This is a genomic window from Paenibacillus sp. JT22N15 (assembly GCF_059383755.1).
The window spans coordinates 345,556-403,226 of record NZ_JBXENV010000007.1 but is presented as its reverse complement, the minus strand read 5'-3'; the positions used below and the strand labels follow the sequence as shown (position 1 = coordinate 403,226).

Sequence of the window (57,671 nt, the reverse complement as noted above, 5' to 3'; positions counted from 1 at the left end):
GCGCAAGAAACAGCATAATAATCGATACCATGACGACCGTCGAGATAAAATACGGCGCGAAAGTAACGAGCTGGACCAGCCGCTTGAATCTGCCACTGCCCACCTCATTTAACATAAGTGCCAGCAAAATCGGCACCGGGAAACCGGCGAGCAGCAAATAGCCGCTGACGAAAATGGTGTTTTTGACGAGCGGCCAGAACATCGGATTATCAAAAAACAGCTGAAAGTTTTTGAAGCCTACCCACGGACTGCCCCAGATCCCTTTAATGACGTTATAGTCCTTGAACGCCAGCACCGCATTAAGCATCGGATAATATTTGAATATAAGGAAAAACAACACCGGCGGTATAACAATCAAATAGAGCTGCCAATGTTTCCTTAAGCTTCTTGCCGCTTCCTCCGTCACTCTTCGCTTAACACCGCCGTTTAACATTTGATGCTCCAGTACAACCTCTTTCTCCAGAACAATCCCCCCTAAGTCACTGCCTGATGATGAATGATAGCGCTTTCTATACGCTTGATCATAGGGGATTCAGCCTCGCTTGCGACAGGTACACTTGCGTCGTTTAGCGTACAATAACGCCATTTTCAGGGGGACAATTGGCTGTGGGGCGTACATTTTGCGGCAGCTTCGGGGGAAGCAAGTGAGGATAGGCTTAATCTAAAGCAGTTGGTCTGAACTAACCTTTTGTCCTGACCTATTCAATAACAACGGACATACGAAAAAAACCGGCTCAACCATCAGCCGGTTTACAAATTTTATTTTTTATATAGATCATAAGCCCTTTGCATAATCTCCACGTACCGCTGAATTCTCATATCACGCAAGCCTGCTACATAGCCGTCCCAATCGTTGTCTAAATCCCAATCGCCTGTAATGAAGCGCAATGTGCTTTGTTCGATATAATTAGTTAAATTCGTATGCAATATGCCAGCCTCGTCCGCTTCGGCCGGGTCCAGCCATAACATCCAGAAGGGAAAAATATCTTTAGGCTCATGCCCTTCATACAGCCTCGTGGCTTCATAGAGCCGGCGCTCATAGCCATCAGGCGTATACATATCGCTGCCCGCTACCCAGCTATCGCGATACTCCCGAGGCATATATAGATGCGCCATCCCGCTCCAGCCGGAATTGGTCGACTCTGCTTCATTGATTAGAATGAGGCTTGTGAACAACGGCTTGACGTCTGCACCAAGCGCCTGTTCCCCGGCTTGCGGCTTTCGCCAGCCAATGCCTTCCAAACCGTTTTGCGACGTCGTTTGTCCTTCTGGGGTGTACATATAGTTAATGATTTCGATTAATTTGCGCTGCGCCTCCTTGCTCGCCCGGTTCGTGATGACAAACTTGGCTCCAGGCTGCATACCGCCCCCTTGATAGGTAGCATAGGAAGCATAAGGTCCCGCAAGCGGTGGAATCGGCACATAATCGTTCATGCTCTCGCCTGCGAAAATAGCGGGATGCATCCCAGCCGCCACTCCCAGCATAGGTGCACCATCATTGTCGCCGATTCTTTTTAAAGCTTCCGCATTTTGAATAAAAGCTCCCGGATCAATCAGCCCCTCCTTGTAAAGCGATCTGATATAGGCCAGCCCATCCTTCCAACGCGGCTTATCCGCAGCCGTCTCAACCTTGCCACCTTCCAGCATTAAATAATGGCGATCATCATCATAAATAAAACCGTTCATTAAATACGGAATCATTCGCACGCCAAAATCCTCGGTCGAGCCGCTGAGCGGAACCTCATCAGCCAAACCATTGCCGTTGGGATCCGAGCTTTTGAACGCCTCCAGCATTTCCTTAAATGCCTCGGTTGTCGTTGGTACATCCATCCCTAGCTTCGCGAGCCATTTGACATTTACCCACATTTTGTTCGGATAGGAGCAATGGAAGCATTCGCTGTAGGCTGGCAGCCCGTAAATGTTCCCATCAGGAGCTGTGCTGAGCGCTTTGAGCTCCGAATGCTCCGTCATAGCAGCTAACACATGGGGAGCATATTTCGCAATTAACTCATTTAAGGGCAGGATAATGCCTTGCTTGCCGTACTTCAGCAGATCCGATTGCGAGAATTGATCCATATAGGCAGTCAGAAAATAGGCATCCGGATAGTCGCCGCCTGCAAGCGATATTTGCCGCTTTTCCCTTGCCCCGTCTGGTGAAATAACTTCCCAATTGAAATGCACGTTAAATTTTTGCTCCAGATAACGAGTGAAATCATTTGTCTGAAGCTCAATTCCCGGCTCCTGCAAGGCAAATACATGCAGCTCTGTCGGCGCTTCCTCATGCGTGCCTTCATCTCCGCTCACAGGTTTACTCTCTTTAGCAGAGCATGAGACGAGGAGCAACAGCCCCACAAGCATAAGCACAAGGACAGCCATGCCGGTCCGGATCTTCATTTCTCCTTCACTCCCTCCACGCCTGATGGGCGCCTAGATATGAATGGACTGCCTATAGGAGCTTGGCGCAACGCCCATTACCCGCTTGAAAGCTCTGCGGAAGGAATGCGAGCTGTTATAGCCGACGCGCGAGGCAATTTCGTCAACTGTGCAGCCTTCTGTGCGCAGCAAAGAGGCAGCGCGCTCGATTCGGACCATCTCCAGGTAATCGGACACATTCATATCCGTCACCTCTTTGAATAGCTGTGAAATATACTTCTCAGGACGTTCAACCTTCTCGGCGATTCGGTATAAGGTCAGCTCTGAGTCGCTATAACTTTCGGCAATAAATCGTTTGATGTCACCCGCGGTCTGAATATGGGCACTATTTTTCTTGCTGTTAATAATGCCGCACAACGCTTCGATAATGCCGTTGATCTCTTGCTGAATATCCGGCAGCATATCTGCTGCCTGGATGCCAATCATTTGATTTTTCAACGTATGAAGCAGCTCCGATTGGACGAGCGCCTTCTGATCCAGCAGCTTGAGCAGCGTTCCCTTCAGCTCGCCGACAAGCTGCTGCTTCATTTCCGGAGACAGCTGGTGCTGATCCGAGTTTTTGTCCATCACCGTCGATACGATCCGCTTGGCTTCCTCCGGCTCTCCTGCACGAATCGTACTAATCAGCCGCTGCTCCATGTCTAGCGGATAATAATAGGTCGCTGTTTCCCGGCTTGAATCACTGAACCACAGTATGCTTTGCTTGCCGGATAGCTCTGTATACTCCAGCGTTTGCCCGGCCTGCTCATACGAATGGCTGACATCCATCAGCGTGTGGAAGCATTCTCCAAATGCAGCTGACAAGGAAACCTTGTATTCGGAGTAGGCTGTTCGTGCGAGCCCCGTCAGCGCTTCATCTAACCGTTTACGGAAATCGGCGCCGCTCGTCTGCTCCCCCTGCTCCAACCAGATCATAACTAAACGATCCGATCCAAGCTCGGTCATCAGCAAATTCCCCTCGGTTTCGGATAATGCCTGCTTCATAATCAACCTTGCCGCGGAAAGCTCCTTTAATATATCGATGCTATCCATGCCAGAATAGCCGTTTATTCGCAAAATGCCCACGTAACCTTCCCCACCTGCAAGGCTAACGTCCGCTTGCGCCGCCGCAGCCGCAATTTCCTCCAGCGTATGAAATTCGCCTGCCAGCAGGCGCTTGAGAAAGCCGTCTCGAACGAGCGGCAGTTGACGCTCAAGCTCAAGCTCCAATTGCCGATTGCTCGTAATCATTTTCGAAATATTGCCCTGCAAAAAATCATATTCATTCCGCTCCGCCAAACCGTCCTTGCCGAAATGCTCCTTCATCACGCTCAGCAGCCGGTTAATTGGCACACTGTTGCGATAGGCGAGCAAGAGTCCCGCCAGCAGTCCAAGCACCAATGCAATGCCGGTTACCATCCAGGTCATATGCTTAATCTGATTTGCATTCTCCATTAGCACCTGGCGCGGTATGCCTGCGCGATAAGTCCAACCGCTCGTGTCGGATTGAATCGTTATGACAAGATCGTCATGGTAAAATTGGCTGCGCTTCGTCTGATCAAGTTCAGTGGACGTGGACAGCTGTCTTGCCGCTGCTTCCGTAATTCCCCGCACCCCTATCGTATTTCCTTGCGCATCACTAATGTGAGCCCAGCCGCCGTAGCGGTCTTCCAGTCCAGCAAGCAGATTGGAAATATGCTCCTCATCGATCATAACAACGACTGTAGCTGGCGACGAGCCGTTGAAGCTGTCGAGCGGCAGCGACTGCATGTAGGTGACGACCGAGCTTTGCTTCTTATTGCTCAAAAACGAACGGAGCGGCATCATCTCGCTGCTATGCGTTTTTCCGAGCACCTCATCCTTCCACTCATCGAGCGAAAGATCCGTGTAGTGGAAATTTTGGTAATAATGCTCTGGCCGAAAGTAGGCTGAGCCTTGGGTGAATATAACGTCATAATTTTTTAGATATATAAAATAATTTTGCAGAAAATCATTCGTCTGGCTAAATGGCGTAACCTGCTTCACCATGCTCCAGATACCATAGACGTTGATTTCGTCTCCCTTTTTCTGCTCATTCATGAGCTTATTCAGGTCGGGATTCAAAGCAAGCTGGCGGGTGAAGCCTTCCACCTCTACCATTCTTCGCTCCAATATTTCTTGGCTGCGCTGCAGCTGGGTCACGCTATTCTCGATGGAAATGGATTGCGTAACCGAAATCGAAGTGCGATACGACACATAACCCGCTATGCTTGGAATGATCAGTATAATTAAATAAGACACCAGAAACTTGCGAAAAATAGTCGTATATTTGGGCACAGCCAACCCACCCCTCTATATAATAGCGCTTTCATAAAAAGCGAAAGCATTGCCATCCCATTCTAAAAACGGCCGCACCTACATCATAACCTAACGAAGCGAAAAGACAACTACTTTATACTAAAGCGTAGTTGTCTTTTCTTTTATAGAATGGACTACCCAGGCTACTGCTTTATTGCTCTACCGCCATACGCTCCGATATTTGCAGCTCGGCATCAAGCCTGTAAGCCTGACCGGCCTCAAGCTCAACCTTCACAGCAAGCTCACCGAACCGAACGACCACCTGTGCCGAGGCATGTGCGTATAGTGTAGCTTCTGTAAGCCGATTGTTGCCCCATGCGGCATCCACCTCAATGCTGCCTTTCGCACGCAGGCCCTTGAAGGAGCCTGACCGCCAAGCCGAAGGCAAGGCCGGGAGCAGATGAATGTTTCCTGCATGGCTATGCAGCAGCATATCTGCCACCGCCGCCGTACCGCCGTAATTGCCGTCAGCAATAAAAATATTCGTATCTGCCCCGGCAACTCCCGCCTTGGAATAGGTTAGCAGGTTATCAAAGCATAGCTCGCTAATTAGATGGGCAATATGCCACAATGCACGGTCGCCATCATACAGGCGGGAAAAGCCGGTTGCAAACAATACCGCCGTAAATTCAATATCCTCCAGCTCATCAGTCATACGACCTAGCAGCGTCTGCCTCGCGGCTGCGCTTAGCTCAGGCGTATCGCGCGGATTGATCTGGCTGCTTGGATAAAGGGCAAACAGATGGGCAAGATGGCGATGCTCGGGCTGTGCCTCTTCGTAATCCTCCAGCCATTCCTGCAGCTGTCCTCTGCTGCCAATCTTCAGTGGAGGCAGTAGGGAAATCGCATGCTCCAGCTTCGCTTGAAGCTCAATATCCGTTCCGAGTAATTTCGCCGCAGCCAGACAGAAGTCGAATAAATCCCGCACCAGCACCTGATCCATCGTCGAGCCCATCGACAGCTGCTGCGGTCCCTGCTCCCGATCCGCGGGATAAAAGCTGTTCTCAGGCGAGTTGGATGGCCCGGTCACAAGCCAGCCCTTGGCTGGATGGATGGCCATATAATCAAGGAAAAAGGCGGCTGCCTCCTTCATCACCGGATAAGCATGTTCCGTCAAGAAGGTGCGATCCAGCCCATATTCATAATGCTCCTTGAGGTGCATGGCAATCCATAATCCGCCTGTGACATTAAGCCCCCAGCCAGTCTCCCAGCCAGGTGCCGCGAAGCCCCACGCATTGGAGAATACATGTGCGACCCAGCCCTCGCAGTCGTAAAAATCCTTGGCAGCCAGTCTCCCCGCTTCCGCCAGCCGCTCAATGTAGTGCATGAGCGGAACATGGCATTCTGCCAAATTGACGATTTCCGTCGGATAATAATTCATCTGCGTATTAATGTCCAGATGGTAATCGCAGCTCCAGGCCATCCGGTTCGCCTCGCCGTCATTCCATATGCCTTGCAAATGCAGCGGCAGCGGCGAATTTGCGCGTGATCCGGCTATCGTCAAATAACGGCCATATTGGAAAAACAAAGAGATAAGCTCCGGATCGTCATGTCCCTCCTGCCGCAGCAGCCGCATGCGCTCATCCGTCGGAAGCGCAGCAGCCTCGGATGCTCCGAGGTCCAGAGCTACACGGGAATACAGCGAGCGGTAATCCGCTACATGGTCGGCTTTCAATTGATCATAGCCTTTGGCAATAGCGGCTGCGAGCTGTTCCCCGCTTCGCGCTTTCCAGTTCTCATCCGTTTGGCCGTAATCCGTATGCATGGCAAAATAAAGATAGGCTTCGTCTGCGCCTGTCACAACAAGCTTATCCGCCCTTGACTGGACGCTGCCGCCTTGTACGACCAGCTTCACCAGCCCGTCGCACCAAACACCGCATGTGCCGTCGCTATGCATATCCTCTATTGCTTGCCCACGAAAGGCGATAGAATCATCACCTACTGCGACTGCCGCAAACTGTCCTGAGCGGCCGGTAACCCTGAGCGTGAAGCTGACGCTTTCTGCCTGCTCGCCCGCAAACCGCGCTGCAACGATGCCGTCGACATTAGTTGCAAAAGCTTCGCGGGTGAACGTCTGGCCTTCGCTTGAATAAGACATCGCTGCCGTAGCTTGCTCCACGTCGAGCTCGCGAATGATATCTTCACTCTGATGTCCGAACCGCAGCACCATATCGCAAACGGAAAGGTTAGTGCCGAAATTTTGCTTCTTCGGCTGCAGCTGCTCCTTAGCGAGCCGATCTCCCTCATTATAATCGCCCCGGTAGAAGGCTTCCCGCATCCGGTTAAGCCCCGCTTTCCCTCCTCCGTTTCCGGCTATCCGCTCCTTCTTCCCAGACCAATACGTCAGCTCCGTCATACACCAAGTTTCCCGCTCGCTGCCGCCATAAATAACTGCGCCAATCCGGCCGTTGCCAATCGGCAATCCCTGCTTCCAGTCCTCCCCCGGACCGTCGTACCAAAGCTTCGCTTGACTCACTATGCATCACCCTTCAGCTATATCGTTATGTCCCATTAAAGATCTGCCCCTGCTAAGCCTCGCTTACAAATCGGTTGGTCAAGCTGCCTAAGCCTTCAATTTCAATCGTTACCGTATCGCCATGGCGCAAGTAAACCCGCTGCTCCTCTGGCAGGCCGAGCACAACACCCTCCGGCGTTCCGGTCAAAATAATATCGCCCGGCGACAGCGTCATATGCTGTGAAATATAGCTTACAATTTCGGCGCAGGAAAATATCATATCGCTCGTATGGGAATGCTGCCTGACCTCCCCATTGACGGTACACTTTATATCGAGCGCATTGGGGTCCAGGATTTCATCGGCTGTTACCAGATAAGGACCAAGGGGACTGAAGTCATCGCAGCTTTTGCCGAGCAGCCATTGTGCCGTCCGCATTTGAAGATCCCGTGCCGACAAATCATTGACACAGCAATAACCGAACACATGCCGGGGCGCCTCTTCCTCGCTAATGTATTTCGCCGTTTGGCCGATGACGATAACAAGCTCCGCTTCATAATCGACCTGTGTCGTTACCCGCTCCGGCAATGCAATATCCCTGCCATGACCAGTAAGCGTGTTGTTAAACTTGTTGAACAGAATGGGGTAGTCTGGAACCCGCGCATTGGTCTCCGCTGCATGCTTTCTATAATTCAAGCCAACGCAAATGATTTTGCCCGGACGGGTGACGCAAGGCCCCCATCTTACCTCGTCTTCAGCCAGAATAATTTCTCCACACGCCACACCCGGCTGCTCTGCCGCTTTCATGACGCGCTTTGCGTAAGACTCCAGCTGCGCAAGCGCCTGTGAACCGCCCGCAATAACCTGCATAACATCGGTTGGAACAGCGGCGCCCGGCAGCCATCGCAGTGCCGCTTGAATATCCAATATGCCCTCGTTCACCTTAAGACCGAGACGATACATTCCGTCCGTATCAATCGTTACCAGCTTCATTTTATCCAACCGCCTTTATAACAAAATGGTTTACGCATCGATTATGCATCCTTGCCGAAGACGACGCCTCCATCGATATACAGCGGAGAGCCCATCATGAAGGAAGACTCATCAGAGGCCAGAAATAATACCGCGCTCGCTACATCCTCCGGCTTACCCAATTGTCCGCCAAGCTGTCTCAGCTTGATGGCTGCAATTGCCGCATCCGGGTCCTCGTAGGAGCTTTTCAAATATTGCTCTACAAACGGCGTCATGATCGTTCCAGGCAGCACAGCATTCACCCGGATATTGTATTTGGCATAATCGACCTGCATCGATTTGGCGAGTGACAGCACCGCCCCTTTGGTAGCCGAATAGGAAGCTCTTCGCGCGAGGCCCATCTCCGCAATACAGGAGGACATATGAATGATATTGCCGCTTCTGCGTTCCATCATATAGGGCAGCACGTATTTGGAGGGCAGGAACACGCCGCGCAGATTGACCCGAACGACACGGTCCCAATCCTCAGGTTCTATTTCATGTATAGCCCCTACCCCGCTAATCCCTGCGTTATTGAATAAAATATCGATGACGCCATATACCGCTATCGCCTGCTCTACCATGGAACGCACGGAAGGTGCGTCCGTCACGTCAGCGTGCAGGAACAATGCCTCACCTCCAGCAGCTTGAATCGCTTTGACGGTATCTCGTCCCTTTGCTTCATCAATGTCATTAACGATAACCGCAGCCCCTTCACTCGCGAACCGCTCTGCCGTCACTTTTCCGATGCCGGAGCCCGCTCCTGTCAACAGCGCTATTTTGCCATGCAGTCTCATCGCTTTGCTCCTTTCGGTTATCTGATGCGATATTGGTCAAAATAACGAGGAATGATTTCAGTCGAAGCTCCCGGCAGCTCCGGCAGCACATAAAACCCATTTTTGACCGTAGCCGGCTCTACAAAAATCGTCCTGATCCACGGAATATACTCCAGCATGATCGCTCCAGATGTCGCAGCGACCAAATGCTGATGAATTTGCCCCATATCTCCCACATGCGGACAAATCGGGATATCATAGGATGCGGCAAGCCCCGCTACCTGCAGCCACTCCGTAATGCCCGCGACACGGGTCACATCGACCTGGCAATATTCAATCGCCCCCTGATGGATATAATCGCGGAACGCATATTTGGAATAGACATGCTCGCCAAGAGCGATCGGCACATTGAGCGCATCGGCCAGCTTCCGGTGGCCCATAATATCGTCCGGGTTAAGCGGCTCCTCCAGCCAGAACAGGTCGAATTGCTCCAGCTTTTTGCCCCACGTTATCGCCGTGTTGATATTCCATTGCTGGTTTACGTCTATCATAAAAATAGTTTTGTCGCCAATGGCCTGACGGACCGCCTTCACCCGCTCGTAATCCTCATGCGGATCGGCCTTGCCCACTTTAATTTTCACCCCAGTGAAGCCCTGCTCGACAATGTCCGTTACATCCTTCAGCAAACGCTCCAAAGACCAGTTCAGCCAGCCGCCATTCGTGTTATAAGCTTTAATTCCCGTTGACTTATGCCCGCCAAGATACTGCCACAGCGGTTTGTTCGAGGCTTTCGCCATAATATCCCAAAGCGCAATATCTACTGCCGCAAGTGCCATATGGGCAATACCCGCGCGGCCAATCCAATGCATTTTGCCGTAACGCAGCGTATCCCATATTTCCTTCACCATAAAAGGGTCCTTGCCGATTAGCTCAGGAGCGTAATAACGCTCGATTGTATCGACGATCATATCGTCACCATGCGCACAAGTGCCTGTGTAGCCATAACCAACATAACCTTCATCTGTAAAAATCCGAACGCCAGCCAGCCCCCAATGCTGCGCCACGTTAATCGCATCGGTTATTGGCGGATCAATCGGCACATGCAGCACGAATGTTTCTACTTTTGTAATTTTCATCTTCACATCTCCTGCCATGTCAGTTAGTAGCCTAGCGATGCGCCGCCTTCGACCGGAAGCGCCACACCCGTAATAAAGGAAGCTTGCTCTGATGCTAAATAGAGTACTGCCTGGGCAATCTCCGAAGAATGGGCCGGACGTCCGAGCGGGTGCATCTCGTCCAAAGTGCGCTGCGCTGCGGCAGGATCGGCCTGCTGCTGCACCCACTCTTCCAGCAGCGGCGTCATTACGCCTGCCGGACATACGCAGTTGATTCTGACGCCGCTTGGGGCAAAATCAAGAGCCAGCGATTTGGTCATAGCGATAACCGCCCCCTTGGATGCGGCGTATACGGCATTGTTCCGCTGACCGACTAGGCCATTGAGCGATGCCAGATTGACAATATTGCCTTTCGTGCTGCGCAAATGTGGGATGGCGTGCTTGATCATCAAATAGACGCCCTTCACATTAACCGCAAAAATCCGGTCGAAAGCCTGTTCGTCGATGTCCTCTATGGGCTTCGGACAGATGATAGCAGCGTTATTGATGAGCACATCCAGCTGTCCATACGTTTGCAGCGTGGCCTCCAAAAGCGAAGTGACGGACTCCTCCTGCGAGACATCGGCTTGGAGCACCACTATTTTTGGAAGCCCTTTCAAAAATCTATATTTTTGCAGCAGACCTTCCGCCACTCGCTGAGCCTCCGAAGCATTCAAATCTGCTATGACAACATGCGCCCCTTCAGCGGCGAACATCTCCACACATGCCTCACCGATACCGGAGCCGCCGCCCGTGACCAGTACGACCTTTTGGTTAAATCGCAATAGCTTCCCTCCTTGGACGGGTTCATATCTCGAAGCGTAGATCCTAATCGCTTCTGTTGTTTTCTGTTGTTAATTTATCCACTCATATATCAATAGCGCTATGCTTAACATTGAAGTTATTGTATCATTGATGTAGATATTCGTATTTGATCAGGCATCCATTAATTTGACGATTCATCCGCTAATTTTCAGATGCTATAATCTAAAACGAGGTGCTCGCATGAAGCTTTTGAACGAGATGACCCCCTATGTCGGCGACTGCATGAATTACTTATATGATGGCAGCTCCAACGAGAAGCTCCGCGTCTGCAGCGTGTATGCATTTCATTTATTTACCGACGGACCAGGGGAGATGGAGATTAACGGAGTGCGTTACCCATTCGACAGCAGAACGCTTATTTTTCTGAAGCCGGATGAGCCCCATGCCTTTCATATTACGCCCAGCCAGCCGCTGCAATCCTATAATCTCTATGCCGATCTATGGGATGACAAGGAGCCGGTTTCCGTCAATCGAACCTTTATTTATGCGCCCGAACCGTTTGAGCTGCACGAAACCTCACGCAACCTTCCTTGTGACGAGATGGACCGTTTGCCACGCGTCTATTCGCTGCAGCCCTATCCTGAGCTGTATGATTCGTTCGTTATGCTCGCCAAGCTTTATCATAACGCGGCGTTTTACCGGACGGAGATGATCAATAGTCTGTTCTATGCGTGGATGCTGAACTGGTACAATACGGTTCACACCCATCAGCCAACCGATTACCGGATTGTCCGTTTGCTCGCTCACTTGAACGACCATCCAGAGCAGCGCGAGCCGGTTGAAACCTGGTGGACATTTTGCGGCTTGCAGCGCACCTACTTCCACGCCCTGTTTCTGCGTGAGACTGGTCTAACGCCCAAAGCCTACCATCACAAGCTGCTGATGAGGCGCGCTTCCAATCTCTTGCTGGAAACCGAGCTGAGTGTAACAGCCATCGCTGAGCGGCTCGGCTACCCCTCCATCCACCCGTTCACGCGCCATTTCAGCGCCTCCTATGGCGTCAGTCCTAAACAGTATCGACTGCAGCCGCAAGCAAGAGTAATGGTGCTCTAACGTTGGGGCTACCTGTCTTACGCGAATAGGCCACCGTTTGCGCGGTGGCCTGCTGCGTTGGTTTATTATTTAGTATAGAGCTGTAACGGTACTATACCTCATACAGCTGTATATGTGAGGACAATCGGATTGATTAGCAGCCCTCCACGTTTCCAAATAATCAGGTGCGGCAAAATAAATTAAGTACATATCCCAGTAATCTACGTTCAGCTTTTTACAAGTTTGTTCAAAAGCCTTCTTGGTCGCTTCATATCCAAGATCCGTATTCCACACTTTAGACGTGATAAAAAATCCCTCGCGCGATAGCCCGCTTTTCTGAATCTCTCTTCCTAATTCTGCTCATTGCCATAAATTTTAGCAGTATCAAAATGCCGATATCCGATTCGAATAGCCTCACTGATCGCCGTTTCAAACTATCTTGCTTTCGTTATTTTGTATACCCCAAACCCCAATTGTGGACTTTCAACCCTATTGATTGCTTTTACTACTCTCGTATCCAGTTCCCAATGTCCAAAAGCTTCTCGCTTGGCTCTAGCGGACCATTCCAATTGATAGAGCACTTCTAGCTGACTTCGCTCTCTTGTGGTAAGATGTTTGTAGCTCATGGCCGATTCTCTTGTGTAGGGGTGGTGTGATAACTTCATTCTACACACGAATCTGTCTTGGGTCATTTTTATGTGTCGCACTTCATATTACAATCCGTCTATTCATTCTTGGGGATCGATCATTTTGGAATAACGATGTTGCCCCGTTGCTTGCCCAGCGCCCCCCCAGCCTCACAAGCCTAATCCTTTGTTCCGGCCATAAAGCCGCGCCCGTTAGTGCCAATATAGACTTTTCCGTATTCCTGACGGTCCGCCACCATAACCTGAGGCTCATTTCCGATTTGCATTTGCGGCGAATTAATCTGTATCCATGTGCTTCCCATGTCATCCGAACGGAATATGCCCTTCATCCCGCCGACCTCTCCATATATAAAAGCTGCTGGCTGTGTCTGTCCCGGGGCCGCTTTGCCGAATGCAAACAATCTCGCTTCCTTAATCTGATCCAGCTTGGTAAAAGAGGCTCCTGAATTGGCTGAGACATACAAGCCATTGGCTCCTAAGCTAATCCAGAGCACGCCTTCCATTCCGGGAGCAGCCTCAACCTTCACAGGGCTTCCCCCTGGCAGCGGAGTTTGGTTAGCTATGGACCAGCTTTGTCCTGCGTCCGAGCTCACATGCAGATAGCCCGATTTATAGGCATAAAATTTGCTTCCGTTCACCCGATCAGCAGCTACGGGATGATTGTATGAAAATATCATACTCCCGCCCACCGTTCCCGTCGGCGCTCCCGTCATGGCCTCCCATGTAGCTCCCCTGTCAGTTGTCCTCACTGGACTGCCGGATTGGGGAAACCATAGGATCGTATTGAGGTCTGTAGCCGAATAAGCAAGTCTGCCCAGCTTAGAGCCCGCAGGTACGGGGCGGGCTTCCAGTGTTTGTCCATTATCCGATGAAACGAACATGCGGGTAACCGTTCCATACCAGTCATCACTCCCGATAAAGGCCACATATTGTGGATTAGCTTCGTGATAGTCGACACTTACCATCTCTCGCATCGAACCCATCTCCAGCCTCGTTGCAGGTGAAACATTCACATCCATATGACGAAAGCCAATAACATCGGCTACGCCGGTGAATAGCGCCGCTCCGTCTGGCGGCGTAGCTCCTGTGAGGGCAACCACCTCTTCATGGCCTTTGGATAAGGTCTCCCATTTTGTCCACAACGTCCCAATGTCTCTTGTTCTGTAGACGCCAAACCAGTCAGCGGAATAAACGGTTCCGGCATGATGCGGGTCAAACGCGACAGTAGAAGTGGCTGAAAAAAACATATTGGGCTGCCACCAACCGGGTTTGGAAGTTTGAGCCTTGTTCACTAACGTCCAGCTCTCTCCCCTGTCTATGGAACGGTACAGCGGAAGCTGGCCTCCGCTTGTCCTGACCGCTGCCAGGAGATGGCTATCGTTATGCGGATCAATATCAATGCCGTAATAGGACGTATATGCTGTATTAGGCGTAATATTGCTCCAGCTTCCGTCCTTATACCTATGCACTCCGTTATTAGGCGTGGTCACATACAACGACCCATCCTGCCCTGTGGCCAAACGAGCCGGATGGGTAGGGCTTCCCGGAATCAGATTCCAAATAGAGCCCTCGCCTTGTGTCTCATAAATCCCGACTCCCATTACACCGACATAGAGTGCTGTCTCCAGGTTAGTTGCCCCGGGAACGCTCCCGAAGATCAGGCTGCGAATCCCTTTGCCACTTGTCCCGGCGGGAACCTCATTTACTTTGGACCAGGTTTGTCCTGCATCCTGGCTTCTATACAACCCGTCATACCGGGTACCCGCATACACAATGTTAGATAGATTGGGGTGAACTGCAATACTCTCCCCCATGGCCCGCTCCACATTGCCATTAGCCTCATTGCGCTTATTCAAATTTGTTCTGGACCACGTATTCCCGCGGTCGGTAGATTTCAGAATATCACTTGGAGATGCACTCCCTGTTTTTCCAGCTGCTACATAGACGATATCAGGGTTTTGTGGATCAAGCGCAATACCGTCAATCCCATACAAATTGCTTTGCTCCGGGCCCAGTCCGTCCATTAGCGGAATCCAGCTTGAATCATTAGGGTCCAGACGGTATGCCCCGCCAACGTCAGTGCGGATATACACCAGATCCGGTTCAGACGGATGAATCACAATTCCTGTCACATACCCTCCTCCCCCGATCGATACATTCTTCCACGTATAGCTTTCCGATGATACAGCATACGCTGTGTTGCCGGGCAGCAACAAAACAACAAAGGTCAACAACGTACCAAGCATTTTTCTCCAGTCCAAATCGGTTCCCTCAATTCCTGCAATATTAGAACGCCAGCACGTTCCCTGCCAATCACATTATGCATACCTCTTTATATCGGTCTATTAACCCCAAACCCTACAACGGTTCCCTCGCCAACCTTGCTCTCAATATTCAGCCCTCGACCGTAAAGCCGAGTCAATCGGCTATGTGTATTCAACAGACCAATCCCACGATTTTCTCTGCCTGCCGGGCTTAGCAGCCTGCTAAGCTGCTCCTCATCCATGCCACTCCCCGTATCACTCACATAAAAAGCCACAGTATCGGCTTCTTTCTCAATCCGAATCGTAAGCGTCCCGCCATTGCGCCGGCTCAACAGTCCATGCCTGACCGCATTTTCCACTAACGGCTGGATGGTAAGTGGAGGAATCGGCATTTCCTTATTAACGTCCGCCTGTACTTCCCACTCCACCTTAAGCCGCTCTCCAAAACGCTGCTGCTCAATAAATAAATAGTTTTCTACCAGCTCAAGCTCCCGTGACAGCGGTACAAGCTTTCCAGCGGTAAGAAAGTCAAAGCTAATACGCAGGTATGACGTAAACGCCTCTGCTAAGTTTCTCATCTTGTCCGCATCAATTTCGCTTAGCGCCAATATCGAGTTCAAAGCATTAAACAGAAAATGCGGCTGGATTTGCGCCTGCAAATAAGCAGCTTCCATGCTCAGCCGTTCATTCACCGCCTGCTTGAGCGAGGAAAGCGATCCCGCCCGATATCTCAGCTCAAGTGCATCTACGGGCTTGGTGACATAATCGTTCGCTCCTGCCACGAAGCCGGCATAAATATCTTCCGGCTCGCTGCGCGCGGTCAGCAAAATAATCGGCAGCTCATACAGCGTAAACCGCTCGCGAATTAATCGCGTCAGCTCGTAACCTGACATGCCAGGCATCATCACGTCTGCAATAACGAGGTCCCACTGCTCTAGGTGGAGCTTTTCTAATGCTTCCTGCGCGGAAAACGCCATTTCAATATGGTACATATCTGCTGACAAAATATGAACCAGCACCTTCAGATTGATGGGATCATCATCAACAGCCAGCACACGAATAAGTTCAGCACTTCCTTCGGACTTGGCAGCAGGCGGATCGACTTCGGTTAAATCATAACGGGCGGCTGCCATGGCGTCCGCAGCTGCTGACAATTGTGCGCCGACAGACGCAAGCGTTTCTGCTTCCTTTTTCATATGAATCATCGGCCGAGGCAGGGCGTCCTCCACACGCTCATCAAACACCGACAATTTAAAGCTGAACATACTGCCCTTGCCTAGCTGGGATTGAACGAACAGCTCGCCGCCATGCAATTCGACCAAGTCCTTGCATATACTTAGCCCGAGCCCAATGCCCCCGCCACCAGAAGCTCCTTGCTCATAACGCTTGAAAGCACGCTTCTGCATCGCCTCATCCATACCTACTCCGGTATCCGTTACACGTATCCATACTTGTCCGTTTACGAGCTCAGCAGCCAGCTCTACGCTTCCCTCTTGGGTGTACTTCAGCGCATTATGCACCAAATTAATAATAATTTGCACTAATCGTTCTTCATCGGCATAAACACGCGGCAAATCTTCCTTTATGTCCATCCGCAGCTTAACCTTCGTCCCCTCGGTCAAAAACCGCAGCATATCCAGCACGCCAGCAGCAACGGACTGGATGTTGACCGCGGACATGCGAACTTGAATCCTTTTATCCTGCAGCCTGACAACGTCGAGCAGGTCCCCTAGCATGAGCGACATTCGGCGGCTGACCATAATAAGCAGCTCCATATCACGCTGGCTCTGCTCATCCAGCACATGTTTTTTTCTTGTCAGCACGCTTTGGGCAATGTTCATAATGCCGTGCAGCGGCGTGCGCAGCTCATGCGACGTATTGGCGAGAAAACGATCCTTGAGCTGGTTAGACTCCGCCAATTGGGCGTTGAGGGAAACATTTTCATGCCAATTGTGATAATATCTTTTAAACCAATGGGCCGAGAAGCTCGTAATTGCAGCAATTAAATCCACCGGATAAAACATATATTGCGACGTTCCGGCGTAATACACCGTTCCCCACAAAATATTATTAATGACACATACGACGGAAAATAACAGAAACAATGCGCCTTCTGCCTGATTTAACACCATTTTCATAAAATAATAGGTCGTCCAGAACAAAGGGAGGTAATACAGCAGCATGAATAGCCCCGATTCTATCGAATAAAGCACCGGCTCTAGCGGACCTATTGCGACAAAAATCGTATACGCCGCGAGTAGGCAGACGTAGCTATTAAACAACAGGCCTTTGCGGTTAACTCCAATAAAAGCCCTTCCCATCATGAGCAGAAAGAAAGAGAACCATGCATACGCATAAGCTTTCAGCTTCAACGTCCATACAAATTCAGCAGGGATTAACTGGAATAAAAGCCCATGGTGATGGGCGGCAACCGTCATTGCCGATGCAATCATCATGAGAAAAAACATAATAAATTCGGTTTTCTGAACATTAATCAAATAAATGATCAACGCATATAACGCATGAAGCAGGAAAATGACAATGACGATTAGCTGAAAAGCACTGGAATAGGTATAGATTTGGTCAATCTCTTCTTCCGTGCCAATCTGTACAGAACGAATAATGCCGCCGTTCAGCGGCGCTTCATAATTGGAGGCTCGAACGAACAAATCCAGCTCCACTTGATTTTCACCGTCATAGCTCACCTTGAATGACTTATTTTCAGAAACATGTCCTTCCTGCCCCTCGGCAAGCTCGCCGAACTTGGCTAGCAGCTCCCCGTTAATCTCCACCTCCGAAGCGGTATAAATCGATTGAAACCACACGCTAAACGGCTCCACTAAAGGTCGATCGAGCAAAATACGCACATAATACGTTCCATATCCGTATGCCTCTTGATCAGCATGCTCAAAGGCGGCATTCCATTTGCCCGGCACCTGCAGCAGATGTCCCTGAACAGCGCTTTCAACATTAGACGCCCCAACCCATTGCCCCGCATAAAATAACCACTCTCCGTCCAGCGGGAACGGCTTGGATTCATCCAAATCTACACCGCGCAAATCCAGCACGCCTTGCTTTACCGTTGGCGGATTCTCTACGGTGAGCTGGTTTTGCCAGCTCCAGCGCACAGCAATGAGCAGCAAAACAAAAAATACCAAGTAAATCACATGACTTAACTGAATCTGTTTTCTCAAAATGATGATAAACCCCTCATTTACCGTTACATTCTAATTCTCTCAAATATAGCTCATGCCGCCACAAATGAAAATAGTCCGAATCATCGTGCTGCCGAAAGCCATGCCTATAACCTTGATTCAGCAATTTCAATGAATGCAAAAAGGGAAGCACGATTCCTTCCGGCTTCCCTTTCTTTTTATGCTGCGTCAATCGCTACTGTCTTCCATTCGCTTCCTGACCGGTATCCATATCTCGCTTTTAAACGTCGCGGATGTGATGTCCTTATGCTCATTCCACAAAATCTCCGGCCCCTCTACTTGCTCATAGCTGGAAGACGGGAACCACTCCGAATAAATCCGGCCCCAAATTTCTTGAAGCGTACCCGGGAATGGCCCGACTGCTTCAAATACAGCCCAGGATGATGCAGCAACCTCAATTTGTGAAAATGGCTTTGGACACGCGAGCGTTGTGGCCACGCCAATATAATGGTCCAGCTCGCCCTTCTCCTCCATCCGGCCTTCCGAGAAATTCGCCGAGCCGCTGATCATGCCATAGGGCTCGGTATTGGACAGCTGCTTGAGCGCAGCTATCTTTTGCTCATCCAAGCTTTGCCACATCGCCGCGATTTCCGGATTTACCCCGTTAAACTGGATGGGCACTCGCTTGTGAATGCCGACGATGCGAAAACCCGCTTTTTCCTCGATGCGATAATTCATTTCGACCCCTCCTTTAACGATTAGCTGGAAGGTCATGCGAGGGCAAACCTTTAACGATGGACCGCTGCTTCTTGCTTCGGATGGCGTAACCCCATGGTAAAGCTGAAACGCCTTCGTAAATGCGTCCGGTGATTGATAGCCATATTTCATCGCAACATCGATCACTCTAACCTGGCTTTGCTGCAGCTCAAAGGCAGCGAGCGTTAGACGCCTGCGGCGAATATACTCTGACATCGTAAGCCCGGCAAGGAATGAGAACATTCGCTTAAAATGATATTCCGAGCATAACGCCCGCCTTGCCGCCTCTTTAAAATCAATCTCCTCCGTCAAATGCTCCTCCATATAGGCCAATGCCAGGTTCATATGCTCAAGCATCTTGAGTTGCCCTCCCTTCCACATTTGTAGAGTATCAAATTCGCCACGAAGGAGTCCGACAGTACATGCACCAAATTGACGGGTTAGTTTAAGGATTTAACAATCAAACGTAATAATCAAACGTAGAGTTGAGGGCTCTTCCCTTCCAACCACATGGTTGACGACATCCAAAAAAGCACGGCTACATTCCATATAATTTACGGTATCTATATAAACTTTTCCGTCCATCGTTTCGTCTTCAAACTCAAACACTTGGTTCCAATTGTATTCTAAAAGTTCTTTGGCGGTAAACCAAGTAGTGCTGTGATACTCACCATATTTCATTTGAAGCCGAATTTCTGGACTAACATCGTCAGGCAATCCGCGCGGTTCACTGATAAAAGGCATTTGTTCAGAATTCCGAATATTAGCCAGAATGGCGAAGAGATAATAATTCCTATCTTTAAAAATCATATCCTCCATCTCGACTACCCAAGGCGCCTCTTCGTTACGTTCCGGATAAAGAATGGCCCAACGGCTTTTAGTCCATTTATCAATTGACATCCATATTCCTGTATCATCTAGGCCCGCATACCGATACATTTTTTGCTCTACGAAACAATGAATATCCGTCCCCATTTATTCCCTCCGTATCTAAGGCTTCAAGTGTAACAAAAGATAATAATGCGCATAAGCCTTCTCGGACAGCTTGTCCTCATCCTCCCAAAACTGCTCATCCTGCTCTTCGAGCGTATCGCTCTCCTCCTCTGTCAGCACCTTCGGAATGTCCCAAAGGGCTTCTAATCGAGGATCATCCTTATAGGCATCGATCACCGCATAGCAGCCTGTGAGAATATCCAGCGCTTTTGGCGCTGTAATGGAATTTAAGGCACGAACAGCGTGCAAATAAGCTTCATATCCCCAGTTGCAAAAAAACTGCAGAAACCCGCCGTTATACATATCGGCTTCCAGCAGCCATAAAGCTGCAACTTCCTGCTCCGCCTCCGTTAAGGAGCCCCAATCTCCGCCAGCCTGATTTTTCTTATCCACAAATTGCATGGCAAAATCAAACCATACGTCCGAAACATTTTTCTCCACTGGACTTCCGCCTCTCCTATCCGTTTCCCCTCACCACTCCAAAAAACAATCCTCTATCAGCGCCTCAAACGAGTCTGCCAATGGCTTCATTTCCCCGTTATCGTGATAACAGATGAGAACCTGCCCAGCAGGATTAATGATAATAGGATCGCCTGAGCCATCCATCGATATGACATAACTGCTCTCCAAAACCTCGGCAAATGGGCTGCCTTCAAATTGCGCTCGAAAATCCAGCGTCAAATCGACAACCGTTTCTTTTCCTATGCTGGAGCCGTTGGAGAACGCATGTACAGCTAGACCTGCATACGCACCGCCAAACGCCTGGATAAAATGAATATAGTCTGCATGAAAGCTCACATTCAGCCGCTGCTGCGCACTTGCGATTTCCTCTTGGCTGGCAGCAATGCCCACTAAAGAAAGATTATCCTCCCGATAAAGGAACGCCTTTAGTCGTCCCATAAGCTCCTCATTCATATCATTCATATCCTCCTTGCCGATAATAACTAGCTTTTAAGCCATATTAGCTTCTACCATTCCTGCTTCCTACTCACTCTGCTCTTGCTTCCTATTGTACCATCCGATTAGCGTATTCTACCAATTGTTCCTCCCCGATTTGCATTGGCCATGCGTTGCTATTAATCTTATATTTGAACAGCATTCACCTTTAATTCTAATAGACAAGGAGTCTACATAATGGATAAAAAACTGCTGAAAGCGCTCAAAAAGCTGTATAAATATAACAATTCCAAATACGATCGTGAGCGCAGCATCAGCCTGTATAACACGGATATTTTGGAGCCAAGCGAGCGCGAGCTGCTTGAACATCATAAGTGGGAAGCTAATAAAATCGAGCTGCTTACCCATGACGAGCTGAACCGCAAGCTCATTGCGCTTCAATCCACCGAATCATTTTCATGGGCCAGCATTGCTGGTATTTTCGTTGCTGGTGTGGGTGGAAGCTTTCCAGCAGGCATCTCCTCTTTAATCAACTATAAACAAATGATCCATATGCAGGAGCATCCTTATGAGCAGGCAGAGCGTTTCATGTGCTGCAAATATTGCGGATTCACCAGTGACCAGTACGAGCATATTGCCTATATTCGCTACGCCATTCATTTGGGTAATGCCTATGATTCAACAGTTGGCGCTTACGCCCATTTAACTGAGTTAGCTGAGCTGACTGCGCAGGGCCCAATTATTCCAACCACTGAGGATATGCAAAAATTCGTCCAGCTGCTGCACTTAATAGATGAAGCAGAAGTGGGTGAAACACCCGGCAAATTGGAGAAGCGCCTTACCGCAGCGAAGCTTCTGAAAGGAACGCCCGGGATGCGCCGCAGCATTTTGCAATCCCTCGCATGGGTAGGTATACTGCCCAATACGGTTCTCCCCCTCGCTCCTGACTCCTGGACGAATATCGAGGACGTTTTGAACGGCGGGCTCCAGCTAAGCAATACGAAAGGACGCTCCGATATGGAGATGCCATGGGCAGGCTGGAAGGGCGAGCTAGGCGTAGACTGGAATAAAGCGCATCAGCTGTTCGGGGAATATATTTAAGGCCAATAATATGCAAAAATATCAGGTAGCGACTAAAATATGCCGAGTAAGCAGGGGGTAAACATGCAGGTGCAACGAATAGAAAAAATGATTGCGGAGTGGGCGTCCGCAAACGCCGCTGCCATTGGTTTAGACCCGAATGCTATTCGGGCGTCATACATCTATAATCCTGGGGGCTTCGACAACTTGTCTATCCGTCTGACGGACGGCCGCACTCAGCTTCACGTCAAGCTGGCTCCACCTGACAATGCCCCGCGGCTGCGCCAGTGGGCTGGCGTCAGTGATTATCTTGCTGAGTCCTACACCGCGCCAAGCTTGGTCTATGAGATTGACCGCGAGATCGTGCCGGGATACCCCTATGGACTCGTTTTTGAATATATCGCGGATGCAATCCCGCTTATGGAAACACCGAATCCCGAGGTTGCGCTAACGGGTGTCTTAGAGACCATTGCTAAGCTCCATTGCGACGAGCGTCTTCGTGAAATGCTGCCTCGAGCTGAGACTCGCACTTATGCGGAGGCATTTGAGGACGAGTACATTTCCCGTTTTACGGAGGATCTCGACGGAATTCTAAGCTCGCGCGATTTGATCAGGGATTTCGTGTCAGACGAGACGATTTTGTGGTTCGGGGAAGAGATTGGGAGACTGAGGGACACCGTCCTGCGCACACCTGCATTTTTACTCCCTGCAAGCGATGTTGTTCATAACGACCTGAACAGCAACAACGTACTTATCTCCAGCAAGGATGGCTTCAGAATAATTGACTGGGATGACCTATCCGGTCAGGGCGATGCGGCGATGGACTACTCGGTACTGCTTTGGCCACTATTGCATGATCCATCTTGCCCGTTATGGAAAGAAAAGGTGCTGGCAGGAGCAGGGGCTGAGGTTATTGAACGACTGGAGCTGTATTTTCGGGCGAAGCTTCTAGATGACGTTATTGACGTGCTGGCTGACTATGTCGAGGCTGAGCAGGTGCCGGAGCATCGGGAGGAAGCTCAGCGCAAGGCCAAGGCTATCCATCTTCATGCTTACCCGCAGTATCTCGCCAAATATGGCCCCGGTTAAAGCGATTGCGCCGTGGTCAGCTTGTCCCCGCAAGAAAATAGATGTTTTCGACTCATGGCGTTCTTCCTCTGTATAAGGCTATAATATAATCGAACACAAATGTTTATATTTTGTCATCGCGGAGGGCTTATGAAGCAGCTGTTCGAACCTGTCTTTTTTCAAAATCAGCAGTCGCTTGTGTGGAATTATAATATGTACACGGACGACCACTACAAAGGTTATTACCACTGGCATCAATGCTGTGAAATCATGTACATCCACCGCGGCCAGGGGCATATTGTCGTCAACCAGCAAATGTACGATATTCGCGGAGGCATGCTGTTTTTCTTTCAGCCGTATCAGCTGCACCGCATTTATTCGGACGTATCGCCGGAAAATCCGTTTCAGCGCTCGATTTTTTACATTGACCCCCATGCTGCAGAGAAGCTGCTGCTCGGTTTTCCGAATCGCAAAACGATTTTTTCGGCGTTATGGCAAGGGTCAAACGATCGCTGCGGCTTTGATCTGAGCGAGCGTGCCACGGTTATGGAATGGATGCTCCAGGCTTACGACTGCACGCAACAGCCCAGTGGTTCTATTCATCGTGAAAATGTTGAAAATATAACAATGCTGCTGCTTCAGCTCGTAAGCTGCCTGGAGCTTGGCGACAGCACCCTGCTGCCTGCCGAGCAGCATCGTTCGCTGCGCTATTCCGAGCGCATGATGAGCTGGATTGAGGACCATTACCATGAAGAAATTCATTTGGAGCAGCTTGCGGCAGCTATGCATTTGTCCAAATCGTATATTTCCAGACTGTTTCATCAGGAAACGGGAAGCCGGCTTGTCGATTATTTGACCGCTCGGCGCATTAAACAGGCTTGCCGGCTGCTGCGCACGACCGATTTGTCTGTCGAGCAAATTGGCATTGCCAGCGGTTTTCCTAATGCCTCTTATTTTAACCAGCTATTCCGCAAGGCGCTCGGAACCACTCCGCTCAAATACCGCAAAAATCAGTAGCAACCCGTACAAAGTAAACCTAAGCGGCGCCAAAGCTTTGCAGCGCAATGACAAAATATAAACATTTCTTTATATTCAATTGCAACTTTCTATGTCTCATACGGGCTATACTCAGGTCACCACATATTCAAAGTGATGGAGGCCTGTACAATGACTACAACCTATTGGCAAGAAATAATGAATCGGCTGGATGGCAAGGCTGAGCGAATGGTTCAGCAGATCGGAGCGAAATGTCCGCATTTCGCTGGCAAGGACGGGAAATTTGACGATATTGGGTCCGACTGGTGGACGACGGGCTTCTGGCCGGGGCTGCTCTGGATTATGCACGATATGACGGGCAAGCCAGAATACAAGGATGCTGCTTGGCATTGGGATGAAACGCTAGAGCAATGGTTTATTAAGCCGACGGTTGAGCTGCATCATGATGTTGGCTTTCAGTTTTTGCCGACTGCGGTGATTAAGCATACGCTCACGGGCGATGAGGATGCTTTGCGCCGAGGAATCGAAGCGGCGAACTTCCTCGCTGCCCGCTACAACCCGGTTGGCAAATTCATCCGTGCCTGGAATGAGGACAAATATGGCTGGGTCATTATCGACTGCATGCTGAACATCTCCCTCTTGTTCTGGGCGAGCAAGGTGACCGGAGATCCGCGCTACAAGCATATTGCGATCAGCCACGCGGAGACGACGCTGCAATACGGCATCCGTCCAGACGGCTCAACGAAGCATATTATTTCCTTCGATGCTGAAACTGGCGCCTACCTCGAAAACTTTGGCGGTCAAGGCTATTCGCCGGAATCGTCGTGGAGCCGCGGCACCGCTTGGGGGCTGTACGGCTTTACGAATACGTATCGCCATACCGGAGATGAGCGTTTTCTCGATGCGGCGAAGCGGATCGCCCATTACTTTATCGCGGGCCTGCCGGGTGATCAGGTGCCGTATTGGGATTTCCGTCTCGGAGACGATGAGCGCCTGTTCCGGGATAGCTCGGCGGCAAGCATCGCCGCATCTGGTCTGCTGGAGCTGGCAGAGCTTGTGGCCCCCGGCGAGAAAAGCTTGTATGCGAATGCCGCGGAGCGGATTTTGCGTTCGCTGACGGAAAATTATGCGACATGGGAGCAGCCGGAGCATGAGGCGATTTTGCTGCACGGAACAGGCAGCGGCACCAGCTTTATCGATGTATCGCTTATCTATGGCGATTATTATTATGTCGAAGCGATTGCCAAGCTGAATGGCTGGAAGCACCGCATTTTTTAACGGCTGGCAGCCCTCCCCCAAAAAACGATTTGAATGAATCAAAAAGAATGCCCTCCGGACATTCATTGCAACGCCCAAAAGGGCTTTGCAATGAGCTTCCAGAGGGCATTTTACTTAAATAGGAGCGACAGCGAGAACAGGTGCGCCGGGTTTAACGCTAGCTGTTAAATAGTGTCGTCATTTCCGCAGCGCTGAGCGCTCGATTGTAAATACGGAAATCGTCGAGTCCCCCATTTAAATACGGGTCTCCCGTATATTGCGAACGTCCCAAATAGTTAAGCGTCGTGTTGCCAAGACTGGAAGGCTTAAGCGTCATATTCGCATTGGTGCCAACGAGGACGCCATCTACATACAGACTTGCCGTATTGCCCGAGAGGGTAACTCCGACATGCTTCCATACCCCTGTCGGGAATGCCGTCGTCGTTGAAATTCGCTGTTCCCCTCCGCTGCCGCTATTCGTAATGGCAAATCTTAAGCCTGCACCGCCCGGACTTGGCGTTAAGAACATGTTGGCCGTTGTTCCCGTGCCAAAATCAAAAATTCGCGTCCAATCGGATACCGAATTCAGCTTCACCCAAGTCGCAATCGTAAAATCATTCAAGCTGCTTACGATGCCAGCTGGCAAGCTGCCGTAGCCAGTGGTACCGTTAAAATTGACCGCGCCCGACGCATGCCCTGCGGCCCAAGTGATGCCGCCGCTAAGCGTGGCTGTTTTTCCATTGCCTGATGCATCAGCGGCCGAAGCTCCGCTTGTTTCATTGAATAAATATTGGGCCACGACATCGCTGACTGTCCCGCCTCCGCCTAAATTAATCGTAAACGATTTGGTGACAGGCGTGCTTTGCGCGTCATAATCCCTCAACTGAACGGTGAACGTATAGCTGCCTTGCGGCGCATTATTGTCAATCGTTCCAGTTAAAGTCCCTTTGAAGCGATCTAACGTCAGCCCTGGCGGCAGCGAACCGCTCGTTACATTCCAATCATAGAATGGCACACCGCCCTTGGCAGTAAGCTGCTGCGAATAAGCAGCGCCCTTCGTTCCGCTTGGCAGTGAGGTTGTTACGATGGACGGCGCTACGAACGGCGACAGGTTTTTATTCAGCTTCCAACCCGCATTTTCAGCGATCAACAGGCTCAGCTTCGTCATCATCCAGCGCTGGGAAGGAAACTTGTGGTTTCTGCCTCCGCTTTGGCCGCTGATTCGATCCCAATAAAGGGAATTGGCATCCGAAATATGATAGCTGGAATCTAGCGGAACCGCGTTCCCTTGATATGCGATGACTTCTGCATCATTGCTGCCGCCGGCGCTATGGTAATTCACCATGCCGTTCCAGCTGCTGTGGAAGGCAACCGCATGGCCAAATTCATGAGCGATTAAGCCTAATACATCGGTCTGGCAGTTTGAGGTACAAGCAGATCCCGGCATTTGAGCCAAATAATACTCTTCATCATTCAAAGAGGAGAACGGTGTAAACCCTGAGTAAAAGTCCAAAATCAGTCCATATGAGCGGTGAATCGGACCTTGAACCCCTGCCCGCTTGTGGAACTTGCCGTTATCTGCAGGATAGCCCGTAGAATATGGATCATTTAAGCCGCGCAGAAACACCCATACGCCGTTGTAGGCGGCATTGTTGGTAGCCGTAATGGGATTCAGCCAGTTGTCGCCCGGAATTGAAATATTTTCAGCTCCTGCAGCTACTGTGTCATAAGGCGTCTCATCAAAGAAATAAAACCAGTCCTTGATGCCCTGCTCCGTGGCAGCCTTCACCCCTGCATCGGCAAATATGTCCGTAATCGTATCAAAACGATAATCAAAGTTAATAGGCAGCGACGGTTCTGCATTATCATCCTGATCCAGCACCCGAATCGGAATCGTCTGCGTGCTCTGGGTATTATTGTTTTGGATGACCTGCATGCTCAGCGTATAATTTTCGATTTCATTCGGCCCGCCAATACGATCGGGGTGAATCTCTAATTCAAAGTCTAGCTGCTGGGATGCATTAGTAAAAGTTAACGTTTTGGCCGAGCCCGTTGCCGATAGCGTACTCGGCTTATTCATCATCAGCCGGGTCGTTCCCTGTGTACGCAGGTTAATCGTAACGGGGAAAACAGCGCTCGATGGCGGCTTAACCGTGAGCTTAACTGAAGGATTCGCAAGATACCCCTGCCAATCGACCAAGTCAATGCCGTTGTCATTAACGGTCCGCCCGAATATATCCACTACTTCCGCAAAATTGGCCGCCGCATACACCGGTTTTTGCGGAATCGTGCCTATTACGCCTAACAGCAAGGCCAAACAAACAACTGCTGACATCATTTTTTTAACGGATATGCGGTTCGTACCTCTTTTCAACATCGCCAAGCCTCCCTTTTATTTGTGGATTGCCTGCCTTCTGTGTATAATCCAGCCTAATCTGTTTCTGTCACGCGAATGACCTTCCACTGCTCAATGCCCGTTGAAGTTGTTGGCTTTGCTTTCATCGTTAGCCGAATTTTGGTCGTCGTCACCGGATCAAAGGCGGTCACATTATACTGGTCCGGCAAAACGCCATATGCAGACGGATTGGACACATGCGCCCAATTCGTCCCATCCCAATATTGGATGTAGAACGACTCCGGCAAATCAATGCCGTCATTATCATCAAACCAATACACTTCACTTGATGATAGGGTAAAAGGCTGGTCAAAATCATATTGCACCCATTGCTCGGTTCCGTGCGTGTCCCAGTTGCCATATACCGGATGGCCTCGGTCTGCGGAGCTCTCCGGTTCGTACTCGTCATTCAGCCCTACCAAGCTCTCCCATGGCGAGACGTAGGAAGTCGTAATGCTTCCTTCAATCGCCACATTAGGGTTTGCGGGCTCTGGCGGATCAACAACTGGAGGCACTGGCTCATCTGCTGCAAGACTGGCAATCTCAGCGGCAGACAAAGCGCGATTATAAAGCTTGATCTCATCCAAAATGCCATTCCAATACCGTTCATCGCTTTGAGACTTGCCAATGTAATGGTGCTCGCCCTTTAAAAGGGATTCGATCGCTCCCAGGGTCAAATTAGAGGTCCTCGCTACTTCCGTCCCATTTACATAAAGGACCGCCGTATTACCCGATGCTGTCACCGCCACATGCTGCCATTTTCCAGAGGTTATGCCGCCCCCTGAGATGATTGCTTCCTCCTTGCCCCCTTTTCTCGAAACCTTAAAGCTAAAGGCGCCTTGGGAATCTGTGGATAGTGCCATATACTTCGCATCCGATGTGCCAAAATCAAAAATCCGCGAGCTCGTGTCATAGACCGAATTCGTCACGCCAACTGAGCTTCGAGAATAGACGCTATCCGTCACATTCACCCATGAAGAGAACGAGAACGCTTTTGCTTTTTTTAGCATGTCACGTGGCAGATCAACATAATTGGAAGCCCCATTTAAGGCTATCCCACCCCCTCTCGCCCCATCTGTTCTGCTTGCATGCAAGGTCGAGACATCGTGCCCCGCTCCCGAATAATCTAGGGCGATCTCCCCGTCTGCTTCATCAAACAAATAGCTTCCTAAAAGCTCGCCTTGGCCCACATTTAATGTGAATGTCTTTTGAACGGGGGTTCCAAGCTCATCGTAATCGCGAAGCTGTACCGTAAACGAATAGCTTCCTTCTGCTTGCCCAGACACTTTTCCCGCGATTTTGCCGGTGAAGCGGTCCAAGGTCAGCCCTTGAGGCAGCGAGCCATCTACAATCGTCCAATCGTAAAAAGGAACGCCGCCCTCCGCCTGCAGCTGCAGCTCGTAATTTTTCCCCTGCTTCGCATTTGGAATCGGCATGTTTTTAATGGATGGGCTCAGGAATGGAGTCAGCTTATCGTTCAGCTTCCATCCTGCTTTTTCTGCAATCAGCAGCGTCAGCTTCGTCAGCATCCAGCGCTTATTGTGAAAAAGATGCGTCCGTCCGCCATTTTGACCGCTGATCCGGTCCCAATAAGGCTCCTCTCCCGGAATATGATAGGTGCCGTCGAGCGGAACGGGCCCGCCTTGATAGGCGACGATATTGTCTGCCGTGCCCCCGCTTCGCTTATAAGCAGCTACCCCTTTCCAGTTGCCGGAAAATACGAGCGCATGGCCAAACTCATGCATAATGAGGCCATACACATCGGTAGACGTATTGGACATTTCCGTGAGGTACCACTCCTCATCATCCATAGAGGTAAATGGCGTCGCCGTATCGTAAAAATCAAGAATCGTCATTAATGAACGATGAAGCTTATCCGGAATCGTAATGCCGCCGCGCTTATGATATTTTCCATTGTCCGTCGGAGCGCCTGTTGAATAAGGGCCACTCAGCCCTCTTAGAAAAATCCACATCCCGTTGAATGGCTCATCATTCGTTACTTCAATATGGCCGTCAAAGTTATCTTCGGGAAGCATGCTTACTTCGGAGTTTGCAGGAACGGTATCAAATGGCTCCATATCAAAAAAATAAAACCAATCCTTAATAGCCTGCTCGCCCGCCTCGCGGATAGCAGGATCACTAAAATAAGGCTGTATCGTATCGAATCGGTAATCGAATTTTAAAGGAAGCTCGGGCTCCTTCTCGTCATCCTGATCCCATACGCGAATAGGCGTCGTCTGCGAGCGAACGGCTCCTAGCGCATCGGTAATCGTCAGCTCAAGCGTATAATGCTCGATTTCGCCATTGCCGCCTATTCGATCCGGATGAATTTCCAGCAAAAACGGTTTGTGTTCGCCAGCAGTATCAAAGGCCAGCGTTTTTTGGGCACCTGTTGCGCTGAGTGTACTTGGCCGGTCCATCATCAAGCGTGAGGTGCCTTTAGCTTTAATGTCTATGGTGAGCGGATAAGCAGCATCGGCAGGCGGAATGACGTTCAACTTTACATAGGGGTTGGCAATATAGCCTTGCCAGTCAACTAGCTCCACACCGTAATGATTGACGGTTCTGCCAAAAATATCTTCAAGCTTCGCTTCGTCGCTCGTTGGTTCCGGCTGAACAGGCTTAGGCTTCGCAGCAGCGGGCATAGCAAAAAGCGAAACGAATAACATACAGCAAATGACGAAAGAAATCCCTTTTTTCATCAACAAGCCTCCCTCTACTTCCGCGTATTAGCTTTCCCGAATCCATACCGCCATTTCTCCTTCGCCACGATTCGCCCAAGCATAATAAGGGATAGCCCGAATGCTGCAGGCATTCTCCCCTCGCTTGCGGGATTCATATAGCCTTTGGCTGCTGCCCGGCTGTTCGCCCCGCACAGCCTGCCCTTCAATGACGACGATGCCGCCAAGCAGATCAGGCTTAAAATGCGCAGCAAGCGCCGCTTGCTCAGGCAGCGCAATATGCGATAAGGCCGCCCCGTTATCCGCTTCCTCCAAGCAATAAACGACAGGCCCCCGCTGCAAGGCCACCTTGCCTGCGTTCGCACGAACGAGAGGATGCGCATATAGGCGCTTAATGGCCATCGGAAATTTCAGCGCAATTTGATCTCCCTCCTGCCAGATACGGTTTATCGCAGCATAACCTTTGTGGAATTGCAGCGAGTCTGGCGATATCGCTTGACCATTTACATTCATTTCTGCTCCCTCGCACCAATCCGGGATGCGAACGGCGATCGTAAACGCTTCGTCACGCTCAGGCGTCACGTTAATGGCGACCGTCTCTTCCCATGGGAAATTAGCTTGCAGGGAAAGGCTTACGTTTTGCCCGGCAACCTTTAGCGTAGTCTCGCTGCCGATATATTGATGGACATAAACCGCATGCTCGTTTTGGGAATAAATATAAGAGCCGAGCGAGGCGATAAGACGGGCCAGATTGGGCGGGCAGCAAGCACAGCCGAACCATTTTTGCCGGGCGGTCTTTACATGCCGTTTATCTGGACGTTTGCAGGCGGCAGGCCACACCTCCAGCGGATTGACGTAGAAAAAGCTTTTGCCATCCAGCCCCATGCCGCTAATGGTTCCGTTATACAATGCACGCTCAATGACGTTTGCATATTTGCTGTCTGGATCAAGATGGAGCATGCTCTGTGCCCAGAAAACAAGGCCGATAGAAGCGCAAGTCTCGGTGTAAGCGGTATCGTTAGGCAAATCATAGTCGAATGAAAAAGCTTCCCCGTCGTGATTCGAGCCAATGCCTCCCGTTACATACATCTGCTTTTGCGTCACGTTTTCCCATAACCTCTTGCAGCTTTCAAGCAGCTCTGTATCATTCGTCGCGCCAGCCAAATCCGCCATGCCGGTATACATATATACCGCCCGCACGGCGTGCCCTGTCGCCACCAGCTGCTCCCGAACAGGCAGGTGGGCTTGATTGTATTCGTAATTGTTTTTATATAGCGAATAGTAGCCTTCACGCAGCAGCGCTTCCCGTCCCCGTTTCTCGGCCCGCTTCTCTGCTTCAAGCTTGAAATAATGAGGCTCCTGGCCGCGCTCGTCAATAAAAAACCGGCATAGCTTCAAATATCGCTCCTGCCCCGTTGCGCTATAAAGCTTCATTAAGGCAAGCTCTATTTCCTGATGTCCGGGATAGCCGCTCAGCTTGCCCTGCTCTTCGCCATACACCGAATCGATATGATCCGCCAGCTTGCAGGCGATATCCAGCAGCTTGCGCTTGCCCGTCGTCTCATAATAAGCAACAGCTGCTTCAATCAGATGGCCTGCGCAGTAGGTTTCATGATTATCGCGTTCATTCGTCCAGCGCTGGTCCTGATTTTGAATCGTAAAATAAGTATTAAGATAGCCGTCCGGCTGCTGGGCTTTCCCTAGCAAATCGATCGTTTCATCCGCAAGCTTTTCCAGCTCCGCATTTGGATCGGCTTGCAAGCTGTAAGCGACAGCCTCTAACCATTTGGTTACATCGCTATCTTGAAAAACATAACCGTAAAACGCTCCTTCCGCTTCGCCAGCCGCTATGCGGTAATTTTGCAGCGCATGGCTGGGAGAAGCGCCCTCAACCCGGTCATTAATAGCCTCCCATTGATAGGGAATGACCTCATCACGAACGAGGCTTCTATAATGGGACCAAAAGGGATCGTGAATTTTGACCGACTTATATGAAACCTTTCGCCATTTTTCTGTGTTTTCAGTTATTTTCAACATTGCCACAGCCTTTCGTCCACATTTTGTAGACTTGCTCTCTCGCCTTTGGAATGCCCGGATGAAATTGAATTAAAGCGGAAGCCCGCACTTGCTGAACCTTCTGCTTCGCCTCTGCTAGTTTGGTAGCGCTTTGCTCGCCAAGCAGCCCAACATCTCTGCAAATGGAAGTGGCTGCAAGCTGTCCCTGGGCCATCGCTACAAGCGCACTTTCGACACCGGTAATATTGCCGGCTACATACAGCCCTGCCATAGGCGTCTGCATCGCTTCGCTATGAAGCGGAATATGGCCGCCGAGCTCTTTCATATAAACAAATGGACAGCCGGCCACCGAAGCTAGCTCAGCTAATGGATATAATCCGCCCGCAAGAGCGACGAAATCAACCGCTTCCTCCCGCTCGCTTCCGGCAATCGTTTCACCGCATCCATTTACGTCGGCAAGCGTCACGGATTCCACCTGATCTTTGCCATTGATAGCTACAGCCGTTGTCCGCAGCTTTAAGGGAATATCCCACAGCTTGATCCCTCTTCGCGGAAAAAAATGGGATACTACCCCCGCCATTTTTAGCGAATGGGCAGCTCGGCCTCCCATTCTCATAAACGCGGACGGGGCTAAATGGGACAAGCTGAGCAGCTTTTCTACATTTTCTTTAGGCAAAGCGTCTGTTCCAGAAAGCGGGCTTTGCGAAGGCAGCACGATGGCTGCAATGGATACCCCGCTTATAGACAGCTCACGAGCGATTGCCATCGCTAGCACGTTAACCCCGATAATAAGGCCGCGACGTCCGGGTTTAACGAAATGTACGTTAGCCATAACCTGCGCCGCGCCAATGGACATGACGCCAGGCAGTGTCCACCCGGGAGACGGCTGCGGAATTTCGGCACCGCCCGTTGCCAGCAATACGTTAGCTGCCGTGATGGAACCGTCTGACGTTCTAATCACCCAATGCTGATCGTTTTTCCACATGCCGTGAACCGATACGCCGCAGCGGATATGAACACCTAATGCGCAGCACTGCTCGATGAGATGATGGGCAACCTGCTTCCCTACCCACCAGTGGCCCTTCTCTTCATGAAACTGGCCGAGCATGCGTCCGCCGGGTTCGGGAAATTCATCCAATATGGTGACGGCTAGGCCGTGTTCGGCAGCTACAACAGCTGCCGACAGGCCAGCTGGCCCAGCACCGACAATAATGAGATCAGGCTCTCTCTCCTTCGTCATAGCAGCTTCCTCCCTGTTATTTCGTTTGGAAGCTGCAGCCCTTCAGCTATACACATTCCTTCTTCAAGCGGAGTAAGACAGGAACGTACCATTCCTTTTCCTGCTACGCTCAGCCGGCATTCCATGCAATGGCCAATGGCACAATAAAGCCCGCGAGCATGCCCCGATTCCTCATGCCTGCGCAGCGTGCGAATATCTGCTGCGAGCAGTGCCGCCGCTATTGGCTCTCCCTTTAGCCCTGTCATTGGCTTCCCATTAAAGGAAAAGGCAACAGGTTCATGCGGCGTCTGCCAACGGCCGAGTAACGGATGGTTCTCAATCCTTTCCATTACACTTCATCCTTTGCTAGCTGGCCAAACGTTATAGGCCGAATAGGCGGACGGTACGATAATAATTCAGCGTCTCGAGGACCATCTGGATTTTTCACATGAATCCATGTTTCTACAAGGGCTCGGCAAACCCGTCCCTGGCAAGCGCCCATTGTAGCCCTTGTTTTCATCTTCAATTGACGTGAAGTGCAGCTTCCAGACGCATAAGCTTCTTCCAATTGCTCCATAGTCACTTCTTCACAGCGGCAAACGACTAAGGATGAATGCTTCATCACAAAAGCCCCCCAAGCGTAAACGGCTTTCGACGTCCTCTGGCGGCAAAGCACCGTTTCGCGATGAAATATAGAGAAAGGATGACACTAGGATATCCTTTCCTATATTTCAAGGTGAAGCGGCTGGCGCCTTCCTCTGGCGGCGCAGCTCGTTTCAGTCCGAGAAATAGAAGAACAAGTATGGCCAAACTTATACTTTCTTATATTTCAAGGTGAAACGGCTGCCGCCTTCCTCTGGCGGCGCGGCGCGTTTCAGTCCGAGAAATATAGAGAAAGGATGGAGAAATCTCATATCTATCTATATTTTAAAAATAACGGATAGCGCATGTTTTTAATTCGGTATAGAAATCCAAAGCCGCTTGCCCTTGCTCGCGCGAATGCGAGCTGGAAAGCTTCATTCCGCCGAATGGGGACTGATATTCCACACCCGCTGTTTCCTGATTCACGCGAACCATGCCCGCCTGCGCTTCGTCCAAAAACCGATGGGCGTAGGATAAATTTTGCGTAAACAGCGAAGCGCTCAGCCCAAAAATCGATTGATTGCATAAAGCGATAGCTTCTTCAAAATCGGATGCCTGAAGCAGCGCTGCAACTGGCCCAAAAACCTCTTCCTGAATGAGAGGATGCCCCGCATCCAAGCCTGCGGCCACGATCGGCTGAATGTAATATCCCTCGTTTTGCTCAGCTGCAGCTACAGCTGGACCTTGGGCAACAATCTCCGCCTGCTGCTGGGCCATATGGACATAAGACATGACCGTTTCATACTGGCTTGCAGAAGCAACGGGGCCTAAATATGCGGCAGGATCGAGAGCAGGTGCCAGCTTAATTTGCGATACTGCCGTGCTGAGCGCTTTCGTAAACGAAGCATAAATGCCTGATTCAACGATAATTCGGCTCGTTGCTGTACATTTCTGACCTGCCGAACGGAAGGCTCCGCTGACAATGAGCGGAATCGTCTTTTCAAGATCAGCATCGTTTAAAACAACAGCGGCATTTTTCCCGCCCATTTCGGTCTGATATTTAATATTTCGCTTGGCACAAAGCTGGGCAATATGAGTGCCCGTTGATGTGGAGCCGGTAAAGCTTACCGCATCGAGCGAAATTTGCTCTAGTAATACGTCTCCGATTTTGCTGCCCTTGCCAATAACGAGATTAATGACGCCTGCAGGAAGTCCTGCCTCTGCAAAAATCTCAATAAGCTTCGTTGCCGTTAAGGAGGCAAATTCCGCAGGCTTCCATATAACGGTGTTGCCGCAAATAAGCGCAGGCGCGATTTTCCAAATAGGTATGGCAACCGGGAAATTCCATGGGGTAATAATGCCCACGACGCCCAAAGGAACCTTTTTCGTATGCTGCAAAACGTTTGGCTCGCTCGAAGGTATGACAACCCCATTGGCTCGTACCCCTTCCGCCGCGTAATAACGGAGCAGATTTACTCCACGCATCACTTCGCCGCGCATTTCCATAATTGGTTTGCCCATTTCCAAGCTTGCGAGATTCGCTACCTCAGCCAGCTTGGCTTCCAGCGCGGCAGCAAGCTTATACACATGCTCTGCTCGAGCAGCACCTGTTAAACGAGACCAAACTTCAAACGCTTTACGCGCTGCCTGCTCCGCCTGTATAACATGCGACTGATCAGATAGATGAAGAATGCCAACCTCCTCTTTGATGTTCGATGGATTTTTAACGACAGATTCGCCTGCTGCTGGCGAAATCCACTCGCCTCCGATCCAATTTCGACTGCTCGTCATTTTGCAATCCCTCCTGTTCGGACTAGGCTACTTTAAACTCATCATTCCGTTAATTTGCTGGCTGATTAGGTCTAACCGCGTATTCAAAAGCTTCTCTAATGAGCTGGTAATCTGCTTCTGGCAAAGGCAGGCGCGGCGGACGTGTAGGACCGACCGGGAATCCCGCCAACTCCATCATATATTTAATCGATTGAACGAGCTGAGGGCTGGCATCCATATGGAACAAAGGCAGCAGACGGCGATAAAGCGCGCTTGCCTCTTGCATTTTCCCTTGTCTGGCAAGGTTAAACAACTCTACGCCTTCCTTCGGCAGCGCATTGGGCACACCGGAAATCCAGCCTGTTGCGCCAAACAGCGGGCCTTCCATCGCCAAATCATCTACGCCGATCATAACTTCAAGATTGGTTTGGGCCAAAATATCATGCACGCGGCGGATGTCGCCGGAAAACTCTTTTACCGCAACGACATGATCAAATTTGGAAAGCTTCGCAAGAAACTGCGGCGTCAAATCTACTTTATAATCATGAGGATTGTTGTACGCTACAATTGGAAGTCCTACCTCATTCAGCGCTTCGTAATGAGCGACAACTTCATGCTCAAGCGGCTTGTAATTAATAGGAGGCAGCGCCATAACCCCTGCCGCACCTGAATCTTTGGCATGCTGAACCCATGCGACCGCCTGCTTCGTAGAAGGCGCGGCCGAACCAACAACGACAGGCACCCGCCCTGCTGCGGCTTCGATGACCGTCTCCACTACCTGTGCTCGTTCCTCACTGCTCATCGTTGCATATTCGCCAAGAGATCCAGTAGGAACAAGCCCGCTTATGCCATTTGCGATAAGCCAATCGCAATGCTCCGTCAAACGCTTATAGTCGACTTCATAGGAAGCAGTGAAAGGGGTAACGATTGCCACATAAACACCTTCAAATTTTGCCATTTCAAAATTGCTCCTCCCGAATGTTAATCGTTTAGATTTTTGACCTTCTAAACCCTATATGCAAAAAGCAGCTTCATGCTGCTCGTTTCAGGTGGATGCTCCCTGCACGAAGACACAAAGATAGACTTCGTGGACACAGCTTGGAGGACACAGCAGCCGTTATTTCAATCGAATCACTGGTTTTGGCATAGTCTGCGGACTCAGGTGCCGCTAATGCGCTGCCCATCGTCATTTTCAGAGGATTATGAAGGCAATAGCGGATCTCCTGTCCGCTTAAGGCCTAAAATGGGATTAAAATCCAGAATAGCGGAACCTCAGTCCGCGAAAAAAAAGGAATTAACTTCCAAAACGGCGTACTCTGAGCCGCATTGCTCTCTGCAACTATGTTCTCAGCCACAATCGCATACTGTGGTTCCTTAAGCCTTGAATTGTCAGAAGAAATTGGCATCGAATAGGCACAAAGCAAGGAGCAGTAGCAAGGGCCCCCTTTTTCATACACGTTCTAGTACAGTACGAATCCATCAGCCAGCGGATCGCTAGAATCGAGTACAAAATTCATAAAGCCCAGCACATAAGCACTTCCTGTTAGCTGTGGAATGACGGCTTTTTGCCCGAACGCACATATTTCCTCCTCCACGCTGCCAACTGCACGCGTTCCAGCGCTGCCTTCATAAACAACCTGCTGCCCGCGCTTCAGCAGCCCCTTATGGTTCAGAACCGTCATATGGGCGCAGGCCCCCGCTCCTCCGGGAGAGCGATCAAGCTGTTCGCCAGCAAATATGGACCAGCTGCGATAGACCGGATTAACCGAATCGCCCTCAGCCTTTTCATAAAAAAACACGCCATGAATGCCAGTAATCCCTTCCTGCACCGGGTGCTTAACCTCCAGCTTCGCTTCAATGGCTTTGCGGATTAACCCTCCGCATGCTTGAAGCTCAGGGATTGACCGTCTATCGCCAAGTCCGGCAGCATCGACAACCGCATAAAACTCCCCGCTGAAAGCAATATCGACACGTAGTTCAATGTCTTGGATGGTCAATGCAAGAGACTCCGCATAGACGAAACTCGGAACATTGTGGAAGGATACCGTTCGTACTTCCTGCCCTTCGCAGCTAGCAATAGCTTTTACCTTTCCCGCTGGGCAGTCAATTAATATACCTTCGGCGGCAATAGCCGCATCCAGCTGCCCCGTCGCAATCCATGCCGTTACGACCGCGAAGATTCCATGTCCGCTTATAGCTGCATATCCTTCTTGATTCAAAAACAACAAGCCGAACTGGGCTTCCTCCGATACGGGAGCTGTAACGATGGCGCCTGTCATGCCGTAATGTCCTCGCGGTTCAGCCATAAGCAGTTTTCTTATGGAATCATGATGATGCTTGAAAACTACCGACTTGGCTTGCTGTGAGGCGCCCGCCATTTGCGGCAGGCCGCCTGTCAGGATGCGAAGAGGCTCCCCGCCGGAATGCGTATCAATCGCTGCATACCATTTGTTAATTTCCATATCCAAGCCTCCATCAAACCAGCGTTAGAGCAAATTCAGAGTAGAATTAAAGCAAGAAAAAACCGCTACCCAGCTCATCCTGATCGTGAAAAACAAACTGGTGAAAGCCTGTTACCCAGGCTGACCCTGATATTTGCGGGATGACGGCCGGCAAGCCGCCTACCGTTGTTTCCTCCAAAATTTTTGCCCGGAACACGGAGCCTACAATGCTTTCATGCACAAATTCCTGCTCCTTGGAGAGTTCGCCCTTGGCATGCAGCACGGCTACCTTCGCCGAGGTTCCCGTCCCGCATGGCGAACGGTCAATTCCTCCCGGAGGCACGACGACCGTATTGCGGCAATGGGCAGCAGGCGATACGGGATCGCTGTAAAACTCAATATGGGTCAGCCCGCGAATGACTGGAATCTCGGGATGAACCACTTCAATGCTCTCGTTAATCGCATCCCGAATTTTGATCGCCAAGCGGACGATTTCCGAAGCCCGATTAGGCACTAAGGGTAGCTGCAGCAGACGCGCATCAACCAAGCCGTAAAAATTGCCGCCATACGCAATATCAACGGAAATTTCTCCAACTCCTTCAACTTGGAGCCGGACATCCTTTTTGTACAAAAAAGAAGCAATATTCGTGAACGTCACTTCTTTGACTTTTCCCTGCGCGATGTCAAGCTGGGCTTCCACAAGCCCCGCTGGCGTATCCAGCCGAATGACGTTTTTGCTTTCAGGGTAGATCCCGCCCTCAATCAGCGCCGTGCAAAGGCCAATCGTATCATGCCCGCACATCGGCAAATAGCCGCCCGTCTCAATAAAAACGACGCCGATATCGGCTGTTTTATCACACGGTGGAGTCAAAATACAGCCGGACATCACTTCATGGCCCCGGGGCTCAAACATCAACGCTTTGCGAAAATGGTCAAAATGCTCGGACATATAAACCATCTTCTCGGTCATCGTGCTTCCGATCAGCTCCGGCGCTCCACTCGTAACGGTTCGGGTCGGATTGCCTCCCGTATGGGTATCGATGGTGGTCACCAGTTTGGAAAGCTTCATAGGACTACCTCCTGATTAACGTCGCCACGACGGAATCGGTCATAGCGCAGCGGCTGGGCCGGAATGCAGGTCTCGGCTTCGCTTAACATTTCACTGATGACCTTCCCCGTAACCGCGGCGAGGCTGATTCCATCCCCTTCATGACCGGCTGCTACATAAAAACCTGGTATTTCGTCGATTGGTGAAACGATAGGCAAATGATCGGCTGTCCATGGCCTTAGGCCAGCGTACGTTCGAAGCATCGGAATATGCTCCATGACCGGAAAGAAACGGATCGCTCTCTGCGCAATAAGCCGAATGACCTCCTGATCCACGCGGGTATCCATACCGGCAAATTGGCGGCTCGATCCGATTAAAAAGTTTTGGGAAGCGGTTGGTTCGAATACGAGGGCAATGCCATACGCTTCGAACTTGGGATCGACTTGCCGCTTCCCGCCAAACTTGCTAATCAAATAGCCGAATTCCATCACCTTCCGTTTCCCAATGTTGGCTGAGCGGGCAGCGACGAGGATATGGCCTTTACGCGGCTCAACCGGAATATCGATACCTACCATTTGTCCAATAAGCTTCGACCATACGCCAGCCGCATTAATGACGATTTTCGCTTTAATCGTGCCCGTCGCTGTCTCTACTCCCCGAATTCTCCGCTTCTCATCGAGCAAAATCGCTGTCACCGCCGTATGCGTTCGAAAACGGGCACCATGACGGCGAGCGGTTGCAGCCATGGAGTAGGTTAGCAATACGGGGTTAACCGTAGAATCCGTTGCACACTCTAAACCGCCTAATAAATCCTCGGCCATATAAGGCCATTCATCTCTGAGGTCCTTCTGATCGAGCATCCGAAAGGGGAGTCCTGCCTGCTTTTGCCGGGAAACCCAGCGCTCAGCAGCGATCATCTCTTCCTCCGTCTCGCAGACGAGAATGCTTCCGGGTGCCCGATACTCGAACTCCTCATCAAGCTCCTGCACCAGTTCAGCGACTAATTGCTGGGATTTCAAGGACATTTGGCTGTCGAAGCCGGGGTCTTTATCAATGGCTAAAATGTTGCCGTCGCATTTGGAGGAGGTTCCCCCCGCAATCTCCCCGCGCTCGACAACGAGAACGTCCATCCCTAATTTGGCCGTATAATAGGCGATGGCCATCCCAATGATGCCTCCGCCAATGATGACGACTTCCGCAGATTCAGCATGCATGGACGAGGCCACCTCCTTCTACATTACAAAACGATTAATTCCTTATTCGACTTCGTCAGCACTTCAATGCCTGTGTCTGTGATCAAAATATCATCCTCGATACGGACGCCTCCAAAATCAGGGATATAAATGCCAGGCTCGACTGTCAAAATCATCCCCGGCTGCAAAACATCATCCGACTTCTGGGAAAAGCCCATCCATTCATGGATTTCCAAGCCGAATGCATGACCGAGCCCATGGCCAAAATACTCCCCGTATCCGTAGCCAGCAATACAGTCCCGTCCCAGCGAATCGCCTTCTTTGCCCGTCATGCCTGGCCTTAGTCCATTTAAGGTGGTCTCGTTTGCTTCCAATACAATCTTATAAATTTCTTTATGCCGCTGCTCTGGCTTGCCGATAAACACCGTCCTTGTCAAGTCGGAGCAATAGCCTTCATAGCTCGCTCCAAAATCAAGGGTAACGAATTCGTTCGTTCCCAGCAGCTTGTCGCTCGCGAGCCCATGCGGCAATGCCGAACGCAAGCCGGAGGCTACAATCGTAGCGTAAGCCGAAGAGGTCGCCCCATTTTTACGCATAAAATATTCGAGCTCGGCAGATACGTCCTTCTCAGATAGGCCCGGCTTCATGAAGCCTAAAATATGCTCAAACGCCTTTTCCGTAATGTCGATCGCCTTGCGAATATGCCCTTGCTCGCGCTCATCTTTAATGCCGCGCAGCTTTTCAACGATATTTTGGGTCGGGACAAGCTCGAGTCCGTTAAAAGATTCCTCGTAGGCTTCATAGCCTGCCAATGTCACATGAGTTTTCTCAAACCCGAGCTTGCGGGCTCCCACCGCGTCCAGCTTTTCCCGAATAAGCTCAAATGGCTTGCCTGCATACTGGATAACCTCGTATTCAACCGCCTGCTGCGCCGCTTGACGCGTATAGCGAAAATCAGTGATTAGCAGTGCCTGATCCTTCGTAATCGCCACAAATCCCGCTGTACCCGTAAATCCGGTCAAATATCTGCGATTGTATGGACTTGCAATCAATATCCCGTCTAGCTGCTCGCGTTCCAGCTGTTCCCTAATCCTCTTGAGCCGCTGGGCTTCCATTTGCTTCACGCTCCCTCCAGTCCATTCTTTCATTCCGCGTCGCCTGTTCAACATGCTTTTAAATAGAGTCGCTTTGCACGCCCAACTGCTTATATTGCTCGCGATCCACAATTCTAAGGCCGAATACGCGGCGAATGCGTTTTCCTTCTTTGCCTTGGAATGTAACGGTTACCTTCTCGGCACCAGCAAGTGCTGCAGCCGGGAGCGGGAAGTTTACATTATAGAACTTATCCTCTTCCGTAAAACCTTCCTCCACCTCTGTCAGCAGCTCGCCATTCAAACAGACATCAAACTCGCAATTCGGCATCTCTTGTGCCGATGTATAAGTCACGACCAGCATCATTTCGCTTTCGGGCTTCACCTTCAAATCGAACGAGAACCACCCGCCTTGGCCCGCCATGCGGAATGCCCTGCAGTTCAACATGCCGACGCGAGTCGAGCTGTCGCCTTTAAAATCATGATCACGCTCCGGCTGCATTTCTCCTGGCTGCGCATAATCAATTGTGCATTGCTCCAGCCTTTGCATCTTTTCCATCACTTTTCTGTAATCCGCTTCCGCTATCGCCCAGCCATCCGGCGTGAACAAGTCCCAATAAACGGTATAGGAACGGTCAACCATTTGGTAAAATGGCGCAAGCTCCACATTGCGGGGGTAACCGACCAATTTGCTTTGGAAAGCCAAGCTTTTGCCAGGCACAGCTTCCAGCCATGTATCCAGCGGCTTCCCTTTTGCCAGCAAAACAGGCGCATAAAGATACTCGGAAGCATGGGGATCATCATGGCTCCCCAGATCACCCGCAAGCAGCACAGGTCCATAAAAAATCGCTGCGCGATCGGCATTGTCTGCCATAGCCTCCAGCCTTAGCGACATCGGAATAACAACCCGAATCAAATCCCCGTCGATCCATAAACGGTTGATCGCAATAAAGGAGCCAGGGGATTGGTCAACCGCTATCGGTTCACCATTAATTTCAATGGAAACCCCTTGCTCCGCCCAGCCCGGATAGCGAATGTTGAGACTGAACTGCACAGGCTTCGCGCACGATAGCTTGAGCCCTATCACATCGTCCAACGGATATTCCGTCTCCTGCAGCAGCGTTACGCCCTTTTCCGTCCACGCCAGCTCGGAATGGATAAACTGGTTCACAAACAGTTGGTCTTCCCCTTTAAAATAAATCGCGCTGCCATAGCTGGCCTGGCTTTCCATTCCTGTGCCGATGCAGCAGGTGAAATCGTCGAATTTGTCATCAAAAATTTTATGCCCGCCCATTGCCAGCGACAAAAAATACGTCATGCCGCCAGACTCCGGATGCTGGGACGCGAGTATATGATTAAACAGCGCCCGTTCATAATAGTCGGCTTCCGCAGCTGATGCTTTCCACTCAAACAGATGCTTCGTCAGCTTCAGCATATTGTAGGTGTTGCACGTTTCCGTCGTTTGCGGCCCCAGCCTGTCATTAAACGAATCCGCATCGCCAAAATATTCGCCAAAGCTATTACCGCCATTCGCATAGGAATGGTGATGAACGACGCTGTTCCAGAAAAACTCAGCCGTATCCCGGCGCTTCTCGTCGCTAGTCCATTCATATTCCTTCGCTAGGCCAATCAGCTTCGGAATTTGGGTATTCGCATGCTTTCCGGGCAGGCAGTCCACATGCTCAGCAAGCGGATCAAGGACAAGCTTATGCCAAAATTTCTCGGCTAACGTTAAATATTTGTATTCATTCGTATCGGCATATAGATCAGCTAAAACCTCGTTCATGCCGCCATACTCGCAGATCATCATTTCTTCCATTTGCTCTGTAGACAGCGGGGCGAGAATGCCTTCAACCCAGTCGGCAAGCTTCCTTTCCACAACGAGCGCTTTCTCATTGCCGGTTAGCCGGTAAGCATCCCTCAGTCCCGCAAACAACTTATGCAGCGTGTACAAGGGCGCCCAGGCCCCATTCAAGTCAAATCCCTTGGATTGAATATTTCCGGAAGCCACTTCATGGAAAACTTCCTTGCCGCGCGGAATGCCAGAAACATAACCATCCCCATGCTTATTTTGGCAAAGCTCAAGCTCATCCGTTATATAATCGACTCTTTCCTTGAATTCCGCCTCTGCCAAAGAGCTATACATCATCGAGCACGCGGATAAATAATGCCCTAACGTATGTCCCGACAAGCTCTCTGCTTCCCAGCCCCCATATTGCGGCGCTCGCGGCTCAAGTCCTGCATATTCTCTAAATCTAGCCAGCAGTCTGTCTGGCTCAAGCTCCAGAAGATAACGGCGATTCGTTTCCATCGCATGCTTAAATGGCCCCTCCAGCAGCTTAACCTCGCCTAATGCGAAAGCTTGAGCCGCTTGTTTAATTCTCATGCTTGCTTTCATTTGGTTATCACCCTTTCATACCGGTTAACGTAATGCCTTCAATAAAATAACGCTGCCCTATAAAAAACACGATGATGACAGGCATAATGACAAAGGTGGAAGCAGCCATTAGCAAATGCCACTGCGCACTGTGCAGCGACTGAAACATTTGGAGGCCAAGCGCCATCGTAAATTTGCTTTCCTCGTTCAAATAAACGAGCGGCCCCATAAAATCATTCCAGGAATTCATAAACGAAAACAGTCCAATGACGATTAAAGCCGGCTTAGACAAAGGGATAATGATGCGGTAAAAAATAGTCCAGGGGCCCGCTCCATCGACATACGCCGCTTCATCCAAATCTTTTGGAATGCTCGAATAAAACTGTCTGAGCAGAAAAATATCAAACGCTGAGCCAAACCAGACCGGCATAATAAGCGGAAAATACGTATTAATGAGATCTACCAATCGCCAGCCAATAAAGGTAGGAATCAAGGTGACTGCACTAGGCAGCATCATGCTGGCTAACAGCAAGGAGAAAAAAATATTTCTCCCCGGCCAGCTCAGTCTGGCATAGCTATACGCGCCTAGAGAGCTGCTGATCAGCGCTCCTGCCAAGCAGCTAACCGTAATGGTCAGCGTATTTCGGAAAAAGCGGAAGAAATCGATCGATGTCAGCGCCTCCACATAGTTATGAAATTGAAACGGGGCAGGAATCCATTTGGGCGGCATTTCAAAAATTTGCAACGACGTCATGAGCGAGCTGCGTATGAGCCAGAACAGCGGAAGCAGGCAGAAAGCGGCTCCTAGGAGCAGGAAAAAATAGACGATTATTTGCGAAATTCGGCGGCTTCTCAGCATATGGGCTACACCTCGCTTTCATAAAATACCCATGATTTCGAAGTCCGGAAAAAAATCGCCGTCACGATAAGAATGATGATAAAGAGAATCCAGGCAATCGCCGAAGCATGCCCCATTTCCCCAAATAAAAAGGCCTCCCGATAAATGTAATAGTTATAGAACAAGCTCGCATTGTTTGGTCCGCCTTGTGTCATAATGAGCGCTTCGGTGAACACCTGAAAGGCGCCAATCGACCCCATAATCAAATTAAAGAAAATAATCGGCGTCATCATCGGTATCGTAATGTGCAGAAATTTGCGCATGGCGCCTGCACCATCGACGATAGCCGCCTCGTACAGCGATCTCGGCACACCTTGCAAGCCCGCCAGAAAAATGATGATCGTGCTCCCCATTCCCCAAAGGCTCATAAGAACAATAGAAGGAACGACCGTCTCCTCTGAATAAAGCCAGTTTAAAGTTGGGAGATTGAGCGCTTCCAGAAAGCTGTTGAATAGTCCTAAATCAGGACTGAACAACCAAATCCAAATCATTGAAGAAGCGACAGCAGGCACAATCACGGGCAAATAAAAGATCGTTCGAAAAATCGACTTGCCGCGAATAAACTCCATATTAAGCAAAAAGGCGACGATAAATGAAAACATAAGCCCGAGAGGAACTCTTAAAATCACGTACTTAAAAGTAACCGCTAAAGAGTTGTAAAAATATTGATCCGTGCCATCAAAAAGCCTCGTATAATTGTCGAACCCGATAAATTTCGGCGTATTCACAATGCGATAATCCGTGAAGCTTAGCAATAAGCTTGATAGCATCGGCAAAATGGTGAAAGTGAGCAGGCCCAAAATGCTGGGCAAGGCAAACAGGATGCCAGCAAGCGCAATACGGCGTTTACGAGTGATAAAAAAAACCTCCTCTCCGGGCGAATGGCTATCCCCCTGGCTACCTTCCGTAATAGCCCTGAATCAGCGGCTCCACTTTAGGTTCAACCCCTTTTAACGCTTGCTCGGCCGTTTCTTTGCCCGTCCATACCAAATCAAGGGCAGGCGTGACGAGCGCATTGATTTTAGCTAGATTTTTCACCTCAAAGCCTGGCGTCCGTATGCCATTCTCCAGCGTTTGCTTCATAAAGGATTCCGTATAGCCCTCTGGATGCGCCTTGTTTCCTGAAGCCCATTTGCTGATCAGCTCTGGATCGGTATACCACGCTTTTTTGAGCGGCATCCACAATCCGCCTGCGATCAGCGGCAGCACCGATTCCGGATCAGCCATATATTTATAAAGCAGCCATGCTTCCTCAGGATGTTTGGTTGAGCTGAATATGACCGTCGGTGCGCCATCCAGCAGCGTATTGCTATCTTTTAATTTGGGAAGAACGCCTACGCCTAGATTAAAGTCCTGTTCGGCGAATGCTTGCAGAGCCCAGTTTCCAGATACGGTCATGGCGACTTTTTTCGTCTGCAGCGCCATATCGGGAAGGCTTTTCGTTTGAAGCGGGGTAGGTGAAACATGGTGTACATACATCAGGTCAGCAAGCTTTTGAATTGCTTCGATCGCTTCCGGCTCCACTAGTCCAAAGCCCTTGCCATCTTCCGTTAAGAAGTTGCCGCCATTGGACACAACCGCTGCCATCATGTTGTAAGGATCATATTGAAAGCCGTACTGTTTGATTTTATTTGGATTAAAGGCAGGGTCCAGCGCATTTTTCCCCGTGTCATCCAGCGTTAATTTTTTTGAATATTCGATAAACGTATCCCAATCCCATGCCTTGCCTGCTTCTGTCGGAGGCAGCTCCACACCCGCGTCCAACAGCATATCCTTGTTGTACATGAGTCCGTAGCCTTCGACTGCCGTGCTCATTCCAATCGTCTTGCCAGGCGCGTAATCGTACCAAATTTGATCTAAATAATCTTCCTTCTTAAAATCGGGATCGCTTTCAATGAGCGGGGTGAGATTAAGCAGCTTTCCATCCTCTGCCCAGGTGAGCGCCGCGCCAGAAGACAAATAACCGAGATCGGGTGCCACATTTCCGGCTACCATCGTCGTCAGCTTCGTCAAATAATCCGATGGCACATGCATAGGCTCGACGATGATGCCCGTTTCTTGCTCAAAACGCTTAAGCGCCTCCGTAACCGTCTTCTTCTCGATCGTATCGCCCCAAAAGGAAAATTTAAGCGTAACCTGCTCGCCGTCTTTCGGTGGTTTTACGCCGGATTGATTTTCAGGAGACCCTTCATCGCTGGAGCAGGCTGTCAGTATGACTGTCATGGTGAAAACTGCCGACAAAGCTAATGCGGTTAAACGTTTAGCTTTCTTCATTGGCTCGCCCTCCATCATATTTACATATGGTTTATAGTTTTATTGTAAATAAGAGCCGCTATAAAAAGAATTCGAACATTTTTGTATTGGTGGAGGATCTTCGCTTTTTCTATATAGGCAAATGAATTTTCACCACCGTGCCCTGTTGGGGCTGGGAATGAATGGTAACGCCATATGAATCTCCGTAGATAAGCTTTATTCGTTTGTCGACATTTTGAATGCCGATCGAGCTGCTTTCCGTTTCGGTCAAAGACGCAATTTGGCTCTCTGGAATGCCGATGCCGTTATCTTCGACCGTGAAGCAGCGCTGCTTGTCCTCCAGCCAGCCGCGAATGTGAATAAGCCCGCCGCGATGAATATGGGCAAAGCCATGCACGATCGCATTTTCAACAAAGGGCTGTAAAAAAAGCTTAGGCACCGTGTATGTATAAAGCTCGGGAGCAATGTCATAGGTAACGGCAAATTTCCCTTCAAAGCGTTGATCCGTGATAAAAATATAATGCTTGAGCCAATTTAAATCATCATTGAAATCGCCTATGTCCTGGCTATTTGCAGATGTGTATTGCAGCATCGCAGATAAGCTGACGATCATGCTGCTTAATTCCTTCTGATTATTTTCCAAAGCGGTCCAATTCATAATGTTTAAGGTGTTATACAAAAAATGAGGGTTAAGCTGTATATTCAGCGACATAATTTGCGTTTCTTTCTCCCTTAGCTTGACGATGTAATTTTCTTCGATTAATCGATTGATTTTCACATTCATTTGATTGTATTTGTGAATGAGATAACCCATCTCGTTATAGGACTCGACGGGGATTCTAGTATCAAATTCGCCCTCGCCTGTCTTTTTTATCGCTTTCAGCAGTTGATGTATAGGCTTCGTTATGGAGCTCGCGAATATATAAGCCAGCAGAAGGGATACGATAAGCAGAAATACAGCCAAGTAGAGCGTATAGGATTTAATTTCCGGCAAAAAAGAGGCCATTAGCTTCCCCGGGGAAATCGTAATGCCCGATATCCAGCCCGTTACTTTAGACGTATCAAAGCAAACGATCAGCGGCTTTCCATCCTGCATAACGGTTATCGTGCCGCTTTTCATCGCTGCGATCTCATCGAGCCATGCGGGCTTGCCGAGGCGGGCTTCCTTAAACATATCCGTGCCAGATATGAGCTCGCCTTCAGCACTCATAATAAAATAAGAAGCGCCATCAGCAGGAAGTGCTCCCGACAAATGTGCGCCGTACATCTCAGGATTATAGGTCACGACCAGCACTGGCAGCTCAGCCTTCCCTTGCAGCTCGATCACTTCGCTATTATTAATCTGAAACAACTTGAGCAGGCGTACACCCGACAATAGATGGGCATATTCTGGCGGCCTCACTTGGCTCGTTTTCCGGTCAAACATCCGATCGAATGAAAACGTCGGCACCCATGCCATCCCCCCGTTTCCTGCCCATGCCCTTTGATATAAAGCGGTCTTATTAAAATCCTGATACGGAATAAAAGTAGACGTGCCGATATTCGCATAGCTCGTCATCAAATGAATCGAGTAGATTTGATTTAAATCGAGGAAATATTTGCTGATGACTTGATTCACTTTTTTCTCCATCGTAATCATGCTGTATTCGTCCTTTGGGTCCGCATGCAAGTATTGCTCATACAGCACCTGATCGGCGAACATGGCCAGACTGCTTTCTTCCACCCGCGAAAGCTCTTCATCAATGATTTCATTGTTCTGCTTCACGATCGAATAAAGGTTTTGCCGGGCAAAATCCGAAACAAATTCCCTGCTGGAATAAAAATATTTTGAGCTCAATATGACGAGCGGCAGCGTGACGATGAGCGCATAGGTGAGCAAAAGCTTAGACCGAAAGCTAAAATACTTTTGAAAGCGATGTAAAAAATAAGGCGTACGCAGCTAAACCCCCTCCTTTAACGAGAAGCAGATAAATGACGATATTCCTCTGGACTGCTGCCATATTCCTTGCGGAACAGCCGGATGAAATATTTTACATCCTTGTATCCGACGTTTTCGGCAATTTGGTACACCTTTTGCGAGGTTTGCAACAATTGTCCGGCGGCAGCCTTCATTCTCGTTTGCATAATATATTGGTTAATGGTCGTATGGGTATGCGTTTTGAATAACAAACAAAAGTAAGAAGCATTAAAATGAAATTTCGCAGCGATCGTACTGAGGGACAATTCTTCGTCATAGTGGTTTTCAATATAGGCTTTGCAGGCAACAATGATAGCTTCGCTGCGATAAGAGGTTCGATTATCCAAACAATCGGCCAACTCGAAAATCCATGCCTGAGCCGCATTTTTTAATTGCTCGACGGTATGGCATTGCAGCAGCGCTTCCTCCAATGCCGTGCTATTGAAAGAAAGCAGCCCTTTTTCCATTAAGCAGGAGGTTAAATGATGGATAGCAGCAGCGATGGCATATACTAGCTTTTCAGGCTGGGGGAAGCTGCTTGCGGTCGCTTGATTAATGATGGAATCCAAATACGAACGAATGCCGGGCTTATCGCCCGATACAACAGCGTCTGTCAAAAAACGCACCTCTAGCTTCAGCAGCGCCCGATGACTGCTGTCATTCATTTGCTCGGCTTCGAGCAGAACGCCTCCGCCCTTGTAAAATCGCGTTTGTAAGGCGAGATTAGCTTGTTTAAAAGATTCCCTGGCTTCATGCTCCCAACTGGTGAAGCTGCTCCCCAAGCCAAACGTTAATTCGGCTGCATGCTGGGCAGAGAAATGGCGGATGAGCATTCGCAGCCTGCCTTCCCATTCGGGGGTGACGATTGGTGCGTTTTCCCCGCTAATGATCATGGTGTGAAGCACCTTATCAGACTGGTAGAAAGCGAATGAAAATCCTTGCGCCTTCAAGGCTGCTTCCAGCTTCGCTTTGAGCTCACTCAGCATCCATTTGCGATCGCCAGTCCCGATTTTCGAATTCAGCACTGCGGCCATAACCATACCCTGCTTAACAGCGGGAAAGGCTCTTTCAAGCCGCTGATAATCGTCCTTATCCGGCAATCCTTCAAACAATTCGGCAAGGGAAGCCTCCACGGAGGCGAGGCGTATAGTGTGCATTTTATTTTCGGTTTTCGCGAGCAGCTGGACGATTTTTTGTTCTTCAACCGGCTTCAGCAAATAATCGCTAGCTCCTAATTGCAGAGCACGCTGCGCGTATTCGAAGTCCGAATAAGCGCTCATTATAATAATGCATTCGCTTCCCCCGCGTTCGATGAGATGCTCCATAAATTCGAGGCCATCCATAATCGGCATCTGAATATCTGTGAACACCAAATCAATGGGATGCACGCTCATGCTTTGCAGCGCCTCCGCCCCATCCATCGCATCATAAATGGTATATTCCGGCCTTAAATGTTTAAGCATTCGGGATAACCCTCTTCTGTGCTTTGGTTCATCATCCACTACTAAAACGTTCAACATCTTCCATCCCCCTTCATTTCAATAGCTTTTCTATAGCAATATCAACGGGATGTTTCTAGCTGTTTTCGTTTACACGTCCTATTCTATATACAATCTTAATAATTACAATAAAGATTCAGAAGCAATACTTTCATTTTTTCAACCAATTGCGTTTATAAGCGTTCCTTTGCCCGGTTATGCAAACAGCGAACAGCGGCAAGGCTGCGCACCTTATCCCACTCGGAGGGATGAAGATGCGGCTGCTTTGCCGCTGTTTTAGCTGATTGACTTGATTTACCTGGTGGATTGAACGCATACGTAGCTGCCTACCTGCCTGTCCTTATCCTTTAACCGAACCGAGCATAACGCCCTTGGCAAAATGCTTTTGCAAAAACGGATACACGAGCAAAATCGGAATCGTAGCAAATACGATGACCGCCATCCGAATCGTTTGCGGCTGAATCGCCGTCTCATCGAATCCGGTATCGCCGATCCGGCTTTGCGCCAAAATAACGATTTCCCGCAGCAGCACCTGTACCGGCCATTTATCGCTGTCATTAATATAAATGATGGCGCTGAAAAACTGGTTCCAATGCGATACCGCATAAAACATGCCAAAGGTCGCAATGGCAGGCATCGATAGTGGGATAACAATTCGGAACAGCACGCCGACATCCGTACAGCCGTCGATTCGCGCAGAATCCTCCAGCCCATCGGGAATTTGCTGAAAAAAGTTTTTCAGCACAATCAGATTAAACGCGCTTATGGCATTCGGGATCATCAGCGACCACAGCGTATTCGTCAGCCCCATGCCGCTTACGACAAAATAAGTCGGAATGAGCCCGCCGCTGAACAGCATCGTAAACAGCACCGCCATTAAAATCGGCTGCCGCCCGCGCAGCGTCTGCTTTGCAAGCGGATAGGCCATCAGGCAGGTCAACAGCAGATTGATGGCCGTGCCGAGCGTTGTCACATAAATCGAGACGAGCAGGCTGCGCATCAGCGTATCGGTCGAGAAAATATATTGATAAGCCGACAGCGAGAACGACTTCGGGAAAAGAATAAAGCCCCCTTTTGCCGCCTCCTCTGGACTCGTAAAAGATACAGCCAAAATATAAATGAACGGCAGTACCGTCACCAAAGCAATAATCGTCAGCACGATGAAATTGGCGCCGTCAAACAATTTGTTGCCCAGCGTATTGTCAACGCGAACATAAGACTGATCCTGGCTCATTGTCCTCTCCTCCTGCTCTCATAATGGCGCTAGTAAACCCCTTCCTGCCCAAACTTCTTGGCCATCCAGTTCGCTCCCAGCACCAGAATGAGGCCGATAAAGGATTTGAACAAGCCAACTGCCGCGCTGTAGCTGTACTGGGCCTGCGTCAAGCCTTTCACGTACACATACGTGTCGAATACTTCGCCTACATCGCGGTTCGTCGGAGCAAGCATGAGGAAAATATGCTCGAACCCGGAATCGAGAAACGTGCCGAGCCGCAAAATAAGCAAAATGACGATTGTGCTGCGAATAGCTGGCAGTGTAATATGCCACAACTGTCTTAGCCGATTGGCTCCGTCCATTCGCGCTGCTTCATACAGCTGCACATCAACACCCGACAGCGCTGCGAGAAAAATAATCGTGCCCCAGCCTACTTCCTTCCAGATCGACTGCGACATAATAATCGTTCGGAACCAGCTCGGCTCCAGCAAAAAGGCGATTTTATGCCCGGTTAGCGCAAACAGCATTTCATTGATAATGCCGCCTTCCGTCGTCAGTATAATGTAGAATACCCCTACGACGACGACCCAAGAGACGAAATGGGGAATATAGATCATCGTCTGCACAAACCGCTTGAAGCGCTCGACCCGTACTTCATTCAGCATTAAAGCAAGCACAATCGGCAGCGGAAAGAAGAAGACGATGTTGTAAACTGCCAGCAGCAGCGTATTGCGGAACAGCTGCCAAAACTGCGGCTCCGAGAAAAATCGTTCGAAATGCTTAAGTCCCGCCCAGCTGCTCCCCAGCACGCCCTGAAAGGGCTGATAATCCTGAAACGCGATAATGACGCCGTACATCGGGACGTATTTGAAAATGATGAAAAATAGTACGCCTGGAAGCAGCATCGCATACATCCATTTATCCTTGATCAGCTCCCGCAGCCACTCGCTGCGCCTGCTTACCCGCTCCTTGCCAAGCGTTGATCCGCCTGGCCTGCTACTGCTGCTGCCCGTCGTGCGGATTTGTGCGTTCATGCGCGTCCCTCCCTTGTTAGCCTCCAAGCTCTACGAAGGACGACTCATATTCCTTCACGACGGCATCGCCGCCAGCCTTCGCCCATTTGTCTACTTCCGCCTGAAAGCCTGCATCGTCAATTTGGCCCATAATATATTTCGTTTCCGCATCGCGAATAATGAGATCAAGCTCTACTCCACGTTCATTATACGTTGGCGAATTGAGCGTCAGCGCGGGATTCGGCACCGCATATTGAACGTTATCCCTCGCCATTTTTGTCCCTTTTAGAGCGATTGGCGTATCATCAATTTCCGGTACATTGTAGCCTTCAATGTTAAGCAGTCCGTCACGATATGGCTTGACCTCCCGCTGGAACAAAGCAAAATCTGTAAACTTCGTTTTAGTGCCATCCACAACCTCATAATGCTTGCCTTCAATGCCGCGCATTTGCAGCGTGGACATCGGCTCATCCATCAGCTTGTCGAGGAAGGTCAGCACGCGCTTCAGCTCCGCCTCATCCTTGACTGCCGATTTGGGAATCGCCAAAAATCCAAAGTTGCCCGGCTCGCCCGCGATGCGCGGACCATCTGGCCCAGCAAACGGGGCAATATCCCATTCTGCCGTCGGAATCGTATCCTTCATGGCGACAGAGTAGCTCTGTACATTTTGCGCCGACACATTCAACCGCATGCCGACCCTGCCGTCATACATCGCCTTATCCAGCTCCGTTACATCGTAGACGGCAAAATCCTGATTAATCAGCTTGTCAGCATACAGCTTGCGGAACAGCTGGAGCACATCCATATATGGCTGTGTCTTAAACTCCGGCGTGAATTTGCCGTTGTCCTCTCCCCAGCGATTGACGCCGCCAATGCTGACCGCCAGCCTTGTAATGACGGGCTGCGTTCCAGCGTTGTAATTTTTGAACAGCATCGTGCCGTAAGAATCCTGCTTGCCATTGCCGTCTGGATCACTTTCAGAAAACGCTTTCATAACGTTATACCAATCATCCATCGTTGCGGGTAGTGTTAGCCCGGCTTTATCAAACCAATCTTTGCGGTAGACGACGGCTGCCCGCCCAATGTCGCGGTAGTTCGGGATGCCGAACAGCTTTCCGTCAATTTTTATATTGTCATAGTAGCGCTGATCCTGCGCCGCCAAATTCGGATAATCCTTCAAATACGGCCCCAGCTCCCAAAACAAGCCGTTGCGCGCGGCATTCATTACGTTTGGCACATAGTTGACCTTTAAAATTTGCGGAAGCTCATTGGAAGCAATCATGACGTTGATTTTATCATCGAATGCTGCTTGCGGAATCCACTGAATCGCAAGCTCCGTATTCGTATACTTTTCAATCGCCTGCTCCACCTCATTGCCCTTTGCTGGAATATCGCCCACCTGGCGCAGCGCAATCGACAGCTTATATGGCTTGCCCACACCTGCATTTTCTCCGGAATTTTCCCCGCTGCTGCCGGCTTTCTCTCCTGTTCCCGCACAGCCCGCGGCGAGCCCCAGCGTCAATACGCCGGAGCAGATGAGGTTCACCCACCGCTTGCTGCTGCTGCTTGCTAAAGGCTGAATCGGCTTGCTTGTCATGAGTCGTCTCCCCTTTTAATTAGGAATGCTTGCCACAGCTTGCCTCTGCTGTTCTCTGCTGCTCTTTACAACCTTTTACTGCTTCGTTTGCGACGTGCGATCCTGCAGCTGATGGACGGATACCGCTCCCCAGCTTAAATCCGGTACACGGTATTGCTCGATTTTATCCGGGTCCAGCTCCATCCCAAGCCCTGGCTTGTCAGCCCCTGGCACGATCAGGTAACCTTCCTCATAACGAACCGACTCCTTAACCACATCGCCGACATATAGCTCCGGTCCCGTCGGGTCCGACGTATAATTCAGATTGACGAGCGTGCTGCCGAGATGCGCCATGGCGGCTGTGCCGATCGACAGCTCCTGCGTCGTGCCTAGCAGGCAGCCTTTGCCAGCTACTTCCGCGGCTGCTGCCGCTTTCCGGGCAGAGGTCAGGCCGCCAATGAATATCGGCGAAATATTGAAAATATCTACGCTGTCCTGCCGCAGCATCTCATGCTGCTGGCGGAAGCTCCACACATGCTCGCTCACGGGATAATCCGATTTCATGCGAACTTGCCGCAGCCCTTCGAAATCATTTTGCGGAGCCGGGCTCTCGACCATTTCAAAGTCATAAGCAGATAAGCGGCGTATCGCCTTAAGCGATGCCTTCCAGTCCAGCAAATGGCTGAAATCGAGCGATTTAATTTTCACCCGTGAGCCGAACTCGCGCTGCACCCCGTCCAGAAACGCCTCATCCGCATCAAGGTTTTTGCCGACATACAGCCGGAATACGTCAAACCCCTGTGCCAGCCGCTCGCGGACGACAGCGATATTTTCCTCAACCTCCTCCATAAACCGGTGTCGGAAGATCGGAAAGCATACTTTAATTTTGTCCTGAATAGCCCCGCCCATAAATTCTGACACCGACATATTCAGTGCCTTCGCGCACAAATCATGCAGCGCGGCATCAATGCCATTGCGGATAAAATTACCTTTCTCGTAATAAAAGTTGGCTTCGGGAAAATGGCTTTTCAGCTCCATATTGATGCGCGACAGCTGGAAGGGATTTTGTCCGATCAGGATGCCCTTGAGAACTGTCGCCAGGTCATTCAAATCAATCGAATAATAAGGAAGATGGGAAAAATCCGACATTTCGCCGATGCCCGTCAAGCCTTCATCGGTCATTAGCTCCACTATGACATGCTTGCTGACAAAGCCGGTAGAACGCGGCACGCCAACGACGGTTAAGCGCAAATCAGACAGCTTCATGAATCGAAACACTCCCTTTTTTGTTAGGCTGTAGTCCTTCTTGAAGGGCAAGCAATGCCAAACCTTGCGTAAACGGTGTAATTTCATACGGGATTTGGTTATAGGCTTCGGCATCCGCCTTCACCGGGGTACCTGATGAGCCGCCTGTTACATAACCTTCTTCATCAATGCTTGCCACTACTGCATCAAGCGCCCGCTCCGCCACCTCGCGGTATTGCTCCGAAATGAGGCCTAGCCTGATCCCTTTCAGCAAGCCATAAGCAATGCCCGCAGTAGCGGACGTTTCTGTATACGTGTCCTTCCGGTTCAGCACTGTTCTCCACAGCCCTGAAGCCTCTTGCAGCTCAGCTAGCCTCTTTACTTGCGCATGGAGCGTTTCCAAAATCGCCTCCCGCTCCGCAAACTCGGACGGCAGCAGCTCCAAAATATCAACGATGCCCGCCGTCATCCACGCATTGCCTCGGCCCCAATGAACGCCGATCCACTTCCGCTGCTTATCGTTCCAGCCATGATAAAACAGCTTCTCTTCAGGGTCGAACAGCAGCTTGCAATGCAGAGCGAGCTGTCTTCCGGCTTCCAGCCTGAACCGCTCATCATGGAGGAGCGCTCCCCGCTGCGCCATATAAAGCAAGCTCATAAACAGCGTATCGGCCCACACCTGATCCGACCAGTCATTGTCCAGCACCGTATGCTCCAGAGCTCCTGAATCGGTGCGCGGCCCGCTATTCAGCAAATAATCGTCAAATGTCTGAAAAAAACTCGCATATTGGCCCTCATCGTCCTGATCCCGCAAATGCAGCATCGTCAGAAGCAGCGAGTTGGAGTTTACGCAAACTTTCTCAAAATGCGCTTTGATTCGCCCATCAATCCAGCCTTTCAGCATCAGGTCATAGGGTGCATCTCCCGCTGCCTCTCCTGCCTTCACTACCCCATAGAAGGCAACCCCGATGCTCCAATCCCAGCGCCGCCAGCGAATGCCTCCGGGTTCATCCGAAAAGGTATGGCTAAGCGCCAGCGTCCGCTCAGCGGTTCTACTTAGCAGCAATTGCAGTTCTGATCTGTTTTGCCCCGCCATTCAACTTCCTCCTTTTTGATTAAAATCCATTTAATGCGCTTACACAAGGTGAAACGGCTGTCGCCGTCTTTTGGCGGCGCGGCGCGTTTCATTCCGAGAAATATAGAGAGGAGATGGGAAAATCATATACTCCCTATATTTTTATAAAAGGAATTGCCCTTATACGGGCTGCAGCAAGCCCCATTCCCTCAGCATGCCTGCTACCTCTTCACATTCCTTGCTCGTTAATGTGCTAATAGGCGGGCGCACCGCTCTCGTTGCTATCAGCCCCAGCTGGTACATCGCTTCCTTGACTACGCTTACATTATTGCCGTTTCGATGGCTTTCCCTCAGCTGCTCGAATGGAAGCACCTCGCGCCAAATTTCCATCGCCCGCTCATAGTTTCCTGCATTCAGCGCCTCCAGCATCGCAAACGATCTTTGGGTATCCACATTGACCATTCCCGACGTAAAGCCCTTCGCCCCGGCCGCATAAAACGTCGGTGCCCACATTTCAGCCGTTCCGCATATCCACACGATGTCGTCCTCCACAGCTTGTACAGCGCGGCTAAAGGATGGCGGATGATTAATCGCATATTTGATGCCCACAACATTCGGTATGGCAGTTGCCTGTACAATCGCCTCATGTGTAATTTGCTCACTGCGGATATAAAGTACCATGGGCAGCGAGGTTGCGGCCGCGATTTGCTTGTAATAATCGACTACGCCCTGCGCCAGCAAATAGGGATGAACCGGCTGATGCACCATAATGCCGTCGGCGCCGCATTTTTCCGCATGAAGGGCTAGCTCGGAAGCTGTACTCGCATCATAGCCCACCCCGGCAATGACCAAACTTTCGTGGTTAACGGTGTCTGTCACAAACCGCGTAACCTCCTTAGCCTCCTCCACGCTCAGCGCATAAAACTCGCCTGTGTTACCGCATGGATAAATCGCTTGAATGCCTTGGTCAAGCAAATAGCGAATGTTGCCTTGCAGCGATGTCCAATCAATGC

44 protein-coding genes (2 of these 44 only partly in view) are annotated in these 57,671 nt (G+C 50.2%); 5 read left to right on the top strand and 39 right to left on the bottom strand.

Annotated elements, in window-relative coordinates; genetic code table 11:
• The 8 genes from AC50X8_RS16645 to AC50X8_RS16610 all read right to left on the bottom strand — a co-directional run.
• Positions 1 to 433, bottom strand: partial view of an ABC transporter permease gene (locus AC50X8_RS16645; RefSeq protein ID WP_081418547.1) — the start only. It extends 503 nt beyond the left edge of the window; only the first 433 of its 936 coding nucleotides appear in the window; the start codon lies at positions 431 to 433; its stop codon lies off the left edge, out of view.
• A 326-nt stretch (positions 434 to 759) separates the two neighbouring features.
• Positions 760 to 2,394 (bottom strand): extracellular solute-binding protein, encoded by a 1,635-nt coding sequence (locus AC50X8_RS16640; protein ID WP_494864580.1) that lies wholly within the window; start codon positions 2,392 to 2,394, stop codon positions 760 to 762.
• A 33-nt stretch (positions 2,395 to 2,427) separates the two neighbouring features.
• Positions 2,428 to 4,728: a helix-turn-helix domain-containing protein gene (locus AC50X8_RS16635; RefSeq protein WP_494880462.1), complete on the bottom strand. Its 2,301-nt coding sequence runs from the start codon at positions 4,726 to 4,728 to the stop codon at positions 2,428 to 2,430.
• 172 nt (positions 4,729 to 4,900) lie between these two features.
• Entirely contained in the window at positions 4,901 to 7,225 is a 2,325-nt protein-coding gene (locus AC50X8_RS16630; protein WP_494864578.1) for a glycoside hydrolase family 95 protein, read from the bottom strand.
• A 52-nt stretch (positions 7,226 to 7,277) separates the two neighbouring features.
• The gene (locus AC50X8_RS16625; protein WP_494880460.1) at positions 7,278 to 8,195 is read right to left on the bottom strand and encodes a fumarylacetoacetate hydrolase family protein; all 918 of its coding nucleotides are present in this window, start codon (positions 8,193 to 8,195) and stop codon (positions 7,278 to 7,280) included.
• A 41-nt stretch (positions 8,196 to 8,236) separates the two neighbouring features.
• Complete coding sequence (locus AC50X8_RS16620; RefSeq protein WP_494864574.1) at positions 8,237 to 9,010, bottom strand: SDR family NAD(P)-dependent oxidoreductase; 774 nt, start codon at positions 9,008 to 9,010, stop codon at positions 8,237 to 8,239.
• Positions 9,011 to 9,027: 17 nt separating this feature from the next.
• A complete protein-coding gene (locus AC50X8_RS16615; protein ID WP_494864572.1) occupies positions 9,028 to 10,125 on the bottom strand; it encodes a mandelate racemase/muconate lactonizing enzyme family protein in 1,098 nt (365 codons plus the stop codon).
• A 23-nt stretch (positions 10,126 to 10,148) separates the two neighbouring features.
• Positions 10,149 to 10,928, bottom strand: coding sequence for an SDR family NAD(P)-dependent oxidoreductase (locus tag AC50X8_RS16610; protein WP_494880457.1), 780 nt, complete (start codon positions 10,926 to 10,928; stop codon positions 10,149 to 10,151).
• 220 nt (positions 10,929 to 11,148) lie between these two features.
• On the opposite strand from AC50X8_RS16610, the gene AC50X8_RS16605 reads away from it, so the two are divergent.
• Entirely contained in the window at positions 11,149 to 12,021 is an 873-nt protein-coding gene (locus tag AC50X8_RS16605; RefSeq protein ID WP_494880454.1) for an AraC family transcriptional regulator, read from the top strand.
• Positions 12,022 to 12,090: 69 nt separating this feature from the next.
• Here AC50X8_RS16605 and AC50X8_RS16600 read toward each other — a convergent pair whose 3' ends face one another.
• The 7 genes from AC50X8_RS16600 to AC50X8_RS16570 all read right to left on the bottom strand — a co-directional run bounded on the left by AC50X8_RS16600 (position 12,091) and on the right by AC50X8_RS16570 (position 20,730).
• Positions 12,091 to 12,306 carry a hypothetical protein gene (locus tag AC50X8_RS16600; RefSeq protein ID WP_494880483.1) on the bottom strand — a complete coding sequence of 72 codons (216 nt, stop codon included), beginning with the start codon at positions 12,304 to 12,306 and terminating at the stop codon, positions 12,091 to 12,093.
• 499 nt (positions 12,307 to 12,805) lie between these two features.
• Positions 12,806 to 14,908: a WD40/YVTN/BNR-like repeat-containing protein gene (locus AC50X8_RS16595; protein ID WP_494880452.1), complete on the bottom strand. Its 2,103-nt coding sequence runs from the start codon at positions 14,906 to 14,908 to the stop codon at positions 12,806 to 12,808.
• 71 nt (positions 14,909 to 14,979) lie between these two features.
• Positions 14,980 to 18,105, bottom strand: a complete 3,126-nt coding sequence (locus AC50X8_RS16590; protein ID WP_494880450.1) for a hybrid sensor histidine kinase/response regulator — start codon at positions 18,103 to 18,105, stop codon at positions 14,980 to 14,982.
• A 189-nt stretch (positions 18,106 to 18,294) separates the two neighbouring features.
• The gene (locus tag AC50X8_RS16585; RefSeq protein ID WP_494880448.1) at positions 18,295 to 19,179 is read right to left on the bottom strand and encodes an AraC family transcriptional regulator; all 885 of its coding nucleotides are present in this window, start codon (positions 19,177 to 19,179) and stop codon (positions 18,295 to 18,297) included.
• A gap of 96 nt (positions 19,180 to 19,275) precedes the next feature.
• Positions 19,276 to 19,797, bottom strand: a complete 522-nt coding sequence (locus tag AC50X8_RS16580; protein ID WP_494880446.1) for a hypothetical protein — start codon at positions 19,795 to 19,797, stop codon at positions 19,276 to 19,278.
• A gap of 15 nt (positions 19,798 to 19,812) precedes the next feature.
• The gene (locus tag AC50X8_RS16575; RefSeq protein ID WP_494880444.1) at positions 19,813 to 20,256 is read right to left on the bottom strand and encodes a DMP19 family protein; all 444 of its coding nucleotides are present in this window, start codon (positions 20,254 to 20,256) and stop codon (positions 19,813 to 19,815) included.
• A 30-nt stretch (positions 20,257 to 20,286) separates the two neighbouring features.
• Complete coding sequence (locus tag AC50X8_RS16570) at positions 20,287 to 20,730, bottom strand: SMI1/KNR4 family protein (protein ID WP_494880442.1); 444 nt, start codon at positions 20,728 to 20,730, stop codon at positions 20,287 to 20,289.
• A gap of 219 nt (positions 20,731 to 20,949) precedes the next feature.
• Here AC50X8_RS16570 and AC50X8_RS16565 point away from each other — a divergent pair, with 219 nt between their 5' ends.
• The 4 genes from AC50X8_RS16565 to AC50X8_RS16550 all read left to right on the top strand — a co-directional run bounded on the left by AC50X8_RS16565 (position 20,950) and on the right by AC50X8_RS16550 (position 25,134).
• Complete coding sequence (locus AC50X8_RS16565; protein ID WP_056028330.1) at positions 20,950 to 21,813, top strand: hypothetical protein; 864 nt, start codon at positions 20,950 to 20,952, stop codon at positions 21,811 to 21,813.
• A gap of 63 nt (positions 21,814 to 21,876) precedes the next feature.
• Positions 21,877 to 22,881 (top strand): aminoglycoside phosphotransferase family protein, encoded by a 1,005-nt coding sequence (locus AC50X8_RS16560; RefSeq protein ID WP_494880440.1) that lies wholly within the window; start codon positions 21,877 to 21,879, stop codon positions 22,879 to 22,881.
• 129 nt (positions 22,882 to 23,010) lie between these two features.
• Complete coding sequence (locus AC50X8_RS16555; RefSeq protein WP_494864551.1) at positions 23,011 to 23,877, top strand: helix-turn-helix domain-containing protein; 867 nt, start codon at positions 23,011 to 23,013, stop codon at positions 23,875 to 23,877.
• Between the two features lie 150 nt (positions 23,878 to 24,027).
• Entirely contained in the window at positions 24,028 to 25,134 is a 1,107-nt protein-coding gene (locus AC50X8_RS16550) for a glycoside hydrolase family 88 protein (protein ID WP_056028337.1), read from the top strand.
• Positions 25,135 to 25,291: 157 nt separating this feature from the next.
• On the opposite strand, the gene AC50X8_RS16545 is transcribed toward AC50X8_RS16550, so the two are convergent.
• From AC50X8_RS16545 to AC50X8_RS16430, 24 genes are all read right to left on the bottom strand, one after another.
• Complete coding sequence (locus AC50X8_RS16545) at positions 25,292 to 27,490, bottom strand: LamG-like jellyroll fold domain-containing protein (protein ID WP_494880437.1); 2,199 nt, start codon at positions 27,488 to 27,490, stop codon at positions 25,292 to 25,294.
• 53 nt (positions 27,491 to 27,543) lie between these two features.
• A complete protein-coding gene (locus AC50X8_RS16540; protein ID WP_494880435.1) occupies positions 27,544 to 30,210 on the bottom strand; it encodes a LamG-like jellyroll fold domain-containing protein in 2,667 nt (888 codons plus the stop codon).
• A 27-nt stretch (positions 30,211 to 30,237) separates the two neighbouring features.
• Positions 30,238 to 32,226 (bottom strand): glycoside hydrolase family 127 protein, encoded by a 1,989-nt coding sequence (locus AC50X8_RS16535; RefSeq protein WP_494880433.1) that lies wholly within the window; start codon positions 32,224 to 32,226, stop codon positions 30,238 to 30,240.
• A complete protein-coding gene (locus AC50X8_RS16530; RefSeq protein WP_056028343.1) occupies positions 32,210 to 33,445 on the bottom strand; it encodes an NAD(P)/FAD-dependent oxidoreductase in 1,236 nt (411 codons plus the stop codon). The genes AC50X8_RS16535 and AC50X8_RS16530 overlap by 17 nt, the downstream gene beginning before the upstream one ends.
• Complete coding sequence (locus AC50X8_RS16525; RefSeq protein WP_056028346.1) at positions 33,442 to 33,774, bottom strand: (2Fe-2S)-binding protein; 333 nt, start codon at positions 33,772 to 33,774, stop codon at positions 33,442 to 33,444. The genes AC50X8_RS16530 and AC50X8_RS16525 overlap by 4 nt, the downstream gene beginning before the upstream one ends.
• Complete coding sequence (locus AC50X8_RS16520) at positions 33,774 to 34,046, bottom strand: (2Fe-2S)-binding protein (RefSeq protein WP_494880431.1); 273 nt, start codon at positions 34,044 to 34,046, stop codon at positions 33,774 to 33,776. The genes AC50X8_RS16525 and AC50X8_RS16520 overlap by 1 nt, the downstream gene beginning before the upstream one ends.
• 305 nt (positions 34,047 to 34,351) lie before the next feature.
• Positions 34,352 to 35,797 (bottom strand): aldehyde dehydrogenase family protein, encoded by a 1,446-nt coding sequence (locus AC50X8_RS16515; RefSeq protein WP_494880429.1) that lies wholly within the window; start codon positions 35,795 to 35,797, stop codon positions 34,352 to 34,354.
• A 49-nt stretch (positions 35,798 to 35,846) separates the two neighbouring features.
• Positions 35,847 to 36,734 (bottom strand): dihydrodipicolinate synthase family protein, encoded by an 888-nt coding sequence (locus AC50X8_RS16510; RefSeq protein ID WP_494864535.1) that lies wholly within the window; start codon positions 36,732 to 36,734, stop codon positions 35,847 to 35,849.
• A 502-nt stretch (positions 36,735 to 37,236) separates the two neighbouring features.
• Entirely contained in the window at positions 37,237 to 38,238 is a 1,002-nt protein-coding gene (locus AC50X8_RS16505; RefSeq protein WP_494880427.1) for a proline racemase family protein, read from the bottom strand.
• Between the two features lie 46 nt (positions 38,239 to 38,284).
• Positions 38,285 to 39,286, bottom strand: coding sequence for a proline racemase family protein (locus AC50X8_RS16500; RefSeq protein ID WP_494880425.1), 1,002 nt, complete (start codon positions 39,284 to 39,286; stop codon positions 38,285 to 38,287).
• Positions 39,283 to 40,479 carry an NAD(P)/FAD-dependent oxidoreductase gene (locus tag AC50X8_RS16495; RefSeq protein WP_494880423.1) on the bottom strand — a complete coding sequence of 399 codons (1,197 nt, stop codon included), beginning with the start codon at positions 40,477 to 40,479 and terminating at the stop codon, positions 39,283 to 39,285. The genes AC50X8_RS16500 and AC50X8_RS16495 overlap by 4 nt, the downstream gene beginning before the upstream one ends.
• A 23-nt stretch (positions 40,480 to 40,502) precedes the next feature.
• Positions 40,503 to 41,573, bottom strand: a complete 1,071-nt coding sequence (locus tag AC50X8_RS16490) for a M24 family metallopeptidase (RefSeq protein WP_056028368.1) — start codon at positions 41,571 to 41,573, stop codon at positions 40,503 to 40,505.
• Positions 41,574 to 41,631: 58 nt separating this feature from the next.
• A complete protein-coding gene (locus AC50X8_RS16485; protein WP_494880421.1) occupies positions 41,632 to 43,947 on the bottom strand; it encodes a beta-L-arabinofuranosidase domain-containing protein in 2,316 nt (771 codons plus the stop codon).
• Positions 43,948 to 43,954: 7 nt separating this feature from the next.
• Positions 43,955 to 44,785, bottom strand: a complete 831-nt coding sequence (locus AC50X8_RS16480) for a carbohydrate ABC transporter permease (protein ID WP_494880419.1) — start codon at positions 44,783 to 44,785, stop codon at positions 43,955 to 43,957.
• Between the two features lie 5 nt (positions 44,786 to 44,790).
• Complete coding sequence (locus AC50X8_RS16475) at positions 44,791 to 45,594, bottom strand: carbohydrate ABC transporter permease (protein WP_155972917.1); 804 nt, start codon at positions 45,592 to 45,594, stop codon at positions 44,791 to 44,793.
• A gap of 127 nt (positions 45,595 to 45,721) precedes the next feature.
• Positions 45,722 to 47,098, bottom strand: coding sequence for an ABC transporter substrate-binding protein (locus AC50X8_RS16470; protein ID WP_056028377.1), 1,377 nt, complete (start codon positions 47,096 to 47,098; stop codon positions 45,722 to 45,724).
• A gap of 109 nt (positions 47,099 to 47,207) precedes the next feature.
• Positions 47,208 to 48,956 (bottom strand): sensor histidine kinase, encoded by a 1,749-nt coding sequence (locus AC50X8_RS16465; protein WP_494880417.1) that lies wholly within the window; start codon positions 48,954 to 48,956, stop codon positions 47,208 to 47,210.
• A gap of 74 nt (positions 48,957 to 49,030) precedes the next feature.
• Complete coding sequence (locus tag AC50X8_RS16460; RefSeq protein WP_081418550.1) at positions 49,031 to 50,554, bottom strand: response regulator; 1,524 nt, start codon at positions 50,552 to 50,554, stop codon at positions 49,031 to 49,033.
• A gap of 319 nt (positions 50,555 to 50,873) precedes the next feature.
• Positions 50,874 to 51,767 (bottom strand): carbohydrate ABC transporter permease, encoded by an 894-nt coding sequence (locus tag AC50X8_RS16455; protein WP_056028386.1) that lies wholly within the window; start codon positions 51,765 to 51,767, stop codon positions 50,874 to 50,876.
• Positions 51,768 to 51,796: 29 nt separating this feature from the next.
• Positions 51,797 to 52,783: an ABC transporter permease gene (locus AC50X8_RS16450; RefSeq protein WP_056028389.1), complete on the bottom strand. Its 987-nt coding sequence runs from the start codon at positions 52,781 to 52,783 to the stop codon at positions 51,797 to 51,799.
• A 16-nt stretch (positions 52,784 to 52,799) separates the two neighbouring features.
• Entirely contained in the window at positions 52,800 to 54,359 is a 1,560-nt protein-coding gene (locus AC50X8_RS16445) for an extracellular solute-binding protein (protein ID WP_494880415.1), read from the bottom strand.
• A 75-nt stretch (positions 54,360 to 54,434) separates the two neighbouring features.
• Entirely contained in the window at positions 54,435 to 55,604 is a 1,170-nt protein-coding gene (locus AC50X8_RS16440) for a mandelate racemase/muconate lactonizing enzyme family protein (RefSeq protein WP_056028395.1), read from the bottom strand.
• On the bottom strand, positions 55,591 to 56,679 hold the full coding sequence (locus AC50X8_RS16435; RefSeq protein WP_056028398.1) for a glycoside hydrolase family 88/105 protein: 1,089 nt from the start codon (positions 56,677 to 56,679) through the stop codon (positions 55,591 to 55,593). The genes AC50X8_RS16440 and AC50X8_RS16435 overlap by 14 nt, the downstream gene beginning before the upstream one ends.
• A gap of 159 nt (positions 56,680 to 56,838) precedes the next feature.
• On the bottom strand, positions 56,839 to 57,671 hold the 3' portion of the coding sequence (locus AC50X8_RS16430; protein WP_494880412.1) for a dihydrodipicolinate synthase family protein. It continues 73 nt past the right edge of the window; 833 of the gene's 906 nt are visible here — the last part of the coding sequence; its start codon lies off the right edge, out of view; it ends in the stop codon at positions 56,839 to 56,841.

Bases quoted from the DNA above. Each gene is read 5' to 3' on its own strand.
- AC50X8_RS16580 (WP_494880446.1), bottom strand. From the start codon at position 19,797: ATGGGGACGGATATTCATTGTTTCGTAGAGCAAAAAATGTATCGGTAT.
- AC50X8_RS16470 (WP_056028377.1), bottom strand. From the start codon at position 47,098: ATGAAGAAAGCTAAACGTTTAACCGCATTAGCTTTGTCGGCAGTTTTC.
- AC50X8_RS16475 (WP_155972917.1), bottom strand. From the start codon at position 45,594: ATGCTATCAAGCTTATTGCTAAGCTTCACGGATTATCGCATTGTGAAT.
- AC50X8_RS16640 (WP_494864580.1), bottom strand. From the start codon at position 2,394: ATGAAGATCCGGACCGGCATGGCTGTCCTTGTGCTTATGCTTGTGGGG.
- AC50X8_RS16445 (WP_494880415.1), bottom strand. From the start codon at position 54,359: ATGACAAGCAAGCCGATTCAGCCTTTAGCAAGCAGCAGCAGCAAGCGG.
- AC50X8_RS16585 (WP_494880448.1), bottom strand. From the start codon at position 19,179: ATGCTTGAGCATATGAACCTGGCATTGGCCTATATGGAGGAGCATTTG.
- AC50X8_RS16540 (WP_494880435.1), bottom strand. From the start codon at position 30,210: ATGAAAAAAGGGATTTCTTTCGTCATTTGCTGTATGTTATTCGTTTCG.
- AC50X8_RS16545 (WP_494880437.1), bottom strand. From the start codon at position 27,490: ATGTTGAAAAGAGGTACGAACCGCATATCCGTTAAAAAAATGATGTCA.
- AC50X8_RS16490 (WP_056028368.1), bottom strand. From the start codon at position 41,573: ATGGAAGCCCAGCGGCTCAAGAGGATTAGGGAACAGCTGGAACGCGAG.
- AC50X8_RS16495 (WP_494880423.1), bottom strand. From the start codon at position 40,479: ATGCATGCTGAATCTGCGGAAGTCGTCATCATTGGCGGAGGCATCATT.
- AC50X8_RS16505 (WP_494880427.1), bottom strand. From the start codon at position 38,238: ATGGAAATTAACAAATGGTATGCAGCGATTGATACGCATTCCGGCGGG.
- AC50X8_RS16550 (WP_056028337.1), top strand. From the start codon at position 24,028: ATGACTACAACCTATTGGCAAGAAATAATGAATCGGCTGGATGGCAAG.
- AC50X8_RS16520 (WP_494880431.1), bottom strand. From the start codon at position 34,046: ATGAAGCATTCATCCTTAGTCGTTTGCCGCTGTGAAGAAGTGACTATG.
- AC50X8_RS16500 (WP_494880425.1), bottom strand. From the start codon at position 39,286: ATGAAGCTTTCCAAACTGGTGACCACCATCGATACCCATACGGGAGGC.
- AC50X8_RS16530 (WP_056028343.1), bottom strand. From the start codon at position 33,445: ATGACGAAGGAGAGAGAGCCTGATCTCATTATTGTCGGTGCTGGGCCA.
- AC50X8_RS16570 (WP_494880442.1), bottom strand. From the start codon at position 20,730: ATGAATGAGGAGCTTATGGGACGACTAAAGGCGTTCCTTTATCGGGAG.
- AC50X8_RS16450 (WP_056028389.1), bottom strand. From the start codon at position 52,783: ATGAACGCACAAATCCGCACGACGGGCAGCAGCAGTAGCAGGCCAGGC.
- AC50X8_RS16605 (WP_494880454.1), top strand. From the start codon at position 11,149: ATGAAGCTTTTGAACGAGATGACCCCCTATGTCGGCGACTGCATGAAT.
- AC50X8_RS16515 (WP_494880429.1), bottom strand. From the start codon at position 35,797: ATGACGAGCAGTCGAAATTGGATCGGAGGCGAGTGGATTTCGCCAGCA.
- AC50X8_RS16455 (WP_056028386.1), bottom strand. From the start codon at position 51,767: ATGAGCCAGGATCAGTCTTATGTTCGCGTTGACAATACGCTGGGCAAC.
- AC50X8_RS16525 (WP_056028346.1), bottom strand. From the start codon at position 33,774: ATGGAAAGGATTGAGAACCATCCGTTACTCGGCCGTTGGCAGACGCCG.
- AC50X8_RS16535 (WP_494880433.1), bottom strand. From the start codon at position 32,226: ATGTTGAAAATAACTGAAAACACAGAAAAATGGCGAAAGGTTTCATAT.
- AC50X8_RS16460 (WP_081418550.1), bottom strand. From the start codon at position 50,554: ATGTTGAACGTTTTAGTAGTGGATGATGAACCAAAGCACAGAAGAGGG.
- AC50X8_RS16480 (WP_494880419.1), bottom strand. From the start codon at position 44,785: ATGCTGAGAAGCCGCCGAATTTCGCAAATAATCGTCTATTTTTTCCTG.
- AC50X8_RS16435 (WP_056028398.1), bottom strand. From the start codon at position 56,679: ATGGCGGGGCAAAACAGATCAGAACTGCAATTGCTGCTAAGTAGAACC.
- AC50X8_RS16510 (WP_494864535.1), bottom strand. From the start codon at position 36,734: ATGGCAAAATTTGAAGGTGTTTATGTGGCAATCGTTACCCCTTTCACT.
- AC50X8_RS16440 (WP_056028395.1), bottom strand. From the start codon at position 55,604: ATGAAGCTGTCTGATTTGCGCTTAACCGTCGTTGGCGTGCCGCGTTCT.
- AC50X8_RS16615 (WP_494864572.1), bottom strand. From the start codon at position 10,125: ATGAAAATTACAAAAGTAGAAACATTCGTGCTGCATGTGCCGATTGAT.
- AC50X8_RS16485 (WP_494880421.1), bottom strand. From the start codon at position 43,947: ATGAAAGCAAGCATGAGAATTAAACAAGCGGCTCAAGCTTTCGCATTA.
- AC50X8_RS16625 (WP_494880460.1), bottom strand. From the start codon at position 8,195: ATGAAGCTGGTAACGATTGATACGGACGGAATGTATCGTCTCGGTCTT.
- AC50X8_RS16620 (WP_494864574.1), bottom strand. From the start codon at position 9,010: ATGAGACTGCATGGCAAAATAGCGCTGTTGACAGGAGCGGGCTCCGGC.
- AC50X8_RS16565 (WP_056028330.1), top strand. From the start codon at position 20,950: ATGGATAAAAAACTGCTGAAAGCGCTCAAAAAGCTGTATAAATATAAC.
- AC50X8_RS16560 (WP_494880440.1), top strand. From the start codon at position 21,877: ATGCAGGTGCAACGAATAGAAAAAATGATTGCGGAGTGGGCGTCCGCA.
- AC50X8_RS16555 (WP_494864551.1), top strand. From the start codon at position 23,011: ATGAAGCAGCTGTTCGAACCTGTCTTTTTTCAAAATCAGCAGTCGCTT.